The organism is Enterovibrio sp. FF113 (assembly GCF_041439165.1).
GTDB classification, from domain to species: domain Bacteria; phylum Pseudomonadota; class Gammaproteobacteria; order Enterobacterales; family Vibrionaceae; genus Enterovibrio; species Enterovibrio norvegicus_A.
Window position 1 is genome coordinate 1 of the sequence record NZ_JBGONO010000006.1, and the last position, 57,671, is coordinate 57,671.

General features: G+C 48.1%; 52 protein-coding genes and 6 tRNA genes (1 of these 58 running past the window's edge). 36 read left to right on the forward strand and 22 right to left on the reverse strand.

Translation table 11 applies throughout. From position 1 onward, the window contains the following. Window positions 1–232: 232 nt before the first annotated feature. Window positions 233–309 (reverse strand) — tRNA-Pro (locus ACED36_RS05965). A gap of 354 nt (window positions 310–663) precedes the next feature. Here ACED36_RS05965 and ACED36_RS05970 point away from each other — a divergent pair. Together ACED36_RS05970 and smrA are read left to right on the forward strand one after the other, a co-directional pair. Then, window positions 664–804, forward strand: a complete 141-nt coding sequence (locus ACED36_RS05970; RefSeq protein WP_016960630.1) for a DUF3149 domain-containing protein — start codon at window positions 664–666, stop codon at window positions 802–804. Window positions 805–1,002: 198 nt separating this feature from the next. Further along, the gene (smrA, locus tag ACED36_RS05975) at window positions 1,003–1,587 is read left to right on the forward strand and encodes a DNA endonuclease SmrA (protein ID WP_083248031.1); all 585 of its coding nucleotides are present in this window, start codon (window positions 1,003–1,005) and stop codon (window positions 1,585–1,587) included. A 110-nt stretch (window positions 1,588–1,697) separates the two neighbouring features. On the opposite strand, the gene ACED36_RS05980 is transcribed toward smrA, so the two are convergent. From ACED36_RS05980 to ACED36_RS06000, 5 genes are all read right to left on the reverse strand, one after another. Further along, window positions 1,698–2,312, reverse strand: coding sequence for a LysE family translocator (locus ACED36_RS05980; RefSeq protein ID WP_016960628.1), 615 nt, complete (start codon window positions 2,310–2,312; stop codon window positions 1,698–1,700). Continuing rightward, window positions 2,309–2,731 (reverse strand): lysozyme inhibitor LprI family protein, encoded by a 423-nt coding sequence (locus ACED36_RS05985; RefSeq protein WP_016960627.1) that lies wholly within the window; start codon window positions 2,729–2,731, stop codon window positions 2,309–2,311. Before ACED36_RS05985 ends, ACED36_RS05980 begins: the two co-directional genes overlap by 4 nt. Further along, the gene (gene ybaK / locus ACED36_RS05990; protein ID WP_371732932.1) at window positions 2,728–3,210 is read right to left on the reverse strand and encodes a Cys-tRNA(Pro) deacylase; all 483 of its coding nucleotides are present in this window, start codon (window positions 3,208–3,210) and stop codon (window positions 2,728–2,730) included. The genes ACED36_RS05985 and ybaK overlap by 4 nt, the downstream gene beginning before the upstream one ends. A 162-nt stretch (window positions 3,211–3,372) precedes the next feature. Then, window positions 3,373–5,049 (reverse strand): bifunctional UDP-sugar hydrolase/5'-nucleotidase UshA, encoded by a 1,677-nt coding sequence (gene ushA, locus ACED36_RS05995; protein ID WP_371732933.1) that lies wholly within the window; start codon window positions 5,047–5,049, stop codon window positions 3,373–3,375. 205 nt (window positions 5,050–5,254) lie between these two features. After that, entirely contained in the window at window positions 5,255–6,598 is a 1,344-nt protein-coding gene (locus ACED36_RS06000; RefSeq protein ID WP_026024035.1) for a Na+/H+ antiporter NhaC family protein, read from the reverse strand. Window positions 6,599–6,876: 278 nt separating this feature from the next. Between ACED36_RS06000 and ACED36_RS06005 the strand changes: the two genes are divergently transcribed. After that, a complete protein-coding gene (locus tag ACED36_RS06005) occupies window positions 6,877–8,745 on the forward strand; it encodes a methyl-accepting chemotaxis protein (RefSeq protein WP_371732934.1) in 1,869 nt (622 codons plus the stop codon). Window positions 8,746–8,859: 114 nt separating this feature from the next. On the opposite strand, the gene kdsA is transcribed toward ACED36_RS06005, so the two are convergent. From kdsA to hemA, 6 genes are all read right to left on the reverse strand, one after another. Continuing rightward, complete coding sequence (gene kdsA, locus ACED36_RS06010; protein WP_016960622.1) at window positions 8,860–9,714, reverse strand: 3-deoxy-8-phosphooctulonate synthase; 855 nt, start codon at window positions 9,712–9,714, stop codon at window positions 8,860–8,862. 13 nt (window positions 9,715–9,727) lie between these two features. Further along, entirely contained in the window at window positions 9,728–10,537 is an 810-nt protein-coding gene (locus tag ACED36_RS06015; RefSeq protein ID WP_016960621.1) for a SirB1 family protein, read from the reverse strand. Window positions 10,538–10,539: 2 nt separating this feature from the next. Continuing rightward, window positions 10,540–10,923 (reverse strand): SirB2 family protein, encoded by a 384-nt coding sequence (locus ACED36_RS06020; RefSeq protein WP_016960620.1) that lies wholly within the window; start codon window positions 10,921–10,923, stop codon window positions 10,540–10,542. An 82-nt stretch (window positions 10,924–11,005) separates the two neighbouring features. Then, entirely contained in the window at window positions 11,006–11,851 is an 846-nt protein-coding gene (gene prmC, locus ACED36_RS06025; RefSeq protein ID WP_017004704.1) for a peptide chain release factor N(5)-glutamine methyltransferase, read from the reverse strand. Beyond that, complete coding sequence (gene prfA, locus ACED36_RS06030) at window positions 11,851–12,939, reverse strand: peptide chain release factor 1 (protein WP_016960618.1); 1,089 nt, start codon at window positions 12,937–12,939, stop codon at window positions 11,851–11,853. The genes prmC and prfA overlap by 1 nt, the downstream gene beginning before the upstream one ends. Before the next feature lie 14 nt (window positions 12,940–12,953). After that, on the reverse strand, window positions 12,954–14,213 hold the full coding sequence (hemA, locus tag ACED36_RS06035) for a glutamyl-tRNA reductase (protein ID WP_016960617.1): 1,260 nt from the start codon (window positions 14,211–14,213) through the stop codon (window positions 12,954–12,956). Between the two features lie 313 nt (window positions 14,214–14,526). On the opposite strand from hemA, the gene lolB reads away from it, so the two are divergent. The 11 genes from lolB to ACED36_RS06090 all read left to right on the forward strand — a co-directional run bounded on the left by lolB (window position 14,527) and on the right by ACED36_RS06090 (window position 21,463). Continuing rightward, window positions 14,527–15,135 (forward strand): lipoprotein insertase outer membrane protein LolB, encoded by a 609-nt coding sequence (gene lolB, locus ACED36_RS06040; protein WP_016960616.1) that lies wholly within the window; start codon window positions 14,527–14,529, stop codon window positions 15,133–15,135. Next, window positions 15,132–16,007: a 4-(cytidine 5'-diphospho)-2-C-methyl-D-erythritol kinase gene (ispE, locus tag ACED36_RS06045; protein ID WP_016960615.1), complete on the forward strand. Its 876-nt coding sequence runs from the start codon at window positions 15,132–15,134 to the stop codon at window positions 16,005–16,007. The genes lolB and ispE overlap by 4 nt, the downstream gene beginning before the upstream one ends. Before the next feature lie 42 nt (window positions 16,008–16,049). After that, window positions 16,050–16,997, forward strand: a complete 948-nt coding sequence (locus ACED36_RS06050) for a ribose-phosphate pyrophosphokinase (protein WP_026024034.1) — start codon at window positions 16,050–16,052, stop codon at window positions 16,995–16,997. A gap of 202 nt (window positions 16,998–17,199) precedes the next feature. Continuing rightward, window positions 17,200–17,790, forward strand: a complete 591-nt coding sequence (gene pth, locus ACED36_RS06055; RefSeq protein ID WP_016960613.1) for an aminoacyl-tRNA hydrolase — start codon at window positions 17,200–17,202, stop codon at window positions 17,788–17,790. A gap of 26 nt (window positions 17,791–17,816) precedes the next feature. Further along, window positions 17,817–18,908 carry a redox-regulated ATPase YchF gene (gene ychF, locus ACED36_RS06060; protein WP_371732935.1) on the forward strand — a complete coding sequence of 364 codons (1,092 nt, stop codon included), beginning with the start codon at window positions 17,817–17,819 and terminating at the stop codon, window positions 18,906–18,908. Between the two features lie 230 nt (window positions 18,909–19,138). Next, a tRNA-Met gene (locus tag ACED36_RS06065) sits at window positions 19,139–19,215 on the forward strand. 28 nt (window positions 19,216–19,243) lie between these two features. Further along, window positions 19,244–19,328 (forward strand) — tRNA-Leu (locus ACED36_RS06070). A 77-nt stretch (window positions 19,329–19,405) separates the two neighbouring features. Then, window positions 19,406–19,490 (forward strand) — tRNA-Leu (locus tag ACED36_RS06075). A 73-nt stretch (window positions 19,491–19,563) separates the two neighbouring features. After that, a tRNA-Leu gene (locus ACED36_RS06080) sits at window positions 19,564–19,648 on the forward strand. A gap of 36 nt (window positions 19,649–19,684) precedes the next feature. Beyond that, a tRNA-Gln gene (locus tag ACED36_RS06085) sits at window positions 19,685–19,759 on the forward strand. Window positions 19,760–19,981: 222 nt separating this feature from the next. After that, complete coding sequence (locus ACED36_RS06090) at window positions 19,982–21,463, forward strand: YdiU family protein (protein ID WP_371732936.1); 1,482 nt, start codon at window positions 19,982–19,984, stop codon at window positions 21,461–21,463. Between the two features lie 43 nt (window positions 21,464–21,506). Here ACED36_RS06090 and ACED36_RS06095 read toward each other — a convergent pair whose 3' ends face one another. Next, window positions 21,507–22,667 carry a 2-octaprenyl-3-methyl-6-methoxy-1,4-benzoquinol hydroxylase gene (locus ACED36_RS06095; RefSeq protein WP_371732937.1) on the reverse strand — a complete coding sequence of 387 codons (1,161 nt, stop codon included), beginning with the start codon at window positions 22,665–22,667 and terminating at the stop codon, window positions 21,507–21,509. Window positions 22,668–22,958: 291 nt separating this feature from the next. Between ACED36_RS06095 and miaB the strand changes: the two genes are divergently transcribed. The 6 genes from miaB to ACED36_RS06125 all read left to right on the forward strand — a co-directional run bounded on the left by miaB (window position 22,959) and on the right by ACED36_RS06125 (window position 29,161). Beyond that, window positions 22,959–24,383: a tRNA (N6-isopentenyl adenosine(37)-C2)-methylthiotransferase MiaB gene (miaB, locus tag ACED36_RS06100; protein ID WP_371732938.1), complete on the forward strand. Its 1,425-nt coding sequence runs from the start codon at window positions 22,959–22,961 to the stop codon at window positions 24,381–24,383. Window positions 24,384–24,498: 115 nt separating this feature from the next. After that, window positions 24,499–25,572, forward strand: coding sequence for a PhoH family protein (locus ACED36_RS06105; RefSeq protein WP_371732939.1), 1,074 nt, complete (start codon window positions 24,499–24,501; stop codon window positions 25,570–25,572). A gap of 1 nt (window position 25,573) precedes the next feature. Beyond that, entirely contained in the window at window positions 25,574–26,038 is a 465-nt protein-coding gene (gene ybeY / locus ACED36_RS06110) for an rRNA maturation RNase YbeY (protein ID WP_016959665.1), read from the forward strand. 24 nt (window positions 26,039–26,062) lie between these two features. Next, the gene (gene corC / locus ACED36_RS06115; RefSeq protein WP_016959666.1) at window positions 26,063–26,929 is read left to right on the forward strand and encodes a CNNM family magnesium/cobalt transport protein CorC; all 867 of its coding nucleotides are present in this window, start codon (window positions 26,063–26,065) and stop codon (window positions 26,927–26,929) included. A 7-nt stretch (window positions 26,930–26,936) separates the two neighbouring features. After that, window positions 26,937–28,484 carry an apolipoprotein N-acyltransferase gene (gene lnt / locus ACED36_RS06120; protein ID WP_371732940.1) on the forward strand — a complete coding sequence of 516 codons (1,548 nt, stop codon included), beginning with the start codon at window positions 26,937–26,939 and terminating at the stop codon, window positions 28,482–28,484. 92 nt (window positions 28,485–28,576) lie between these two features. Then, complete coding sequence (locus ACED36_RS06125) at window positions 28,577–29,161, forward strand: YSC84-related protein (protein WP_016959668.1); 585 nt, start codon at window positions 28,577–28,579, stop codon at window positions 29,159–29,161. Between the two features lie 101 nt (window positions 29,162–29,262). Here ACED36_RS06125 and ACED36_RS06130 read toward each other — a convergent pair whose 3' ends face one another. Continuing rightward, entirely contained in the window at window positions 29,263–29,748 is a 486-nt protein-coding gene (locus ACED36_RS06130; protein WP_017004698.1) for a zinc ribbon-containing protein, read from the reverse strand. A gap of 108 nt (window positions 29,749–29,856) precedes the next feature. On the opposite strand from ACED36_RS06130, the gene leuS reads away from it, so the two are divergent. The 14 genes from leuS to ACED36_RS06200 all read left to right on the forward strand — a co-directional run bounded on the left by leuS (window position 29,857) and on the right by ACED36_RS06200 (window position 45,063). After that, a complete protein-coding gene (leuS, locus tag ACED36_RS06135; RefSeq protein ID WP_371732941.1) occupies window positions 29,857–32,430 on the forward strand; it encodes a leucine--tRNA ligase in 2,574 nt (857 codons plus the stop codon). A 39-nt stretch (window positions 32,431–32,469) separates the two neighbouring features. After that, window positions 32,470–33,141: an LPS assembly lipoprotein LptE gene (lptE, locus tag ACED36_RS06140; RefSeq protein WP_016959671.1), complete on the forward strand. Its 672-nt coding sequence runs from the start codon at window positions 32,470–32,472 to the stop codon at window positions 33,139–33,141. Continuing rightward, window positions 33,138–34,166: a DNA polymerase III subunit delta gene (holA, locus tag ACED36_RS06145; protein WP_371732942.1), complete on the forward strand. Its 1,029-nt coding sequence runs from the start codon at window positions 33,138–33,140 to the stop codon at window positions 34,164–34,166. The genes lptE and holA overlap by 4 nt, the downstream gene beginning before the upstream one ends. A 99-nt stretch (window positions 34,167–34,265) precedes the next feature. After that, on the forward strand, window positions 34,266–34,583 hold the full coding sequence (gene rsfS, locus ACED36_RS06150; RefSeq protein WP_016959673.1) for a ribosome silencing factor: 318 nt from the start codon (window positions 34,266–34,268) through the stop codon (window positions 34,581–34,583). A gap of 4 nt (window positions 34,584–34,587) precedes the next feature. After that, entirely contained in the window at window positions 34,588–35,058 is a 471-nt protein-coding gene (gene rlmH / locus ACED36_RS06155; RefSeq protein WP_016959674.1) for a 23S rRNA (pseudouridine(1915)-N(3))-methyltransferase RlmH, read from the forward strand. A gap of 3 nt (window positions 35,059–35,061) precedes the next feature. Next, the gene (gene mrdA, locus ACED36_RS06160; protein WP_371732943.1) at window positions 35,062–36,945 is read left to right on the forward strand and encodes a penicillin-binding protein 2; all 1,884 of its coding nucleotides are present in this window, start codon (window positions 35,062–35,064) and stop codon (window positions 36,943–36,945) included. After that, window positions 36,942–38,063 (forward strand): rod shape-determining protein RodA, encoded by a 1,122-nt coding sequence (gene rodA, locus ACED36_RS06165; protein ID WP_016959676.1) that lies wholly within the window; start codon window positions 36,942–36,944, stop codon window positions 38,061–38,063. Before mrdA ends, rodA begins: the two co-directional genes overlap by 4 nt. Continuing rightward, entirely contained in the window at window positions 38,063–38,866 is an 804-nt protein-coding gene (locus ACED36_RS06170; RefSeq protein WP_016959677.1) for a septal ring lytic transglycosylase RlpA family protein, read from the forward strand. Before rodA ends, ACED36_RS06170 begins: the two co-directional genes overlap by 1 nt. 111 nt (window positions 38,867–38,977) lie before the next feature. After that, window positions 38,978–40,150 carry a serine hydrolase gene (locus ACED36_RS06175; RefSeq protein ID WP_016959678.1) on the forward strand — a complete coding sequence of 391 codons (1,173 nt, stop codon included), beginning with the start codon at window positions 38,978–38,980 and terminating at the stop codon, window positions 40,148–40,150. Between the two features lie 198 nt (window positions 40,151–40,348). After that, window positions 40,349–40,618 carry a DUF493 family protein YbeD gene (gene ybeD, locus ACED36_RS06180; protein ID WP_016959679.1) on the forward strand — a complete coding sequence of 90 codons (270 nt, stop codon included), beginning with the start codon at window positions 40,349–40,351 and terminating at the stop codon, window positions 40,616–40,618. A gap of 152 nt (window positions 40,619–40,770) precedes the next feature. Beyond that, on the forward strand, window positions 40,771–41,424 hold the full coding sequence (gene lipB / locus ACED36_RS06185) for a lipoyl(octanoyl) transferase LipB (RefSeq protein ID WP_026024032.1): 654 nt from the start codon (window positions 40,771–40,773) through the stop codon (window positions 41,422–41,424). After that, window positions 41,421–42,386, forward strand: coding sequence for a lipoyl synthase (gene lipA, locus ACED36_RS06190; protein ID WP_016959681.1), 966 nt, complete (start codon window positions 41,421–41,423; stop codon window positions 42,384–42,386). Before lipB ends, lipA begins: the two co-directional genes overlap by 4 nt. Window positions 42,387–42,574: 188 nt before the next feature. Next, window positions 42,575–44,116: a YjjI family glycine radical enzyme gene (locus ACED36_RS06195; RefSeq protein WP_017004694.1), complete on the forward strand. Its 1,542-nt coding sequence runs from the start codon at window positions 42,575–42,577 to the stop codon at window positions 44,114–44,116. Window positions 44,117–44,169: 53 nt separating this feature from the next. Further along, window positions 44,170–45,063, forward strand: a complete 894-nt coding sequence (locus ACED36_RS06200; RefSeq protein ID WP_017004693.1) for a YjjW family glycine radical enzyme activase — start codon at window positions 44,170–44,172, stop codon at window positions 45,061–45,063. Here the strand turns inward: ACED36_RS06200 and ACED36_RS06205 are convergent. From ACED36_RS06205 to ACED36_RS06235, 7 genes are all read right to left on the reverse strand, one after another. Then, window positions 45,060–45,983: a LysR family transcriptional regulator gene (locus ACED36_RS06205; RefSeq protein WP_371732944.1), complete on the reverse strand. Its 924-nt coding sequence runs from the start codon at window positions 45,981–45,983 to the stop codon at window positions 45,060–45,062. The two genes, ACED36_RS06200 and ACED36_RS06205, sit on opposite strands and share 4 nt — an antisense overlap. A 147-nt stretch (window positions 45,984–46,130) precedes the next feature. Then, window positions 46,131–47,399: a glutamate-5-semialdehyde dehydrogenase gene (locus ACED36_RS06210; RefSeq protein WP_371732945.1), complete on the reverse strand. Its 1,269-nt coding sequence runs from the start codon at window positions 47,397–47,399 to the stop codon at window positions 46,131–46,133. Window positions 47,400–47,454: 55 nt separating this feature from the next. Next, window positions 47,455–48,612: a glutamate 5-kinase gene (proB, locus tag ACED36_RS06215; RefSeq protein WP_016959686.1), complete on the reverse strand. Its 1,158-nt coding sequence runs from the start codon at window positions 48,610–48,612 to the stop codon at window positions 47,455–47,457. A 105-nt stretch (window positions 48,613–48,717) separates the two neighbouring features. Continuing rightward, on the reverse strand, window positions 48,718–49,122 hold the full coding sequence (gene crl / locus ACED36_RS06220) for a sigma factor-binding protein Crl (RefSeq protein ID WP_016959687.1): 405 nt from the start codon (window positions 49,120–49,122) through the stop codon (window positions 48,718–48,720). 225 nt (window positions 49,123–49,347) lie between these two features. Beyond that, window positions 49,348–50,601 carry an esterase FrsA gene (frsA, locus tag ACED36_RS06225; RefSeq protein ID WP_016959688.1) on the reverse strand — a complete coding sequence of 418 codons (1,254 nt, stop codon included), beginning with the start codon at window positions 50,599–50,601 and terminating at the stop codon, window positions 49,348–49,350. Between the two features lie 156 nt (window positions 50,602–50,757). Then, a complete protein-coding gene (gpt, locus tag ACED36_RS06230; RefSeq protein WP_016959689.1) occupies window positions 50,758–51,216 on the reverse strand; it encodes a xanthine phosphoribosyltransferase in 459 nt (152 codons plus the stop codon). A 66-nt stretch (window positions 51,217–51,282) separates the two neighbouring features. Next, window positions 51,283–52,569 (reverse strand): NCS2 family permease, encoded by a 1,287-nt coding sequence (locus ACED36_RS06235; protein WP_016959690.1) that lies wholly within the window; start codon window positions 52,567–52,569, stop codon window positions 51,283–51,285. 898 nt (window positions 52,570–53,467) lie between these two features. Between ACED36_RS06235 and ACED36_RS06240 the strand changes: the two genes are divergently transcribed. Both ACED36_RS06240 and ACED36_RS06245 read left to right on the forward strand, forming a co-directional pair. After that, window positions 53,468–55,108 carry a methyl-accepting chemotaxis protein gene (locus tag ACED36_RS06240; protein WP_016959691.1) on the forward strand — a complete coding sequence of 547 codons (1,641 nt, stop codon included), beginning with the start codon at window positions 53,468–53,470 and terminating at the stop codon, window positions 55,106–55,108. A gap of 126 nt (window positions 55,109–55,234) precedes the next feature. Further along, on the forward strand, window positions 55,235–56,695 hold the full coding sequence (locus tag ACED36_RS06245) for an aminoacyl-histidine dipeptidase (protein ID WP_017006737.1): 1,461 nt from the start codon (window positions 55,235–55,237) through the stop codon (window positions 56,693–56,695). 81 nt (window positions 56,696–56,776) lie between these two features. Here the strand turns inward: ACED36_RS06245 and dinB are convergent, their stop codons facing one another. Further along, window positions 56,777–57,671, reverse strand: partial view of a DNA polymerase IV gene (gene dinB, locus ACED36_RS06250; protein ID WP_371732946.1) — the 3' portion only. The gene runs 164 nt beyond the window's last position; 895 of the gene's 1,059 nt are visible here — the last part of the coding sequence; its start codon lies off the right edge, out of view — the gene reads right to left on this strand; the stop codon is at window positions 56,777–56,779.

The following is a 57,671-nucleotide window of genomic DNA, read 5'->3' on the forward strand; positions in this document are numbered from 1 at the left end:
CCCCGACCCTCTGGTCCCAAACCAGATGCGCTACCAAGCTGCGCTATTCACCGAGATTTTGCGTTTTTTTGAGATGCTTTCAGAGGGTCACCCTCTGCTCCGCTATTCCCAAGATCCGGATGCGCTACTAAGCTGCGCTATTCACCGAACTTTGTTCTTTGTCAGCCGTTAAGCTAACTAATGATAAGACGATCTTGAAACTCGTTCATTGATATCTCACCACTTTAAATAGTGGTCGGTGAAGAGGGATTCGAACCCCCGACCCTCTGGTCCCAAACCAGATGCGCTACCAAGCTGCGCTATTCACCGAATATTTTTGTGTTTCTTCGAAGCGCTATCAGAGGGTCACCCTCTGGTCCACTACTCCCAAGAGCCGGATGCGCCACAAAACTGCGCTATTCACCGACAATCTCTGTTTACGCAATGCGTCTCAGAGGTCGCTATAATACTCATCCTTGTACGAGACTCAAGTATTTTATCATCATTTTTGCTCGTTACGGACCGTTCGCTCAAAGGATCACCAATCCGAGGCAAATTGCGACCTTGAACACAGTTGAATTGTCACGTGGCACTAACACGCTGTTCACTTGATCTGGATCATCGATGAATCGTTCACCAATTGGCAACCTAGTCTTAACTTTCACAGACATAGGAATCACAAAAATGGACTTCTGGTTAGACCTACTTTTCGGAAACGCAATTGGCCTCTCCTCAATGATCGTCATTTTTGTTGCTATTGGCATGATCACGTTTATGGGTGGTTTCTTTGTTTACAAAGCGCTTCAAGAGCCTGAAACGCACTAATTTCATTGAAGCTGCTAACTGAAAAATTTGGTTGCTTACGCCAGAGTATACAAGGCGCTCTGGCCTTTTTTTTCTCATTACAAGAAAAGAAGTTTGCCGCAATTTTTCCCATTTCTGCATTTTCCGCGGCACGATCTACAAGACCTGCGCGCAAATTACAATTATACTCCAGCGATGCTTCACCAATCCGTAACGACTATGAACGGTAATAATGAGTCCGATATTTTTCGGGAAATGATGGCTGATGTAGCGCCGATTGATCACGATACGGTGGAAAGAACCAGCCATCCGCACAAACCCTCTGACGCACAGCTTGCTCGTCAACTTGCTGCGCAGCGACTCTCTGACGGCGATCCTCAGTACCTTTCTCTTGATTATGCCAAGATGCTTAAGCCGGAAGATACCGTTGGTTACAAGCGTGCAGGTGTACAAGATGGTGTGTTCAAAAAACTGCGTTTAGGCAAGTATGATATCCAAGCGCGACTGGATCTTCACAAGTTCACTTTGAAGGACGCGCGTGAAGAAATCCTCAAATTCCTGAAACAATGCCAACGTATGGACATTCGCACTGTTATCGTTGTACATGGAAAAGGTGAACGTTCAACACCACAGGCTCAAATGAAGAGTTATGTCTGTCAGTGGCTTGAACAGATCAGTGATGTGCAATGTTTCCACTCAGCACTACGCCATCAGGGCGGTGCAGGTGCAGTGTACGTTTTGATTAAAAAGAGCCAAGAAAAAAAGCTAGAAACGCGCGATCGCCACTTGAACCGCCGCAGTTAGCGTCCGTCATCACTGATAACAAATGACACGAATAACGTAAAAAGGAGCGAATACATCGCTCCTTTTTTGTTGTTTGATACGCAGCCAAATCGACTGACACGATTGCTAGCCTATAGGGTCACAATCACACGAGCAGCTAACCCGAGCAGCACTAACCCGCATAGCTTATCAATCAATACCGCATTTTGTTTTAGCGTTTCTAACATACGGCTGGATGACAGAGCCAGTGCGACGAGCGTATACCAAAGCCCATCAATCAAGAACGGCGTGATCACAATGACAGATCGGCTAAAGGTATCCGTACCAATGGCGACAAACTGGCTGAACAACGCTAAAAAGAACAACGCCAGTTTTGGATTAAGCACCGAAATCATTGCGCCATCTCGTGCCGCTTCCAATAACGTCGTTTTCTCGCCTTTTTCAAGTTTCGCCGCAACGCCACCTTTTGCACGCAGCGACTTAATCCCTAGCCAAGCAAGGTAAGCAGCACCTGCATAGGTAATAAACGTAAATACCATCGGCGATTCTTTTAAAATCACAGCCAACCCAAGCAAGGTTAATAGCGCATAAAAGCCAACACCCAATGCATGCGCCCATGCTGCGACAATGCCGTGTAATCGACCACCCGCAAGACTGTGACGAACCATAACAACTAAGCTAGGTCCCGGTGACATTGCGCCTAACAGACATACCAATACCAAACTTAGCCATACAGACAGGCTCACTTCACACTCCTCTTCATGCCCATTAGGCTATTTAAGCGAACAATTTGCTCATTGGTGAGTTCAAGCATACAGCTAAGGTAGCCTTGCCCACTGCCTGAACCAGATGCATAACTGGCCTCGACCATTTTACATTGCTCTTCACGCCACACATTGAAACCAGCGACCGCTTTACCTTCTGCTGCAACAGCGTTAGAAGACGATGACATTTGATCCAGCTTAATAAAGTGAGCGTTGAGTGCCGCCACCGTTTTTTCCAGTTTAGCCTGCGCCATCTGCCAGTGGTTATCGAGACAGGCAGTCACTTCAACATGGGTTTCAAACGCTTTGTAACACGTCAAAAGTGCTGATTCTGGTTTCTCCGCCGCGGCAGAAAAAGGTAAGCACACTAGCATGAATGCGGGTAACCCTTTGTGCATCATTTGCTCTCCTTTCCAATTGAAGCCATCTTCCCTTGGGTTAACGCCACTAAATCCGATGGTGATAGCTCGATCTCTAGTCCACGACGACCCGCACTGACATAAATCGTCTTAAAGTGTGCAGCGCTGGCATCAAGCAATGTCGGCAAACGCTTTTTCTGACCCAGTGGACTGATCCCTCCCACGACATAACCCGTGGTTTTTTCTGCGATGTCGGGGTTCGCCATTTCCGCCTTTTTGGCACCCGCCGCCTTGGCAGTCGCTTTTAAATCCAATTGCCCCACAACGGGAACAATCGCCACGCCGAGCTTTTTAGGGTCGCCATTCATGGCAAACAGCAGGGTCTTGAACACACGCGTAGGATCTTGCCCAAGCACAGATGCCGCTTCTAGGCCGAAATGAGTGTTGTTAGGGTCATGCTCATAGCTATGCACGTGGAATGCGATGCCTGACTTCTCTGCGAGGGTAATGGCCGGTGTCATAATAATTTCTCTCGAGCGTGGCGAAGGCCAGTTAACATGTTACAGCCAATGACCTTACTAATACTGTTGCGATAATGACATAAAAAAAGGCACTGTCACCAGTGCCTTTTTAGCCAGAGCGTGATAGTGCAAGTGTTTACTTGCACTTCAATTCACAAGTCTTTACTTGTAAACGATATCGCCAGTTGGCTCATACTTGTTCACATCAATTGGCGAGTTTTTCTCTAAGAAGTCTTTAAGCACTTCCGCATCTACAAAACCCGTGTTGACGTTGCCAGGGTGATCGGCAATTTTTGGATAGCCATCACCGCCTGCTGCGTTATAGCTTGGCACGGTGAAACGGTACGTTTTATTTGGATCCAGTGGCTCTCCACCAATCACAACGTCACTCACGCCTTCTGGAGAAACACTCATCGCAACACCATAAAATTGCGCATAGGCACCAGAATCAACGGATTTTGTCGCAACCACATTCAGATAGTCCAATACTTCAGCACCGCTCATGTCGGTGTAAGTCAGCATATTTCCAAACGGCTGAACGGTCAGGACGTCTTTGTAAGTCACGTCACCGCCTTCGATAGAATCACGCACGCCGCCTGAGTTCATCACGGCAAAATCTGCTTTCGCACGTTCTTGGTGTGCAGCGGCAATCATACGGCCCAGATTAGTTTGCTGGAAACGTACCACGTTGCGATCACCTTCCAGTTTTCCGTTGGTTTCCGCGATCTTGATGTTTAGCTGATCTTGGCCTTTGTCTTGGTAAGGTTTAAGGAAGTCATAAATCTCTTTGTCTTTAGGAATCTCGCTCTCGATAAAGACTCGCTTCTTCTCGCCGTTAACCTTTATTTTTTTCTTCAGGTTTACGGGGATCAGGTCGTAAGACACTAAGTTCAATTCGCCGTTACGGAATTCAAAGTCTGCCTTACCAACGTACTTACCCCATTCGTGCGCTTGAACAATCCAAGTGCCGTTTTGGTTGTCTGGCTTACACTCATCACCCGGTTTGAACGACTTGCTGTATACGTTTGGACCTTCCATGCACACTGGCTCTTGTGAGTGACCACCCACAATCATATCCAGCGAACCACCGTCAAGATAACGCGCAAGCGCCACGTCACCCGGCGCGTTCACGCCACGATTACCATCTTCATAGTGACCCATGTGTGTGGTCGCAATGATGATGTCAGGCTTTACGGTTTTCTCTAGCTCAGCAATCAGCTTTTTCGCTTCTTCTTTTGGATCACGAAAATCTAGCTCGCCAATGTATTCTGGATTACCGATTTTTGCTGTGTCTTCGGTAGTCAAACCGATAACCGCAATGCGTAGCCCATTCTTTTCGAAAATTTCGTAGGCCTGATATTTACGTTCACCCGTCGCTTTGTCGTAAATATTCGCTGACAGCATTGGGAAGTCAGCCCACTGCATTTGCTTTTCTAGCACGTCGAGCGTGTTATCAAATTCGTGGTTGCCCAGAGCCATCGCGTCATAACCAATCATGGTCATACCCTTGAAATCTGGTTCTGCGTCAAGTAAATCAGACTCTGGAACACCTGTATTTATGTCACCGCCAGACAGCAACAGCACCGAGGCACCCTGCGCTTCAGCTTCCGTGCGTAAGTGGTCGATAAGCGTCTTACGTGCTGCCATACCGTACTCGCCATGGCGATTATGCCAAAAGCGACCATGGTTATCATTGGTATGAAGAATAGTGACGTTATAGGTGGTATCTGGTTGCCAACCTTGCACAACTTCCGTTGTTTCAGTGGTGGTTGAACAGCCAGCCAATGAGGCCAGCAATGCAGCACTAATGGCTACTTTCAGAGAAAGGCGATCCTTCATGGGTGTACCTATATTTGTTGAGAACTTTAAAGCTAGCGTATGTCTAGCTTCTAGATTGATTAACGAAGATTTTCGTCATTTTCACGAAACAGTCTAAATATATCCGTTAATCATCACATTGTTCTTTCAACAAACTGCCGCCCAGATCACTGAAAAACACCCTATAGGTAGACATCTAATGCCCGCTACAGGGTGTTTGTGGTGGTTATTTCGCCGCGAGTTGTCGCTTTGAGCGCGCGATGGCAAAACCTGCGGATATCGCCAAAAGGAAACAGTAATAAGACTGTCCAACCACGGAAAGTGGCGACAATTCAAAAATAGACCCCAATAGCAATGCTTGAGCGCCATAAGGCAACATGCCTTGGATGACACAGGAGAATATATCCAACAAGCTTGCACTGCGTTTTGGTGCCACATCATGTTGCGTTGACAACTCTTTCGCCACACCACCAGCCACAATGATCGCCACCGTGTTATTGGCAGTGCAGAAATTCGTCAAGCTAACAAGAAGCGCGATACCCGCTTCACTCGCACGCGGTGAGCCTTTTTCAGCCGACTTGTCCGCACGTGACAAGATAAGTTTGCTTAGTTTCTCAGTAACAAAAGCAAGCCCGCCCTGCTGACGCATCAACTCAGCCAGACCTCCGATAAGCAAAGACAACAGGAAGATCTCCTGCATGTTGCCAAAGCCCGCGTAAACATCCTGACTGAATGTCATCACGCTGTAGCCATCGGTTTGCGCCAAGCCCACTACTCCTGCGAATACAATGCCGATAGTCAGCACCACAAACACATTAATGCCGTATACCGCCAACGCCAGAATAGTTAAATAAGGCAACACGGCTAACCAATCAATCTCACCTGCCACTGGGGCTTGTGTGACTTCATTAGCAAAGAAGAAAATCAACAATGTCACCAACGCTGCAGGGACCGCAATTTTTACGTTCTCTCGAAATTTGTCTTTCATGTGACACCCTTGCGAACGCGTTGCCGCAATGGTGGTGTCTGAAATGATCGAAAGATTGTCACCAAACATCGCGCCGCTCAATACCACACCTGCCATCAACGCGGCATCTATACCCGTGCTATCGGCTATTCCCAGCGCAACAGGCGCAACGGCGGCGATGGTGCCCATGGACGTCCCCATTGATGTCGCAATGAAGGCAGAAATGAGGAATAAGCCTGGCAGAATGAAACTAGAAGGGAGTATCGCCAAGCCTAAATTAACGGTCGCATCCACCCCGCCCGTCGCTTTTGCGACCGCAGAGAATGCACCGGCCAACAGATAAATCAGACACATTGCCGTTATGTCACGGTGCGACACACCTTCAATAAACTGGCCAATCGCTGTGTTCAATTTATCTTTGCTCATCAACACCGCCAGCATGATGGCAGGCAATACCGCTATCGGTGCTGGGAGCTGATAAAACGCGAATTCAATATTCTGAGTGGAGAAATATACGCCCGTACCAATGAACAGGCACAGGAAAACCCCAAAGGGCAGCAGCGCGAGCGCTGAAGGTGTAATGTCGGATTGCTTCTGTGTCATGTCATGTTGCATATATTTTGTGAAGTTGGACGCAGAGTAAAAGGAAACGCCCATCACGTCAATAAATAGACGTCTAAACGTCCGCATATATTTATCTTCATTGCCCACACTTCTTGGTTTGAAACAAGCTCACACTATGATGTCTTTTTGCTAAAGCATTCACTATCAGTGCCGATACCACACGTCATACAAATAACAATATTGACAATAACAACATAGCGATTGGCCCCTTTGGCGCCTTTCCTTTGAATTCTCGAGTAAGCTGCAAGGAACGTAAGATGACACTCAAACAAAAACTCATAGGCACTTGCCTTGTTGCCGTGATGGCAATGGCAACTGTTCTCTCATTACTGGCAGCCAATCAACTGTCTACGCAAACTCAACAGAGCCTAGAGTATCGCGTGAAAAGTATGTCTGAAGTCGCTAAAGTGGGATTCACTGATTGGTTAGAGGCGCACTCGGTGGCGATGTCTGGCTTCATTCAAACCATGCCCCACAATGATGAAATCAACGCCCTGGAAATGCTGCAATTATCAGGCAAGTTTGCGATGACGTTTTATGCGCAAACCGATGGCACACTTGTATTGGCGAACGGCGCAAGCGTAGACATCGACCCTCGTCAGCGTCCTTGGTACCTTGAAGCAGTCAAAGAAGGCAAGACGATTTGTACCGACCCATACCGTGATGCGCTAACAGGCGAAACCATGGTTACTGTTGCCACACCCGTGTATCAAAATGGTCAGCTGACCGGCGTTGTCGGCGGAGATATCAGTCTTCGCAAAGTCGTCAGTGATTTGTCTCAGTTTAATTTTGGTGAAAATGCATTCGGCATGCTGTTTAGTGACAGTGGCACGCTAATCGCGCATAGAGATCCAGCCCTAAATAGCAGGCCTGTCACCCAATACAATCCCGCGCTAAACCTTTCTGTTGTTCGTCAAGCCACGCAGAACAGCGAATTGGTACAAACCACACTCAATGGCAGCAACAAAGCCTACTTCTTTACTGAATTACCACTAGCCCAATGGTTTATCGGTATTGAGTTGGATATGGAAACGGAACTGGCGGAACATCACAGTGCTGTGACCACTCTGATTTTAACCAGTCTTGCCGTGACACTGGTGGTTTTAGTGCTATCAGTGTGGCTGGTGAATGTACTGTTTCGCGATCTGAACCGTGTGGCTACTGCAATGGCAGAAATTGCCAGTGGTGATGCGGATTTAACACAGCGTCTCACCCCTCACAGCAATGATGAAGTGGGTCAACTTGCCCATAACTTCAATACCTTTGTTACCAATATGCACACGATGGTCTCGCATCTAAAAGATGTAGGTGAGTCACTGTCAGTGCAAGCGAATAACGCAGCCGACCAAGCAGGTATTCGCAGCGCACGTATTCGTGGTCAGCAAGATGAAATCAGCATGGTTGCCACCGCCATTAATCAAATGGCAGCAGCGACACAAGAAATCGCAGGCAGCGCAGAAAATACCGCACAACTGTCAAAAGAGGCTGTTGGGTCTTCTGAATCAGGCGCATCCCAGGTTATGCAGAGTCAACAATCTATCGGCAATCTGTCCGTAGAGGTGGAGTCAGCAACCTCGGTTATTGCGGAGCTGCAATCGCACACCCAAAGCATCAACTCTATCTTGTCGACCATTCAGGACATAGCAGAGCAAACTAACCTATTGGCGTTGAATGCGGCCATTGAAGCGGCCCGCGCAGGTGAGCAAGGTCGTGGCTTTGCGGTAGTTGCAGATGAAGTTCGTGTGCTCAGTCAGCGCACACATGATTCAACCCGCGAAATTCAGTCCACCATTGAAACACTGCAAAGCACCACCCATTCTGCAGTTAAAATCATGGAAGGCAGCCGCCACCTTGCGACCACCAGCGTTGAAGATGCGAATAGCGCCACCGACAGCTTGTCACAAATCACGACCTCGGTTTCCACCATCAGTGACATGGCCACACAAATTGCTTCCGCTGCAGAAGAGCAATCTCTGGTAACAGCAGAAATAACACGCAATACAGAAGCTGTGCGCAGTGCGTCAGATGAATTGGCACAAGAAGCCAACGACGCATCCCAACAAGCAAGTGAGCTTTCCCAATTGTCCAAACAACTGAATGCTGAAATTTCTCGCTTCCACTTGTAGTAAAAATTGATGCCAACGCATCAAGGTAATGACGACAACAAAACGTAAAAAAGCCGGCGTAAGCCGGCTTTTATTTTGTATCAGTTTGCCTGATAAGCTAACGCAATAAACGCCTTAGCGAATATCTAATTCATCAAAGCTTTTCACCAGATCGTCCAGTGCTTTCATTTGCTTTAAGAATGGCTCTAGCTTATCCAGTGGCAAGGCAGAAGGTCCGTCACAACGCGCGTTGTCTGGATCTGGGTGTGCTTCAATAAACAGACCCGCAATCTTGGTGCCTAAACCTGCACGCGCCAAATCCACAGTTTGTGAACGACGACCACCCGATGCTGCACCCAACGGGTCACGGCATTGCAGTGAATGCGTCACATCAAAGATGATTGGGCTGCCATTGCTGGCTTTTTTCATTACGTCAAAGCCCAGCATATCAACAACCAAGTTGTCATAGCCCATGCATGAGCCACGCTCACACAGAATAATTTTTTCGTTTCCGCACTCAGCAAACTTGTCGACGATGTTGCCAACCTGACCTGGGCTCATGAACTGAGGTTTTTTCACGTTGATAACAGCATTGGTTTTCGCAAACGCTTCCACCAGGTCGGTTTGACGTGCAAGGAATGCCGGTAGTTGAATCACATCAACCACTTCAGAAACTGGCTGTGCTTGCCAAATTTCATGAACGTCGGTGATCACTTTCACGCCGAACGTTTCTTTCAGCTCTTGAAAGATTTTCATGCCTTCATCGAGGCCTGGACCACGATAAGAATGCACTGATGAGCGGTTAGCTTTGTCGAAAGACGCTTTAAAAACGTATGGAATACCCAGTTTTTGCGTCACTTCCGCGTAATGCTCACAAATCTGCATCGCAAGATCGCGAGACTCCAACACATTCATTCCGGCAAAAAGAACAAATGGCTTGTCGTTAGCAACGTTAATATCGCCAATCTGAACTGTTTTTTGTGCTGTCATGCTACATTCCTGATTAATGGAAAATAGGGGCTTCTGCAGTCAACACTTTGACCTGCAGTTTCAAAAGCTCAGCGGCCGGATCATTGGGACACTGAGCAATAAAGTATTCGTAGTCTTCTGCCGCAACCCAGTCACATTTTAGCTGCTGGAAGATATAGCCACGGTCTCGAATTTCATAAGGATCATCAGGGCTAAAGGACAATGCTAGCTCACTGCAGCGTAACGCCATGGCGTAATTTTCTTCACGAAGCAATGCGCTTTTAATCACTGCCAACCAACGGCCAATCAAGGTCGGGTTATCCGTTCCTTCAAGGTGTTCGGGTTGTAGCTGTGCCATTGAGCCTTCTTTGCCCACTAGCCAACCGCGCAACACACGTGGTGATAAAAACTCGCCATCAAACGGGTTAATATACTGCGCTTCGCGATGATGCCAATCCACTTTCAAGATTAGCTGAGTGGGAAAACCAACAGGTTCTAGCGGTAAATCCAAGCGATCAGCAAAGAAAAGGAAAATGGCGCCCAGACTTACCGGGATACCTTTGCGACGCTTCAATACTTTTTCGACAAAGGCATTGTCGGATGAAAAGTATTGTTCGAAGTCTCCTTTGAATCCCCATTCTTTGTAGAATAGGCGGATTAAGCCTTCCAGCCGAAGCTCATCATTGGTTTCTCCCGCCAAAAGATGTTCAGCATCCTTGGCAAGCACTTCTAGCTCCGCACGCACCCAATGCATGGATGTGGCGGGATCAACGGCGGCATTGAGTGCTAATGCACCCTCGACCATCGTTAGCGCATCTAATTCCTGATCAGTAAACTCGATCATATTTACCCCAACAACTGCGGTGTTTTGGTGATCGCTAAGTTAGCGGCCGCAAATACCCAACCTAAAGCACCAAAAAAGGCAAAGAGTCTAAACAGTGTGCCCTGGCTGTAATGCAGAGCCACGTATCCCAGCGCGATATAAGCCAGTACACAGGTCAATTTCTCTGTCATCCAAACGGCGCTTGGCGTGAAGGGAATAAAGCCAGTGATGGCGATCAGCGCGATCCCCGTTGCTAACAATCCAGTATCAATAATGTGTGGAACGACTTTAACCCACTTTTTTTCCAACATTTTGCTGCCCATCATAAGCCACGCAAAACGAAGGATAAAAAGGCTTACACTCAAGGCGATAAACAAAAAGTGGGAGTGCTTCAATGCAGCGTACATAATCCGTAATTCTCTATTTCGTTATTGATAGTCGTATCTATCGGCAACTTTACTTGTCGGCAGATATTTGAGGTAATGGGTATTAGCGCGTCGAACGACCTAGCGTAACACGATCATGTCCTGCATAGTCTTGCTGGGTTTCAACATCGTAAAATCCAGCCTCTGTAAACAGTGCCCTGACGGCATCACCTTGATCGAAGCCATGTTCAATCAATAGCCAGCCATCGCGACTGAGATACTGAGGGCTTTGCTGACAAATGTGGCGAATATCCGCCAACCCATGTTCATCTGCAATTAATGCCGTTTTCGGTTCAAAGCGCACATCACCTTGAGCAAGGTGCGGGTCTTCGGGGTCGATATACGGGGGGTTACTGACAATCATGGTAAAGGTTTGTGCAGGAATTTTATCAAACCAGCTACTTTGAACAAATTGGGCATTGGTAATGTGGTTTTCGCGTTGATTGCGTTGAGCCAGTGCCACTGCTTCAGGCCGCAAATCCACACCCGTGACTTGGATGTCACGACGCTCACTGGCCATAGACAGCGCAATAGCACCCGTTCCTGTGCCAAGATCTAACACATTCCCTTCACCCGTAGGTAAACGCGCCAACGCCAATTCAACCAATCGTTCGGTATCAGGACGTGGGATCAATGTGCTGGGTTCGACACTCAGTCGCAACGACCAAAAATCACGATAGCCAATAATGTACGCAACAGGCTCGCCCAATTTTCGACGTTCAATCAGCGCATCAAAATCTTTGCTTTCTTGCTCAGACAAGACTTTGTCCGACCAGGTGTACAAGTAGCTGCTCGGTTTATCAAGCACATGACAAAGCAACACCGAGGCATCAATCCTCGGTGACGGGCTTTGGTGATCGGCTAACAAAAGTGCTGCATCACGCAGCGCATGTTCGATAACGGTTGGCATTAGTGCTGTTCAGCCAGCGCCGCCAGTTGATCTGCTTGGAACTCAAGAGCGATTGGCTCAATCAAGCAATTCATATTGCCTTCCATCACTTCATCCAAGCGGTATACCGTCAGGGTGATACGGTGATCAGACACACGGCTCTGCGGGTAGTTATAGGTACGGATACGATCCGAACGATCACCAGAACCCAACAGGTTACGTCGTGTGCTTGCCTGCTCTGCCGCCAGCTTCTCTTCTTGCGCTTTAATCAAACGCGCGGCCAGCACAGACATCGCTTTGGCTTTGTTTTTGTGCTGTGAACGTTCGTCCTGACATTCGACCACGGTGCCCGTTGGCAAGTGAGTAATACGAATAGCAGAATCGGTGGTGTTGACGTGCTGACCACCCGCGCCCGATGAACGGAAGGTGTCAATTTTCAAATCAGATGGATTAATATCTGGAACTTCCGCTTCTGGAACCTCAGGCAAAATCGCGACGGTACATGCAGAAGTATGAACACGACCTTGCGATTCTGTTGCTGGCACACGCTGGACTCGGTGACCACCTGATTCAAACTTCATCACACCGTAAGCACCATCACCTGAGATCTTGGCAACCATTTCTTTGTAACCGCCCTGCTCAGAGCTATTGGCGTTAATGACTTCAACACGCCAGCCTTTTGATTCTGCAAAACGGCTGTACATGCGGAACAAGTCACCTGCAAATATACCCGCTTCATCACCGCCTGCACCGGCGCGAATTTCAAGAAAACAGTTGCGGTCATCGTTCGGGTCTTTTGGCAGCAGCAGAACTTGAAGTTCTTCTTCTAGGCGTTCGATTTCCACTTTCGTGGTTTTGATTTCTTCTTGCGCCATTTCGCGCATTTCAGGATCGTCTTCGTCCGCCATTTCTTTTGCGGCGGCTAGGTCTTCTTCAGCTTGCTGATAAAGGACAAAGCACTTGGTCACTTCTTCTAGCTGACTGTATTCTTTCGACAAGGCGCGGAATCTGTTCTGATCACCGATAACACCAGGGTCACCCAGTAGATGTTGTACTTCTTCGTAACGCTCAGCGAGCGCTTCTAATTTGGCGAGAATAGATGGTTTCATAGTAAGTTTTACAACTATTTTAGGGGATCCAAACCTAAGCTCTGACGCAGCGTGTCGAGTGTACGCTCATCACCATTTCTGGCAGCTTCCTGCATGGCCTGAGTCGGCGCATGGATCAATTTATTGGTCAGTTTATTGCTCAGTTCAGCCAGCACTTTTTGTGGGTCTGCACCGCTAGCCAGCGCCTGTAGGCTTTTACTGAGCAATTCATTTTTTAGTGCTTCAGAATCTGCACGATATTGTTTAATGCTGTCCACGGCGTCGCGTGAGCGCATCCAGGTCATAAACCCATGGCTTTCTTCTTCAACGATGGCTTCAGCCTGAACGGCTGCGGCTTTTCGTTGCTCTCGATTGCGTTCGACAATCGAGTGTAAATCATCGACGGTATACAAATAGGCGTCATTAAGCTCGCCCACTTCTTCTTCAATATCACGAGGCACGGCAATGTCGATCAGCAGCATGGGCTGATGCCGGCGTGCTTTCAAGGCTTTTTCCACCATCCCTTTACCGATAATCGGCAATGGCGCGGCGGTCGAGCTGATCACGATATCGGCCTTGTGCATGTGCTCGGGAATTTCTTCCAACGAGATCACTTTTGCCCCAAAGGCATCTTCAAACGGCTTGGCTCTTTCACGCGTTCGGTTTGCTACGATGATGTTTTTACATTCGTGCTCATACAAATGCTTAGCAACCAGTTCAATAGTTTCACCCGCTCCCACTAGCAATGCGGTTGAGGCTTCCAAAGATTCGAAGATCTGACGCGCCAAGGAACAAGCCGCAAACGCAACAGAAACGGCGTTGCCGCCAATATCAGTTTCGGTACGAACACGCTTGGCAACCGTAAAGGTTTTATGAAATAAACGCTCTAACGGGCCGTTAATCGCATTGAGCTCAACGGATTCCGCATAGGCTTGTTTGACTTGCCCAAGGATCTGAGGCTCTCCCAACACAAGCGAATCTAACCCACAGGCAACACGCATTAAGTGTTGTGCAGCAGCTTGATCATGATGGGTGTATAAGCAAGGAAGTAAGGCATCACTGTCCAGGCTGTGGAAATCACGAAGCCAATCCACGACTGCACCTGGGCTAGGTTGGTCTAATTCACAATAGATCTCGGTTCGGTTACAGGTAGATACAATAACCCCACTCTGCACGACCTGCTTTTCTTTCAGCTGGTGTAGTGCATCGCGAAGTTGTTGCTGTGAAAAGGCGACCTTTTCACGCAAGTCGACCGTAGCGGTCTTATGATTAATTCCGAGAACTAGCAAGCTCATTAAGCAGGGTTACCGACAGCACCAGATGAAATCCGAACCGTGGATTTTACGTTATGGGCTCGTCGAATAAAAGATAACATTAGTTTCCTGTTCCCGCTAACAACCAGAAGTGTGACTATTTCGCACTCAATGCGAATTTTTCGTCCATTTTTTCAACAACTAATCATTGATTATATTTCAAGATGTCGCCCAACTTTCTGTTTCATTTGTCTGTTTGTGTGAATTTTCTTGATCTGTCGCGGATAAGCCACTGATGATTGCCGATAATTATCTGTATAATTGTTCGCGACCGCTATATAAACGGAGTTTCATCATGTCTCGCTCTATCAAGCTTGCTCTGACCTTCATGCTTGGTTTTCTCGCTCTTTCGGGATGCACTTCAGTGCCTGCACCGTCTACTGAGTGGCAAACCCACCAAGAGGCGCTCGCTGGTATTACAAACTTCACCGCAAAAGGCAAAGTGGCCCTGATCAGTCCAGAACAACGTGTTTCCGCCAACTTCCTCTGGCAACAAAAAGACGATGAACTCTCTTTAAGGCTCACTAATTTCCTTGGCACGACGTTATTAACGCTAGAGGCTACGCCTGACATCGCTATTTTGGTGGATAACGAAGGCCAGCGTTACGTCGGGCGAGATGCCGCCAGCCTGTTAGAAAAATTAACCGGTATTGCTTTACCCGTGGACGACATGACGCAATGGATCAAAGGATTGCCAACGGAGCAAAACGATTTCACCTTAGGTGCCGATAATCGGCTGGCTTTTTTAAGCGAAAACAGCGCCGAGTCCAATCAGCCAGGTTGGCAATTGGAATACAGCACCTATGATGCCAACACCGACAGTTTGCTTCCGGCCAAAATCAAAATGAACCAGAACACGCAAAAAGTGAATCTGGTGATTTCCGAATGGATCTACCCGCAATGACACAATCCGCAATAGAACAATACTCGGACACCACCACTTGGCCCTCCCCCGCCAAGCTGAATCTTTTTTTATATGTCACAGGTCAGCGCGAAAACGGCTACCACGACTTACAAACGCTGTTTCAATTTCTCGATTATGGCGACACGTTACATATCACGCCCAATGAAACAGACAAAATCACCCTATCGCCAGACATCGAAGGGGTAGCGGTTGAAGATAATCTCATTTATCGCGCAGCAATGACGCTAAAAGCCCAATCAGGCAGCAAGCAAGGCGCGCATATTCACATTGAAAAAATGCTACCAATGGGTGGCGGGCTTGGTGGGGGCTCTTCCAATGCAGCCACCACATTGGTCGCACTCAATCACCTTTGGAACACGGCACTATCAAGCGATGAACTGGCAGACCTTGGGCTAGCACTGGGCGCAGATGTCCCGGTATTTGTGCGCGGTGTGACAGCGTTTGCAGAAGGTGTTGGCGAAGTACTCCAACCCGCCTACGCTGAAGAAAAATGGTATCTGGTCGCAAAACCTGATGTTAGTATCGCAACAGCAAAAATTTTTGGTCATCCTAACCTGCCACGAGACACGCCAAAACGCGCATTAAATGTGCTATTGGCGGGAAATTACGAAAACGATTGCGAAAAGATAGTCAGAGAGTTGTTTCCAAAGGTTGATAAGGCCATTTCGTGGCTGGTAGAATACGCGCCGTCAAGATTGACTGGAACGGGTGCCTGTATTTTCGCGGAGTTCGAGAATGAGGACGACGCTCGTTTAACATTTAACAAATTGCCCGACTGGCTCACTGGTTTTGTAGCTTGTGGTGTGAACACTTCACCGCTCTTAACCACGCTAAAAGCGCAGAAACAATGAGACAGACAAAACTCAATGGATACAACCCCGAGGTTTTCCACCGTGCCTGATATGAAGCTGTTTGCTGGTAATGCAACGCCTGTGCTCGCCCAACGCATTGCGAATCGCCTATATATGTCACTAGGTGACGCTACCGTTAGCCGTTTTTCTGACGGCGAAGTGTGTGTACAAATCAACGAAAACGTACGGGGTAGCGACGTATTCGTTATCCAGTCGACGTGTGCACCTACCAATGACAACCTAATGGAATTGGTTGTGATGATCGATGCACTGCGTCGCGCATCTGCTGGTCGCATCACCGCAGTTATTCCTTACTTTGGTTACGCTCGCCAAGACCGCCGTGTGCGTTCTGCGCGTGTTCCAATCACTGCGAAAGTGATTGCAGACTTCCTATCTAACGTCGGTGTTGACCGCGTTTTGACGGTTGACCTGCACGCAGAGCAAATCCAAGGCTTCTTCGATGTACCCGTAGATAACATCTTCGGTACACCGGTACTGCTTGAAGATATGCTAGCGAAGAAACTGGAAGATCCAGTGGTCGTTTCTCCAGACATCGGTGGTGTTGTGCGTGCTCGTGCAACAGCAAAACTGCTGGACGACACTGACATCGCTATCATCGATAAACGCCGCCCACGTGCAAACGTGTCTCAGGTTATGCACCTGATTGGTGACGTTGAAGGCCGTGACTGCATCATCGTTGACGACATGATCGACACCGGTGGCACTCTGTGCAAAGCAGCAGAAGCGCTGAAAAACCGTGGTGCGAAGCGTGTATTCGCTTACGCAACACACGCGGTATTCTCAGGTAACGCGCCTCAAAACATCAAAGATTCTGTGATTGACGAAGTGATTGTCACCGACTCAATCCCGTTGAGTGCAGAAATGCAAGCGACGGGTAAAGTGTCTCAGCTGACGTTGTCAGGCATGCTGGCTGAAGCAATTCGCCGCATCAGCAATGAAGAATCAATCTCTGCAATGTTCGATTCTTAATCGACACCTTGTTAGAGTAAAACGCCTCGCTTTTGCGGGGCGTTTTGTTTTGCACAGTACTGACTCAAGCGAACTCTTTACGCCATCATTTTGAGGTCGCTTACGTATAGTGTTAGGATATGCCGCCTTTGGCGTTGGTCGGGTGGCGTCATCTGATCTTTAGCGCCTAACCGATGACAACCATAACAACGAGAATCTCACCGTGAGCGACCAAATTCGTCTTTTAGTGGGTCTGGCGAATCCTGGACCAGAATATTCAAAAACCCGTCACAATGCGGGAGCTTGGGTCGTTGAAGAGTTAGCACGTATTCATAATGTGCAACTGAAAGAAGACAAAAAATATTTCGGTTTAACGGCCAGAATTAGCATGGGTGGTGAAGATCTACGTTTATTGATCCCAACAACATTCATGAATCTGTCCGGTAAATCTGTGGCTTCACTGGCCAATTTCTTCCAAATAAAACCGGAAGAGATCATGGTAGCTCACGATGAGCTAGACTTGCCGCCAGGTGTTGCCAAGTTCAAAAAGGGTGGTGGGCATGGCGGTCATAATGGTCTGCGTGACATCATCAGCAAGATGGGCAACAACAAAGAGTTTTATCGTCTTCGCATCGGGATCGGACATCCCGGCCACAAAGACAAAGTAGCGGGTTTTGTATTAACGAAAGCCCCTGCTAATGAACAAAGCCAAATCGAAGAAGCTGTCGACGAAGCCGTTCGCTGTATCGACATTCTGCTGAAAGATGATTTAGCTAAGGCGCAGAACCGCCTTCATACATTCAAGGCGCAATAATATTTTTAACGAAAGGTTACCATCTCATGGGTTTTAAATGCGGTATCGTTGGCCTGCCAAACGTAGGTAAATCAACACTGTTCAACGCTCTGACCAAAGCCGGTATCGAAGCGGCAAACTTCCCGTTCTGTACTATCGAGCCAAACACGGGTGTGGTACCTGTGCCTGATCTGCGTCTGGATGCGCTTGCGAAAATCGTTAACCCACAACGTATTTTGCCAACCACGATGGAATTCGTAGACATCGCGGGCTTGGTTGCTGGTGCGTCAAAAGGTGAAGGTCTGGGTAACAAATTCCTTGCAAACATCCGCGAAACTGACGCGATCGGTCACGTTGTTCGTTGTTTCGAAAACGACAACATCATCCACGTCGCTGGCAAAGTTGACCCTGCTGACGACATCGAAGTGATCAACACGGAACTGGCACTGTCAGATTTGGAAGCATGTGAGCGCGCTATTCAGCGTCAAGCGAAGAAAGCAAAAGGCGGTGATCGCGACGCGAAAATCGAGATCGCTGTGCTTGACAAGCTTCTTCCTGTGCTGGAAGAAGGCAACATGCTGCGTTCAGTAGAGCTGACCAAAGAAGAAAAAGCTGCGGTTGATTACCTCAACTTCCTGACCATGAAACCAACCATGTACATCGCGAACGTTAACGATGACGGTTTTGAAAACAACCCATACCTCGACATCGTGCACGCGATCGCTGAAAAAGAAGGTGCTACCGTTGTTGCTGTTTGTGCTGAAATCGAAGGCGAGCTGTCTGAACTAGAAACAGACGAAGCGGCAGTATTTCTTGAAGAAATGGGCTTGGAAGAACCAGGTCTAAACCGTGTGATTCGTGCTGGCTACGACCTGCTAACATTGCAAACCTACTTCACCGCTGGCGTAAAAGAAGTGCGTGCATGGACGGTTGCAGTTGGTTCAACCGCGCCACAAGCTGCCGGTAAGATCCACACTGACTTCGAAAAAGGCTTTATTCGCGCCGAAATCATCGGTTACGACGATTTCATCACTAACAACGGTGAAGCCGGCGCGAAAGTTGCGGGCAAATGGCGTTTGGAAGGCAAAGAATATATCGTTAAAGACGGTGATGTTATTCACTTCCGCTTTAACGTGTAATTTGGCTTCATTGATGAAATTTTAAAAGCTGGCTTTTGCCAGCTTTTTTATTTTTCAGCGCCTGTTTTTACCTAAAACCGCTTAATTCGATCAAAAAACGGCCCTCCCTGCTCAAAATCCAAGCGAAGACACCAAATCACTGAAAAAACCGCGGGAAAAAGGTTGACGGGGTCTTAGCTTCTTCGCATAATGCGCCCCGCACTCAGGGGAGACCCTGACGAAAATAAGATGGCTACGTAGCTCAGTTGGTTAGAGCACATCACTCATAATGATGGGGTCACAGGTTCGAATCCCGTTGTAGCCACCATTCTTTTTTCAGTGCCAAGCAATACAAAGCGGAAGTGGCGAAATTGGTAGACGCACCAGATTTAGGTTCTGGCGCCGCAAGGTGTGAGAGTTCAAGTCTCTCCTTCCGCACCATCTATCTTGTTTCTCTCAACGTTTAACGTTGAATAGAAGGTTTCAGACAAGACTAAAAAACTGAAACGACTAGGATTGCGGAAGTGGCGAAATTGGTAGACGCACCAGATTTAGGTTCTGGCGCCGCGAGGTGTGAGAGTTCAAGTCTCTCCTTCCGCACCAATCCTCTTGTTCTTTATTTGCGCTTTAATGCATAGTAGAGACGGTCAGACAAGATAGAAAACTGATCAAAAATGCGGAAGTGGCGAAATTGGTAGACGCACCAGATTTAGGTTCTGGCGCCGCGATGTGTGAGAGTTCAAGTCTCTCCTTCCGCACCATACTTTAAGACTCATGCTTCATTGCGTGAACTCTGTTGGGATATCGCCAAGCGGTAAGGCAGCGGCTTTTGATGCCGCCATTCCCTGGTTCGAATCCAGGTATCCCAGCCACAACATTTAAAAGCTCGCTCTCAGCGAGCTTTTTTTGTTTCTGATTTCCTTCTTTTTGTACTCCTTCCCCCTCTTTATTTCTGCCTGTACCCGTAACATTTTCCTTGGCGTCTGTATGGTTGAATTGGTATTGAATCCCTGTAGGCTTATGGTGAACATGTGCTGATCGGATCGCTTTCGATCGCGTATCAAACCGTTTGTACGACAGGGACGCAGTAAAACATGAACAAAAATGACAACCTCAGCAATCCTATTCAACATCAGGTTTATCACGCTCTTCCTGATGATGTTTACAGCGACGTCCCGCCGGTGCGCGTCGAGCAGCCTTCGCTACTCGCTCTCAATCACGATCTGCTTTCACAATACGGCCTCGCCTCATCATGGTTTGAAAGCGCAGAGGGCATTAACTTTCTTGCCGGTAATCATGACTATGCCGAGCAACATCCTATTGCTATGGGCTATGCCGGTCATCAGTTTGGTCACTACTCTCCGCAGTTAGGTGATGGACGGGCTCATATGCTGGGGCAATTTAAAGACGCTAACGGCCAATTAATCGATGTACAACTCAAAGGCTCGGGACGCACACCCTATTCCCGAGGTGGTGATGGTCGTGCCACGCGAGGCGCAGTGATCCGAGAGTACCTCATCAGCGAAGCCATGGCTGGGTTAGGCATCCCCACTACACGAACATTGGCCATGATATCGACGGGCGATCAAGTGATGCGCGACTACCAAATGGTGCCTGGTGCCATTCAAGTACGCACCGCAACCAGCCATATTCGCGTCGGCTCTTTCCAGTATGCTTATGCCAAACTGGGTGAGAGCGGCGTAAAAGCACTGGCGGACTTTCTTATTGAGCATCACTTTTCCGATATTACTGAAAGTGACGATAAATACCTCGCGTTGTTTGAAGCGATTTGTGTGCGTCAGGCAAACCTTATTGCACAGTGGATGTTAGTCGGCTTCATTCATGGTGTGATGAACACAGACAATATGTCGCTGGTGGGTGAAACCATCGATTTTGGTCCATGCGCATTTATGGATGAATTCAAAACAAACAAAGTGTTTAGTTCTATCGACCGTGAGAGTCGTTATGCTTGGGACCAACAGGCCAATATTGGCTATTGGAATTTACAGCGTCTCGCTGAAACCTTCTTGCCACTGTTAGATAGCGATTCGGACAAAGCCGTAGAGAAGGTACAAGCACCACTGACCACCTACATCAACACATTCCAGCATGCCTTTGAGCAAGGGCTCAAACGAAAATTAGGCGTAACGGTATCAACACCAGATGCGGAAGACTTTGTTAACCATGCACTGCCGATGGTTGCCGCTGAGGGTATGGACTTTACTCAATTTTTTGATGCGCTTACACGCGTAGCACAGGGTTCGCCTAACAGTGACGTTCTGGCTTTGTTCTCAAACCAAGAAAAAGGCGAGCAGTGGTTGAACAGTTGGCAGGAAATTAGGGAACACTCAACCGAGACAGTGAGTGCGATGCGAACCGCGAATCCCACGCTTGTCGCGAGAAATCATCAGGTAGAGCAGGCGATTCAAGATGCGACAGAGCGTGACGATTTTGCTCTATTCCATCGTTTGAATGAGGCATTGAAAACACCGTATACCGTGAGTGAAGAAAACCAAGACTTACAAGCCGCGCCGGCACCTAACGAGCGCGTGCTTAGAACCTTCTGCGGGACTTAACTTAACCAAACGTTGAAAGTATATTCGAAAACAAAAATGGGGCTCAAAGCCCCATTGCGTATTTCAAAACCTGCTTCTTTATTGGGCCGCTTTTCTCCGCCAGCTTTAGTCCAACATTGCGTAGCAATTTCAGCGGCGCAATTTCATTGCTAAATCCAGCATAGAAGAGATCCATGCCCGCCTGCATGATGAGGTTATCGGGTTTACGTTTACGCTCGTAGGCTGCCAGCACTGAGTCATTGAGCCATTCCACGCCAGCATCAGCAGCCACATCCAATAACGCGTCCACGTCTTTAAATCCGAGATTAACACCCTGACCCGCCAGTGGGTTGATGGTATGCGCAGCATCACCGAGCACCACCACATTATTGCGATAATAAGACTGCGCATGGCGTCGGGTAAGCGGAAACGCACCGTGTTGAAGCACCTCAATATCACCTAGCTCTTTAGGGAAGTGGCTCAAGATTTCTTGTTTCAGCGCTGCAGGTGTCATAGCACCAAGTTGTTTAATGCGTGAGGGTGAGTCATACCACACCAACGAACCTTGATGACCAGTAAGAGGCAGGAATGAGCGCGGTCCATCCGGCGTAAACCATTGCCATGTGACATCTTGCTGAGGCAATTCGGTTTTCACATTAATCAACATACAGTGTTGGCGATAATCCCAAGCAGTCACACCAATGTTGGCATAATCTCGAACGCGGGAATTCGCACCATCAGCGCCCACTAACCAGCGCCCATGAAGCACCTCGCCGCTTTCCAATTCTACGCGGTGTCCATCACCATCAGGCTGCATGGCAACAATATTGGCAGGACACAGCAAAGCCAGATTTTCTTGCGCTTCACAGGCCTTCCAAAGCGCCAGTTGAAGCACACGGTTTTCAACGATAAAACCTAGTTCAGACAAATCCATACTTTGCGCATCAAAGCGGATACGGCACTCAGGATGCTCCCAGGTTTCAAGGCGACGATACGGACACAGGCGCATTTTGAGCACCGAATCCCATACCTTGAGCGAAGTAAGCAGTGATACAGATGCTGGCGAAATAGCCGACACACGTAAGTCCATTGGCTGCTCTGGCGAAAAAGCCTGTGGCGCAATACGCTCCACCATTGCCACGCGTTTTCCTTGTCTGGCAAGACCAAGCGCTGTCGCCGCCCCCACCATACCGCCACCGACGACGATAATATCGAATTGTTTCATAACACAATCTCTTTAAGTCCTGAGGGCATTTTACCCTTCACGCCACCAATTGCGACTCCCTCTGACCTCTGCACCACATAAATCCTGCAAAAAATTGGGGAGAAGGTGATCTGGTCACAGTTTGGCTAAAGCAGTACAATACGCCCCCAATGTCCAAACCTCGTTGAAATTCTCACGGTTTGGCAACAACTGGACAATGCTTTTCGGCTGAGGTTGCAGTTATAACACAGCGTTACCACACATCACCTTTCAGCCGAAACACGTAAAACATTACTATGAGCAATAAGTTACATGGCTAAAAAACTTTTGATCAAAACCTGGGGCTGCCAGATGAACGAATACGATTCATCTAAAATGGCGGATCTTCTTAATGCGGCTGGCGGCTACGAGCTAACCGAAGTACCTGAAGAAGCCGATGTACTGCTTCTCAACACGTGCTCTATTCGCGAAAAAGCCCAGGAAAAAGTGTTCCACCAGCTAGGACGCTGGAAAAACTTGAAAGATCAGAAGCCCGATCTCGTGATTGGCGTAGGCGGCTGCGTGGCAACCCAAGAAGGCGACCACATTCGTGAACGCGCTCCTTATGTTGACGTAATTTTCGGTCCGCAAACGTTGCACCGTTTACCACAGATGATCAAACAGTCTCGTGAAGACCACGGTCCTGTCATGGATATTTCTTTCCCAGAGATTGAGAAATTCGATAACTTGCCAGAGCCACGAGCTGAAGGCGCAACAGCCTTTGTATCGATTATGGAAGGCTGCTCAAAGTACTGTACGTTCTGCGTTGTGCCATACACACGCGGTGAAGAAGTCAGCCGTCCAATGGATGACGTATTGTACGAGATCGCACAACTGGCAGAGCAAGGCGTGCGTGAAGTTAACCTGTTGGGTCAAAACGTCAACGCATACCGCGGCGAAATGCACGATGGTGATATTTGCACGTTTGCAGAACTGCTGCGCTACGTGGCTGCGCTAGATGGTATCGACCGCATTCGTTACACCACCAGCCACCCGATAGAATTCACTGACGACATCATCGAAGTGTATCGCGACACGCCAGAGCTTGTTAGCCACCTACACTTGCCTGTTCAAAGTGGTTCAGATCGTATTTTGACGATGATGAAACGCCCGCACACGGCGATTGAATACAAGTCAAAAATCCGCAAGCTGCGCGAAGTGCGTCCTGATATCGCCATGAGCTCTGATTTTATTATTGGCTTCCCTGGCGAAACAGAGGCTGACTTCCAAGCCACGATGAAGTTGATCCGTGACATCAATTTCGATATGAGCTTTAGTTTTGTCTACTCACCACGCCCGGGGACACCGGCGGCAGACATGCCGGATGACACCCCAGAGCAAGTGAAGAAAGACCGTTTGTCTGAACTTCAACAGCAAATCACTGCGCAGACCATGATCTTTGCGCGTCAGATGCTAGAGACAGAACAACGTATTCTTGTTGAAGGGCCATCTCGCAAAAACCTGATGGAACTGCGCGGCCGTACAGAGAATAACCGTGTGGTTAACTTCGCGGGATCGATGGATTTGATTGGTCAATTCGTTGACGTGAAAATCACCGACGTGCATGCAAACTCATTGCGCGGCGAACTGGTTCGTACCGAGAAGGAAATGAACCTGCGTATCGCAGTATCTCCAGCCGAGATGATTGCAAAAACACGCAAAGAAGATGATCTAGGCGTAGGCGTGTATACTCCGTAATAGTACGGAATCACATCGCCGTGCCAAGCCCCGTTTCGGCGGGGAGAATCAATGGTTACCGGTGTGCTATTCAGGCACCGGTGATGTTTGTGAGGACAGGTTTGCGAGGACAGTATTGAACAAGATAATTACCTTAGAAGTATCACTGGAACCAGCTGATAACTCACGCCTAGCCAGCCTATGCGGCCCTTTCGATGACAATATCAAGCAACTCGAACGCCGTTTAGGAGTGGAAATCAACCACCGCAGCCATCACTTCTCCGTTGTGGGTAAGCCACACACTGCCACTGCGGCAATCGAAATTCTCAAAACGCTTTATGTAGAAACTGCCCCTGTTAAGCATCGCTTTCCCGATTTGGAACCAGAGCAAGTTCACCTCGCCATCAAAGAAAGCGGTGTACTTGAGCAGCAGGTAGAATCTTCTATCCCCTACGGGAAAGAGATCAACATCAAAACCAAGAAAGGCGTGATCAAGCCACGTACACCCAATCAGGCGCAGTACATCACCAATATGGTGACGCATGATATTACGTTTGGTGTCGGGCCTGCAGGTACAGGTAAAACTTACCTCGCTGTTGCTGCTGCTGTTGATGCACTTGAGCGCCAAGAAATTCGCCGTATTCTGCTGACGCGTCCCGCAGTAGAAGCGGGTGAGAAACTGGGTTTCTTACCCGGCGATCTTAGCCAAAAAGTCGACCCTTACTTACGCCCACTTTACGATGCCCTTTTTGAAATGCTGGGTTTCGAGCGTGTCGAAAAGCTGATCGAACGTAACGTGATTGAAGTCGCGCCGCTTGCTTACATGCGTGGTCGCACACTGAATGATGCCTTCATTATTCTTGATGAAAGCCAAAACACCACCGTTGAGCAAATGAAAATGTTCCTGACCCGTATTGGCTTTAACAGCCGCGCGGTGATAACCGGTGATGTCACGCAAATAGATTTACCGCGCAATGCAAAATCTGGCCTGCGTCATGCCATTGAAGTGTTAGCGGATGTCAATGAAATCAGCTTCAACTTCTTCCAAGCAGACGATGTTGTGCGCCATCCTGTGGTTGCACGCATTGTCCTTGCTTATGAAGCATGGGAAGCAGAAGACGCCAAAGCTCGAAAACACGCAGAAGAACGTCGCCGTCAAGAACGCGATGCCACATTCTCGACGCCGCAATCAGAAGAGAACCAACAGTAACATGCAGTATTTTGTCGATCTTCAAATCGCGACACAAAACACCGAAAACCTGCCAAGTGAAGAGCAGTTCCAACACTGGTTTGAACAAGCAGTAAAATCTTTTTGCGAACAAGCAGAAGTGACCATTCGCATAGTGGATGAGTTTGAAAGCCAAACTCTTAACCGTGATTATCGCGGTAAAGACAAGCCAACAAACGTATTGTCATTTCCGTTTGAAGCGCCTCCTGGTGTAGAGTTAGACCTACTAGGCGACTTAATTATCTGTCGTCAGGTAGTCGAAAAAGAAGCACAAGAACAGAATAAAGACCTCTTTGCCCATTGGGCACACATGGTTGTACACGGCAGTCTCCATCTGCTAGGTTATGATCATATTGATGATGAAGAAGCAGAAGAAATGGAATCTCTCGAGATTTCTATCATGAATGCGCTTGGGTTCGACAACCCTTACGCGGCCGACTTTATCTAAATTAACGTTGTAAATATTGAGACAATGAACGAAGACAACTCACAAAGCTCTGAAGGTCCGAGTAGAAAGACCTTCTTCGAACGTTTAGGACAGATTTTTCAGGGTGAACCTAAAGATCGTCAGGAACTGGTAGATGTATTCCGTGATTCAGAACAGAACGATCTGATCGATCACGATACACGGGATATGCTCGAAGGCGTCATGCAGATTTCTGAAATGCGCATTCGAGACATCATGATTCCGCGTTCGCAGATGGTAACCATCGAACGCTCACAACCTCTCGAAGAGATTATCACGGTTATCAACGACGCCCAGCATTCGCGCTATCCGGTGATCAGCGATGACAAAGACCATGTTGAAGGCATTCTGCTAGCAAAAGACTTGCTACGCTACCTGATGGCCGACAGCGAACCGTTCGACATTGATAAAGTAATCCGCCGCGCTGTTGTCGTGCCGGAAAGCAAACGTGTTGACCGCTTGCTGAAAGAGTTTCAGGAAGAACGCTATCACATGGCGATTGTTGTCGATGAATTCGGCGGCGTATCCGGCGTGGTGACTATCGAAGATATTCTTGAAGAAATCGTTGGCGATATTGAAGACGAATACGACGACGAAGAAGAGCAAGAAATCCGCCAGCTCAGCAAGCACACCTTTGCGGTGAAAGCGCTGACCACGCTGGAAGATTTTAACGAGAAATTTGGTTCTCAGTTCAATGATGACGATATCGACACCATTGGTGGATTGGTCATGACCAGCTTTGGTCACCTTCCAACCCGCGGCGAAGAAGTGGACATCGAAAACTTCCATTTCAAAGTCACCGCAGCTGACAGTCGACGCGTTATCCAATTGCAGGTTACTATCCCCGATACGACTGCAGAGGAAACGGCTTAATCGTCAAATGCTAAATATTGAAACTTCAAAGCGGCCCCAAGAATTCATGCGGATCTTCGGGGCCGCTTTTTCTGGTGCACTTGCTACTCTGGCGTTCGCGCCTTACGCCTTCTGGCCAGCCATGCTGGTCTCTTTGATCGCACTTCTCCTACTTATCCACCAGCAATCACCTAAGCGCGCCGCGTTAATCGGTTTTAGCTGGGGTCTGGGCCAATTTGGTACCGGCGTTGGTTGGGTGTATGTGGTTATCGAGAAATTCGGTGGCTTACCAACGGCGATAGGGCTTTGTCTCATCGGCTTGTTGGTGATGTTCTTAGCGCTCTACCCTGCGCTGTTTGCATTCATCCTAAGACGCACTCGACTGCCACTCGCGTTATCGTATTTGTTATTCGCCCCCTCGCTTTGGCTTTTGATTGATTGGTTCCGCGGCTGGTTCTTAACGGGCTTCCCTTGGCTGTGGCCTGGTTACAGTCAAATTGATGGCCCTCTTTCTGCCTTTGCCCCTTTGCTGGGCGTACAGGGCATTACGCTTGCGCTACTGATTATTTCAGCATCGATTGCGCACACGCTCATCGTTCGTAAAGTCTCGGCGCTATTGCCGGCACTTGTGGTGGCGATTGTTGCCGCGGTATCCAGTCAAATTCCGTGGGTACAGGAAACAGGCGAAAGCGTTGATGTCGCCATGGTGCAAGGTAACGTTCCTCAAGAGCTGAAATGGCTACCGAGCCAGCGCTGGCCGACGTTACTGAGCTATCAGGACATGACACGTCAAAACTGGGACGCTGATATTGTTATCTGGCCTGAAGCTGCCATACCCGCATTGGAGCGCGATATACCCGACTTCCTTGCCCGTCTCGATTCGGCGGCGATCAACAACGACACTGCTATTATTACGGGCGTCCTTGATCAAAACCAAGAAGGGCAATTCTATAACAACGTGATCACCCTCGGTGATAATGGCATGGAAGGATACGATTATCCGGCGCAGCAAAGCTACAGTAAGCACCATCTGCTGGTATTCGGTGAGTTTGTGCCGTTTGCTGACATTTTGCGTCCGTTAGCGCCACTGTTTAATCTACCGATGTCATCATTTAGTCGCGGTGACTATACGCAGTCGAACATTAGTGCAAAAGGCTATCAACTCGCCCCTGCGATTTGCTATGAAATTGCATTTAGCGATCAAGTCCGCCAAAGCCTAACACCCGAATCTGATTTCATTTTAACCCTGTCTAACGATACCTGGTTTGGTACGTCTATCGGCCCACATCAGCATCTTGAAATAGCACGAATGCGTGCGCTGGAAAATGGCAAGCCTGTCCTGCGTTCAACCAATACCGGGCTCACTGCTGCTATTGGCTATCAAGGTGACGTGATCGCACAAATCCCGCAGTTTGAAACCATCGTATTGCGCGCCGATGTGCCGACAACACAAGGACAAACGCCCTATACCCGTTTTGGTGACTGGCCGCTTTATCTGTGGATTCTTATGTCAGGGATTGCACTGATTGTGTTAACACGCGGTCAAACATCATCATCTGACAGCAAGTCGCAATAATAAGAGCGAACATTCGCTACCCCCCTGTGTCTTAAACAAGGCTGAGCATCTCGTCTCAGCCTTGTTTTTATTTGCTTCATAGGGAGATTCAAATGCGCGCCTTAGCACGACTTTTGTCACTAACAGTGATCCTTTCTTCTTCGCTTTTTATCACACCCGCCTCGGCCGAACCTGATCCGGAATTATTTGCCGACACCCGTGCAGCCCTTGCCAATTACCACCGTTTTAATCAAGTAAAGCCGTTTTTCGAAAAGGCTTATGGCTACGCCGTGTTTCCATCTGTCGGAAAAGGCGGGTTCTGGATAGGCGGTGCATATGGAAAAGGCTTAGTCTTTCAAGGCAATAATACCGTCGCACAAGCCGAGCTTATTCAAGTGTCGATTGGGCTTACGTTTGGTGGGCAAGCATTCAGCGAAATACTGTTTTTTGAAGACAAAGAGACTTTCGACAGTTTTATGGCGGGCAGCTTTGAACTAGGCGCACAAGCTTCCGCTACGGCGCTCACTGAAGGTGCCGCGGCACATGTGGGCACCACGGGCACATCAGCCAGCGCAGGCAACGTGCAATCCAAGGCTTATTACATAAACGGCACCGCCATTTTCACCCAAGCCAAAGGCGGGCTAATGGTGGAAGCAGCACTCGCTGGGCAGAAATTTAACATTGAGCCGCTAAAATAAGACGCAAGCTGGGTCCAGGGAGCTTTTGATTAGGCGACGACCTGAATCAAGCTTTCGCTCTTCCTAGGACCTTTTTTTCCTAGGCCCTGTCTACCCCACATTTACGCCGGAAATGGCTTACGGCTAAACTGTTTGTTGCCGCATTTGATGCACGGGATCAACACGCCAACATGGGTATGCTCGGTCTGATTCGCGCACTTCTCGCAAACCAGAATCCCCAAACCAACCACTTCGCCGGCAGAATACACACCATGATGCTGAATATCTTGCAGCACCTCACGCCATTCCAGTTGGGTCTTGTCTGTGATTTCGGCCAATTGCTGCCAGATAGAATTGGCAATCAAACTGCGGAATAACTGACCATCATCTGCGCCTGTCTCTGGCTGATTGTAACGCTCACTGAACGCCTGAACATCGCGCTTGAAGTATGCTTCAATCAAGGCGAGTTCATCTTTGGTCATGTCTGCCGCAGCACCAAAATATCGCTCAGACAAGTCAACCCAGCGTTGGAGCTCTACAGGGCTGTTCTTTAACGCGTTGCTAATTCGTTGAGTTAGCAACTTATATTCCGTTTTTTGCTCTGACATTGGGCACCTCTGCATTCAACTGTTGTTGCGCCATCTACCTTTAGTTATTCTATGTCGATTATTTTGGTACATTTCATACCTATCTCACAAATTTCCCGGATGTCATCGATGCAAGAACAATACCGTCCACAGGACATAGAGCCTAAGGTTCAGGCCGATTGGGACAAGAACAAAACTTTTGTTGCTCAAGAAGACCCTAGCAAAGAAAAGTTCTACTGCCTATCAATGTTCCCATACCCAAGTGGTCGCCTGCACATGGGTCACGTTCGTAACTACACCATCGGTGATGTGATTGCTCGCTATCAGCGCCTGCAAGGCAAAAATGTGATGCAGCCTATCGGCTGGGACGCATTTGGCCTGCCGGCGGAGAACGCCGCGGTGAAGAACAAGACTGCACCAGCACCTTGGACTTACGAAAACATCGAATACATGAAGAACCAGCTAAAACTGCTGGGCTTTGGCTATGACTGGGATCGCGAATTCGCGACCTGTACGCCTGAATACTATCGTTGGGAACAAGAGTTCTTCACCAAGCTGTACACTCAAGGCTTAGTATACAAGAAGACGTCTTCAGTTAACTGGTGCCCGAACGACCAAACCGTACTGGCTAACGAACAAGTTGAAGATGGCTGTTGCTGGCGTTGTGATACGCCTGTAGAGCAAAAAGAAATCCCACAGTGGTTCATCAAAATCACCGCTTATGCGCAAGAGCTGCTGGACGATCTGGACACCCTAGAAGGCTGGCCTGACATGGTGAAAACCATGCAGCGCAACTGGATTGGTCGCTCTGAAGGTGTTGAATTGTCGTTCACCGTTGCTGGCCATTCAGACCTAGAAGTTTACACCACACGTCCTGACACCCTGATGGGCGTCACCTACGTGGGTATCGCCGCAGGTCACCCTCTGGCCGCGAAAGCTGCAGAGAACAACCCAGAACTAGCAGCATTCATCGAAGAGTGCCGTAACACCAAGGTTGCAGAAGCAGAGCTTGCGACCATGGAGAAGAAAGGCATGGATACGGGCTTGACCGCTATCCACCCTTTGAATGGCCGTGAAGTGCCAATCTATGTGGCCAACTTTGTTCTGATGGATTACGGCACAGGCGCTGTCATGGCGGTTCCTGGTCACGACCAGCGCGACTACGAATTCGCCACCAAATATGGCATCGAAATCATCGGTGTTATCAAACCAGAAGATGGCAGCGAGCTAGATATTTCAGAAGCTGCGTACACCGAAAAAGGTGTTCTGTTTAACTCTGGCGAATTCGACGGTTTGGCTTTCGAGCAAGCGTTTGACGCGATTGCGGCAAAACTTGAGTCAGAAGGCAAAGGCCACAAGACAGTCAACTTCCGTCTACGTGACTGGGGCGTTTCTCGTCAACGTTACTGGGGTGCACCTATTCCAATGGTCACCACAGAAGACGGTCAAGTACACCCTGTCCCAGCAGATCAGCTACCCGTTCTTCTGCCAGAAGACGTAGTGATGGATGGCGTGACTAGCCCTATCAAAGCAGACAAAACATGGGCAGAAACCACCTATAACGGTCAACCTGCGCTGCGTGAAACCGATACGTTTGACACCTTCATGGAGTCTTCTTGGTATTACGCGCGTTACTGTTCACCAAAAGCTGACCAAATGTTGGATTCAGATGCGGCCAACTACTGGCTGCCAGTTGACCAATATGTGGGGGGTATTGAACACGCTTGTATGCACCTTCTGTATTCTCGCTTCTTCCACAAACTGCTGCGTGATGCTGGCATGGTGGAAAGTGATGAGCCATACAAACAACTGCTGTGCCAAGGCATGGTGTTGGCGGATGCTTATTACTACAACAACGAAAAAGGCACGAAAGTATGGGTTTCTCCAACTGACGTGACCGTTGAGCGTGATGACAAAGGCCGCATCACTAAGGCAGTTGATAACGAAGGCAACGAGGTTGTTCACTCAGGCATGACCAAAATGTCTAAGTCGAAAAACAACGGTATCGACCCTCAAGAGATGGTGGACAAATACGGTGCTGATACCGTGCGTTTGTTCATGATGTTTGCGTCGCCAGCGGATATGACGCTGGAATGGCAAGAGTCTGGCGTTGAAGGCGCAAACCGCTTCCTGAAACGTATCTGGAAACTGGTCTTCGAGCACACCGCAAAAGGGTCGGTTTCTGCATTGGATGCCTCTGCGTTAACCGCCGATCAGAAAACGCTGCGCCGTGAAGTACACAAAACCATCGCGAAAGTAAGCGATGATATTGGCCGCCGTCAAACCTTCAACACAGCGATTGCTGCCGTGATGGAATTGATGAACCGCCTAACGAAAGCGCCGCAGGAAACCGACACGGATCGCGCGATCCTTGATGAAGCACTTAAAGCCGTGGTTTCTATGCTTTACCCAATCACGCCGCACATCAGCAATGAATTGTGGATTGCTCTGGGTGAAAGTGATGTCGACAACGCGCAATGGCCTATCGCAGACAGCGATGCCATGATTGAAGACGAGAAGCTAATCATCGTTCAAGTGAACGGCAAGCTTCGCGCAAAAATCACCGTTGCGGCTGACGCAGCGAAAGCTGACGTTGAAGCCATGGCACAAAACGATGAGCACGTAGTGAAGTTCACCGAAGGGAAAACCGTTCGTAAAGTGATCTACGTACCAGGCAAACTGGTTAACATTGTTGCTAACTAATTTGTTCGCATCTTTGCCAACAACAACAGGGAGAATTCGGTGACATCGATCTTTCGCTCTCTCCGAACCCTGCTTGTCGTGGTGGCCGCTTTGGCCACCGCGTCTTGCGGATTCCAACTTCGTGGCAGCTACAACCTGCCTGATGAAATTCAAAAGCTTTCTATCACGAGTTTTGACCAATACGGCAAACTGACCCGTGAAATGAAATCACAGCTTCGTCTTTACGATATTGATCTCGTACCACCGGCTGAAACTATCTCAAATCTACGTTTGAATGGTGAGAGCTATGGTGAAAGTACGCTTTCTCTTTACCAAAATAGCCGCGTTGCAGAAAAGCAATTTGCTTACACTGTGAGCTATTCCGTGACGGTGCCTGGTAAAGGAAACTACGGATTCTCTACGTCTCTTAGCCGCACATACCTTGATAACCCATTGACTGCATTAGCAAAGTCAGTGGAGGAGGAAATGCTTGCGCAAGAAATGCGAGTTGAAGCGACAAAGCAAATCATGCGACAACTCGCGCGTTTGAATGCGCATATCGAAGCCTTTGAGCGCAAAGAAGCCGAAGAGAAAGCCTTACGTGAGCTTTATCAGGGCGTCGATAGCACCAACCCTGACCTCACTATTGAAACGCGTTTTAACGGCAAGGAAGAGGAAAACCGCGGTAAACCTCTGTCCAGCTACACCACTGACGGTGAAAACGTCGAATGAGGATCTACCCAGAACAACTGACACAACGCCTATCTCAAGGTTTGTGTCAGACTTACCTTCTGTTCGGTAATGAACCACTGCTTAAACAAGAAGCCCAACAAAGTGTCATTGCAGAAGCGGCACGCCAAGGTTTTGATGAAAAGCACCGCTATACGGTCGACAACCAGCTCAACTGGCAAGACATATACGATACTTGTCAGGCACTGAGTCTGTTTTCCAGCCGTCAGGTCATTGTCCTGACATTGCCTGAAAACGCGCTGACAACTGCTCAAGCCAATGCATTAAAAGAACTCGAGCCGTTGCTACACCAAGATCTGGTGTTGATTCTGGAAGGCCCGCGTCTTAACAAAAAACAAGAATCAGCGAAGTGGTTCACGCTGTTTCAAAAAAATGGCCTTTATGTGCCATGTAATACACCCGATGCACGCCAATTGCCTCGCTTCGTCGAAACGCGCTGTCATGCACTTGGCTTAAAGCCAGATCATGAATCCGTCCAATTGCTCGCACAATGGCACGAAGGGAACCTTCTCGCTCTGTCGCAAAGCCTGATGAAGCTGCAGTTGTTGTATCCCGATGGCGCACTCACTTTGCCACGTTTGCAAAACGCCCTGTCACGAAACAATCACTACACGCCCTTTCAGCTCACCGATGCGTTGATTGATGGCAAAGCCAAACGTGCCGTGAGAATTACGCGCCAATTGGAAGCGGAAGGTGTCGAGATCACCATATTGCTTCGCGTGATCCAAAAAGAGTTAATACAACTTTGCAAGATGCAGGAATATGGCGCGTCGGGCATGGGGATAAATAAGATATTTGACCATTATCGCGTATGGCAAGCTCGCCGAGCACCGCTAACCTCAGCCTTGCACCGACTGCCACTGTCAAGATTAATGCACTTGGTCAACAGCCTTGCCAACATCGAAATGATGGTAAAAACTGACTTTGATAGCCAGCCTTGGCCTGCGCTGTCCGCGTTTTGTCTTGATATGTGTGGCCACCCTGTGCACCTTGAGCCCATTCGCTGAGTATCAACGCGACACCACCGTATTTTAATCGCAACAGCCAGTGTTATAATTTTCTCGATGAGATCTCACTGACCAATAGCCACCATTAAGGGGAAAACATTGCTTCCGGACCAACTTCAACATTTCGTTGCCGACAAAGCTGATGATATGAAAGCGGCAGACATCGTGACTCTTGATGTCAGAAACAAAAGCAGCATCACTGATTTTATGGTGCTGTGCACCGGCAACTCTAAACGTCACGTTTCCTCCATTGCCGAGCATGTTGCTGATGAAGCACTGGCTGCCAACGTTCGCTCATTGGGTATGGAAGGACAAAACGAAGGCGAATGGGTTGTGCTAGACCTTGGTGACGTCATGTTACATGTCATGCAAGACGACCAACGTCAGTTGTACGAGCTTGAAAAGCTGTGGAACTGATTCGATGAAATTACAACTGATCGCGGTTGGCACCAAAATGCCGAAATGGGTCGAAGAAGGCTACAAAGAATATAGTCGCCGCTTCCCAAAAGATATGCCCCTTGAGCTGATCGAAATTACGGCAGGTAAACGCGGGAAAAATGCTGACATTGCGCGCATCTTGCAAAAAGAAGGCGAAGCGATGCTGGCGGCGGTTCCAAAAGGAAACCGCATTGTGACACTGGATATTCCGGGTAAGCGCTGGGACACAGAGCAGCTGGCTGAGCAATTGGAAAGTTGGAAACTGGATGCTCGAGATGTTTCCATCTTGATTGGTGGCCCAGAGGGACTGTCACCTGCATGCAAAGCGGCCGCAGAGCAGAGTTGGTCTCTGTCACCATTGACACTTCCTCACCCATTGGTCCGTGTAGTGATGGCTGAAAGTCTTTATCGCGCCTGGAGCATTACCGCGAATCACCCTTATCATCGGGAATAGTTCATGAGATACAGGCGTAGCCCAATACGCGATCATCAGGCCGAATCTTCTTTGTTTATCCGCCGAGCCATTGTGGCTTTCGGCGGCATTGTTATTTTAGTCGGCCTGCTTTTACTCAATCTGTACACCATTCAGGTTGATGACCATGATGATTACATCACCCGCTCAAACGACAATCGCATCAAAGTGGTGCCGGTTGCGCCTAATCGCGGCCTCATTTTTGATAGAAACGGTAAACTATTAGCCGAAAACCGCCCCGTTTACGCACTCGAAATTACGTCTGAGCAGGTCAAAGATATTCCTGGAACCATTGCGCGTTTACAGGAATTGATCGAGATTTCTGATCGTGAAATCGCCGCGTTTGAACGAGACAAAAAACGCTCTCGTCGCTTTAATGCGGTTGCCGTCAAAAATCAGCTTTCCGAAGAGGAAGTCGCGATATTTTCAGCCAACCAACACAAATTCCCAGGTGTTGAGATTAAAGGCTACCTCAAGCGCTATTACCCTTACGGCGATGCACTGACACACGTATTGGGTTACGTGGCCAAAATCAATGACAAAGACGTTGCGCGTCTTGAGCGCGACGAAATGAGCACCAACTACAGAGCGACTCGCGATATTGGCAAGCTCGGCATTGAACGCTTTTACGAAAGAGATCTTCATGGAACCGCGGGCTATCAAGAAGTTGAGGTGAACAGCCGAGGACGTATCATTCGCACATTGAAATACGTCCCCCCTGAGCCAGGTAAAGATCTTGTGCTCAATCTTGATGTGGATCTTCAGCTCTACATCCGTTCCATTTTGGGTGAGCGCCGTGGTGCTGTTGTCGTACTTGACCCTGAAGATTCGTCCGTTTTAGCGATGGTTTCATCGCCAAGTTATGACCCGAACCTATTTGTTCATGGCATATCTAGCCCAGAATATCGCGGATTACTTGAAGACAAAAACCGACCTTTGGTCAACCGTGCGACACTCGGTATTTATCCACCAGCCTCAACAATAAAACCGTTTATTGCTGTCGCTGCGCTTCAAGAGAAAACGCTCACTCTCAATACCACACGTAATGACCCCGGTTATTGGCATTTACCTAATTCAACCTCTCGACCATTTCGAGATTGGCTAGCATGGGGTCATGGTAGAGTAAATATCGTTCAATCGATTGAAGAGTCAGTGGATACGTTCTTCTACCAAATCGCCTACGATTTAGGGATAGACAAGCTGTCTGAATGGATGAGCAAGTTTGGTTTTGGTGATTACACAGGCATCGATATCCACGAAGAAAGCAAAGCCAACATGCCAACCAGAGAATGGAAAATGGCACGTTACCGACAGCCTTGGTATAAAGGTGACACAATACCGGTCGGGATTGGTCAGGGTTACTGGACATCAACACCGATGCAAATCGCTAAGGCGACCACCGTATTGGTCAACAAAGGCATCGTCCATCCACCGCACCTTTTAATGCGCACAGAATCAGAAGGTGAAGTGGAAATCGCACCGATCGCGCCGTACCCGCCCATTGCTGATGTTAACGACAAGTACTGGAATGCAGCACTTGAAGGTATGCGTTTGGTTAACCATGGCAAAAAAGGAACTGCACGACGTGCATTTGCCAATGCCCCTTATGTCACGGGTGGCAAATCGGGCACCGCACAGGTATTCGGATTGGCAGAAGACGAAGAATATAAAGCAGATGAAATTGCGGAGCATCTGCGTGACCACGCCTTGTATACTGGCTTTGCACCTTTCGATGATCCTCAAGTCGTGGTTTCTATGGTGTTAGAAAATGCTGGGGGTGGGTCCACCAATGGTGCTCCGATCGCCCGTCGTATTTTTGACCATATGTTGCTCGGGAAAGATAAAAATAACGAGGAGCAGGTTCAATGAGTATGTTCGCGTCCACAGGCCAAAAAAAGACCATTTTTGAGCGCTTGCACCTCGATGCTCCCCTGTTGCTCGGCATTATTTTACTGATGGGTTTTGGTTTAATGGTGATATGGAGCGCCAGCGGACAAAGCGTTGCCATGATGGAGCGTCAGGTTTTCCGCATGCTGCTGGCTCTCGGAGTGATGTTCGTGCTAGCGCAAATATCGCCGCGACATTACGAGTTCTGGGCGCCGTATCTCTATGTCACTGGCATAATCATGCTGATTGCCGTGCTATTTTTTGGCGAAACAGCCAAAGGGGCACAGCGGTGGCTGGATCTCGGTATCCTCACCTTTCAGCCCTCTGAGTTAATCAAACTTGCCGTGCCTCTTATGGTGGCACGTTTCATTGGTAAAGAACCTCTTCCGCCTCGCTTTAGAAACCTGATTATTGGCTTGGTGATGGTCTTTGTACCTACCATCCTCATCGCCAAGCAACCGGATCTGGGAACGTCGATACTCATTGCGGCATCAGGGATCTTCGTTTTGTTTCTCTCTGGTATCCGATGGCGCATCATTCTTGGCGCAGGGGCTTTGGTCGCGGCATTTATTCCAGTGCTTTGGTTTTTCCTCATGCGCGAATACCAGCGCGTCCGTGTGCGGACACTTTTCGATCCAGAATCAGACCCGCTTGGCGCCGGTTACCATATTATTCAATCCAAAATAGCGATTGGATCCGGGGGTATTTCAGGCAAGGGGTGGCTGCAAGGCACACAATCACAACTGGAGTTCTTGCCAGAACGCCATACCGACTTTATCTTTGCCGTGATTGCTGAAGAATGGGGAATGGTCGGCGTCGCTTGCTTGCTCATGTTGTATTTGTTCATTATCGCGCGAGGTTTAATGCTGGCAAGCCGAGCACAAACGGCCTTTGGTCGCATGATGGCCGGCAGTATTGTGCTAAGTTTCTTTGTGTATGTATTTGTTAATATTGGCATGGTCAGTGGTATTTTACCCGTCGTTGGCGTCCCACTTCCATTGGTCAGTTACGGCGGTACATCCATGGTGACGCTAATGGCAGGCTTCGGGATTTTGATGTCTATCCACACTCACAGAAAAATGCTTTCAAAGGCTTTGTAATGAAAAAACTTCTCGTATTGATTGCGATTGTATTGTCAGGTTGTGCCACTAAGAACGACGAACGCTACAGTATTGCGCAAGACCAGGCGCCTGAAGCAACACCCACTTTGGAACATGTTGAGGATGCGCATCCTCGTTACGAACCCTACAGCCGAGCGGGAAACAAGAACTACACGGTTCTTGGTCAAGACTACGAAGTGATCAAAGATCCCGAAACGTTTACCACTGAAACCGGTATTGCTTCTTGGTATGGCAAGAAATTTCATGGCCATAAAACCTCGAATGGCGAGATTTATGATATGTATTCAATGTCAGCAGCCCACAAAACATTACCACTGCCGAGTTATGTCGAAGTGGAAAACACCGCCAATGGCAAAAAAGCCATTGTACGTGTTAACGACCGTGGGCCGTTCCATGAAGGACGTGTCATTGATTTAAGTTACGCAGCAGCATCGAAACTGGGGGTTTTGGCTTCGGGTACGGCTCCCGTCAAAGTCACCTTACTTAAAGTCGACAAACCCGTGGAGAACGATGAATGGCAAGGTGCGCGACTCAATCGCTACTTTGTGCAATTAGCCGCGATCTCCGATAAAACCAAAGCAGAAAAAGCGGCGGCGAGTTTTAGCCAGCAGTTCGAACTTCCCACTGACATTCATCAGTCGGGAAAAGTGTATCGTGTTCGTCTCGGCCCATTTCATGACTATGACCAAACGCAACATGCTGCAATGCTTGCACAAGAACATCAAATAAATGAGGCCTTCATCGTTGTTGAGCCAATGAGTAATGAACCGACTCTGAAATAGAGTGTCATTAATTAGTAAGTTGTTGTAACCCCATCTGACACTTATCAGGGCTATCTGATATAGTGTCGACTGCTTTTGACTAGAGAAATATTCAAGTAAGTACTTATATCTATGAAAAAATCACCTTCTTTGTTGCGCTCTTTAGTCTTGTTGACTGCCGTATCCACTTCCGCTGTAACGATTGCAGCACCATCTGTCGTACCTGATGCGCCTCAAATCGCAGCAAAAGGCTATGTATTGATGGACTACAACTCGGGCAAAGTCTTGGCCGAGAATAATGCCTACGAACGTCTAAACCCAGCCAGCCTAACCAAAATGATGACAAGCTATGTTATCGGTCAGGAAGTTGAACGCGGCAATATCAGCCTCGAAGACGAAGTTGTTATCAGTAAAAATGCTTGGGCGAAAAACTTCCCAGGTAGTTCGAAGATGTTTATCGAAGTAGGTACCACTGTTTCAGTTGCTGACTTGAACCGCGGTATTATTATTCAATCAGGGAACGATGCATGTGTGGCGATGGCTGAACACGTAGCGGGCTCTGAAGATTCATTTGTCGATCTCATGAATGGCTGGGCGAAAACCCTCGGTATGAAAGATACCAACTACGCCAACTCACACGGCCTCGATCATGATGAATTATACTCAACACCTTATGATCTGGCACTTCTAAGCCAAGCCCTTATCCGTGATGTGCCAGAAGAATACCGCATCTACGAAGAGAAATCGTTCACCTACAACGGCATCACCCAATACAACCGTAACGGTCTACTTTGGGATAAGAGCATGAATGTTGATGGTATTAAGACCGGCCACACAGACAAAGCCGGTTACAACCTCGTCAGCTCTGCAACCGAAGGCAAGATGCGTTTGATCGCTGTTGTCATGGGTACAAACAGCGCTAACGCACGTAAAGCAGAAAGCAAGAAGCTGCTGAATTACGGGTTCCGCTTTTTCGAAACCGTTGCACCGCATAAAGCCGATGAAACTTTCGTAACCGAAAAAGTATGGATGGGTGATACCGACCAAGTTGCATTGGGCGTGAGCGAAGATACCTATGTCACACTGCCTCGCGGTAAAGCGAAAGATTTAGAAGCCAGCTTTGTGCTAGAAAAAACACTTGAAGCCCCTATCGCGAAAGGCGATGTGGTCGGTAAGCTTTACTATCAAGTTGATGGCGAAGATGTGGCGGAATACCCACTAGTTGCGCTTAATAACGTGCAAGAAGGTGGTTTATTCAGTCGCTTGGTTGATTACATCATCATGTTCTTCAAGAGCTTGTTCTAAGCACCCAGGAAGAATTTAGAAGGCAGCCTATTGGCTGCCTTTTTATTTGCCTCGCCCGCCCCCATATTCCTCCTCAAGCGCATGATCTTGTTTTCTTATAACAGGACGATTACTATTCTCCCCCAACGCAATGCGTGATCATTAGCACAAAATATAGGTCGCCGGACAATGCTTCCGACGCCAATTCTGGAGTAAAAAATGGAAGAGCAACCAAAACTAAAAGACCTTCTGGAGTTCCCATGTACATTCACTTATAAAGTGATGGGTTACGCCAAACCAGAACTCACAGATCTGGTTTTGGAAGTCATTCAGCGTCACGCTCCGGGTGATTACACACCGAGAGTGACACCCAGCGGCAAAGGTACTTACAATGCCGTGTCTGTCACCATTACAGCGACGTCTATCGAACAAGTTGAAACGCTGTACAAAGAACTGGGTGATATTGAAATCGTTCGTATGGTTCTGTAAGCGATCACGTATAGACAAGATCACCACAATACTTTACGACAATGCCCTTACAAATAGACGGCTGTTAATTCAGCCGTCTGTCATTATAATGGCGTAACTGACGAGCTCGGTGCCCTTAATCTCTCAGCCCTTTTTAGCCAAGCAGGTGTACTTTGCAACAGAACCGCCTCATTATCAGACAACTTGGATTGCGTCCTTACGAGCCGACGTGGAAAGCCATGCATGCTTTCACTGACGAACGCACGGCTGAAACCTGTGATGAGATTTGGCTGGTCGAACACGAACCTGTGTTTACCCAAGGCCAAGCGGGAAAAGCGGAGCACTTACTCGCGACAGGAGATATTCCTGTGGTGCAAAGTGACCGTGGCGGACAAGTGACCTATCATGGGCCTGGTCAGCAGATTGCCTATATCCTGATTGACTTGAAACGCAAGAAATTGGGTGTAAGAGAGCTGGTAACCAGCATAGAAAACATAGTGATTGATACGCTTGCTCACTATGGTATTGAATCAAATGCACGACCGGACGCACCGGGTGTGTATGTGGGTGATAACAAAATTTGCTCGCTGGGTCTTAGGATCCGTCGCGGCTGTTCATTCCACGGATTGGCATTAAACGTCAATATGGATTTGTCTCCGTTCCTACGCATTAACCCTTGTGGCTATGCAGGGATGGCAATGACACAAACCGTCGATTTAGGGGGGCCAGCATCACTGACTGAGCTTTACCCTGTGTTAGTAGATAAACTGACATCGCACCTGAACTATGATCAGGTCGAGTCCCTAACAGAAAGCAATCAATTATGAGCAAACCGATCCAGATGGAACGCGGCGTTAAATACCGTGATGCAGACAAAATGGCGCTCATCCCGGTCAAGAACATGCCGACTGAGAAAAAAGAAGTGCTGCGCAAGCCCGAGTGGATGAAGATCAAACTTCCTTCTGACAGCAAACGTATTCAAGAAATTAAGTCTGCATTGCGTAAAAACAATCTGCATTCTGTCTGTGAAGAAGCGTCTTGCCCGAACTTGGCTGAGTGCTTTAACCACGGTACTGCTACGTTTATGATTTTGGGTGCAATTTGTACTCGACGATGTCCATTCTGCGACGTTGCCCACGGTCGCCCGAATGCACCAGATGACAATGAGCCAGCAAAACTGGCGAAAACCATCAGCGACATGAAGCTCAAATACGTTGTTGTGACCTCCGTAGACCGTGACGATCTGCGTGATGGCGGCGCACAACACTTTGCGGATTGTACCCGTGAAATTCGCGCCCTAAACCCAGAGATCCGCATTGAAACACTGGTGCCCGATTTCCGTGGTCGTATGGATACGGCATTGGAATTGCTAAAAGACAATCCGCCAGATGTGTTCAACCACAACCTTGAAACAGCACCGCGTCTTTACCGTAAAGCTCGCCCAGGCGCCAACTACAAGTGGTCGCTCGAACTGCTGAAGAAATTTGGTGAGATGCACCCTAACGTGCCGACGAAATCGGGTGTCATGATGGGTTTGGGTGAAACCAAAGAAGAGATCGTACAAGTGCTGAAAGACTTGCGCGAGCATGGTGTGACCATGCTGACACTCGGCCAATACCTGGCACCAAGCCGTCACCACTTGCCGGTTGAGCGTTATGTGCCGCCAGAAGAATTTGATGAACTACGCGATATCGCATTGGAGCTGGGCTTTACTCACGCTGCATGTGGTCCGTTTGTTCGCTCGTCTTACCATGCTGATCTGCAAGCGCAGGGTGTGGAAATCAAGTAGACACCATTGCTCTTTTCATCATGCTAAACGCCGAGCCCATGCTCGGCGTTTTTGTGTTGGTCGTTTCCCAAAAATCCGATTGCCCTTGGCGGATTTCCAAAATGGAAATATCACCTTCCCATAAAGTTAATAGTGGAAACTCCTAGCCGCAACGTAAAATAAACCCAAATTAAAGTAGGGTCTTTTCCATGAACAACAACCTTTCTGAACTGCAGCAACGTTTTTACCAGATCATCAACAACCCAACGCTTTCTCCAAAGCAGAAGAACCAATTTCTGGCATTGGAAGCGGAGGCAAGCCTGCCTTACCTGTCGATTGAAGACGACATAGCGCAAGCAATGAAAGACGGTGTTATCTGTGACATGTTTGAAGGACACGCGCCATTCAAACCACGTTACGTGCTGCCAGATTACGCGAAGTTTCTTTCGCAAGGTTCTGAGTACTTGGAATTGACGCCAGCAGAAAACCTTGATGATGCACTCAACATGCTGAATATCATCTATCACCACGTTCCTTCCGTGACCAACATTCCTGTGTATGTCGGCCAACTCGATGATGTGCTGATGCCTTACGTTGGTTCGCTGAGCGACGAAGATATCTACCAAAAAATTAAACGTTTCTGGATCATGCTTGATCGCACTCTGCCAGATGCATTCATGCATGCGAACATCGGTCCTGCTGACAACATCATCTGCCGCACTATCTTGCGCGTCGATGCTGAATTAAAACAAATCGCACCAAACCTAACGTTCATGTATGACCCTGCTGTCACACCAGACGATTTGCTTCGCCATGCCACTCGCAACATCTGTGAATGCAGCAAGCCACACATTGCCAACTACCCAATGCATGCTGGCGCTTACGGTGACAAACGTTTCGGCATCGTGAGCTGTTACAACTCTCTGCCATTAGCGGGCGGTTCAAACACCCTAGTGCGTATGAACCTAAAAGAAGCCGCGAGCAAAGCAGAAAGCGCAGAAGACTTCATCAACACAACGTTGCCAACTTACAGCAAGTTGATGGTTGAGTTGATGGACGTTCGTAGCACTTACCTTCACGAATCTTCAAATTTCTTTACCAACTTCCTTGCAATGGAAGGCCTGATTGAAGAGAGCCGTTTTGCACCCATGTTTGGCATCTACGGCATGGCTGAAGCAGTGAATGCTCTGTTGGAAAAAGATGGCAAGCAAGGCAAATACGGACATGACATCAGCGCCAACGAGCTGGGTCATGCCATTTCTGAAAAGCTGGCTGCACTGGTTGACGAAAACCCAGTGAAGTACGGCTACAACGGTAAGGCACTGCTTCATGCCCAAGGTGGTATCAGCCTAGACATGGACGCTACCCCAGGCGTGCGTATCCCTTACGGTACTGAACCTGATCCTGTGACGTATGTTCACGCAACGGCGGGCCACCACAAACACTACACATCAGGCATCAGCGACATTCTGACCATTGATGAGACCGTGAAATCGAACCCTGAAGCCATGTACAACCTTTGTAAAGGCGCTATCAACTTGGGTTACCGTGAATTCACGGCCAATGTCGCGTCGAACGATTTGGTTCGCGTGACGGGTTACATGATCAAGCTGTCTGATATTGCGAAATTTGACGACGAAGGTTCACGTAAGAACACCACCTGGTTAGGTGCAGAAGCATCGAAGAACACGGGGATTTTGAACCGTGCGCCACGCGTGGTGAGCTTTGAATCAACCCCTGTTTACAAGTAACAGTATTGCCGATCACAGCGTCCGTTAATAACGAACACAACGAGAGCAAGAGAATGTCAGTGAAGCCAACGCAAAACCAAGCACTGGTCAGTCGTATTCTGACATTCTCTTGTGTTGATGGGCCGGGCAACCGTTTGGTGGTATTTTTGCAAGGATGTAACTTCGATTGCATCACTTGCCATAATCCTCACACCATCAACCACTGCACCCATTGTGGTGATTGCGTGAAAAGCTGTCCAAGCGATGCCCTGTCCATCCATACCCAAAAGAACGACCAACAGCGTGTTATCTGGCATGCGGATAAATGTACACACTGCGACCGTTGCATTGATGTGTGCCCTGACAAATCCAACCCGAAGATTGTTCGCTACAGCGTGGACGAGATGCTTGCGCTGATCCGCAAACATCATTTCTTCCTCAATGGCATCACCATTTCTGGCGGTGAAGCAACACTGCAACTTCCTTTTATACTGTCATTGTTCAAAGCCATAAAATCTGACCCTGAGCTTGCACACTTAACCTGCTTCATCGACAGCAATGGTTCATTGTCCCGCACGGGATGGGAGCGCGTTTCGCCCTACCTTGATGGTGCCATGGTCGATCTCAAAGCCTGGCAATCAGACACGCATTTGTGGCTCGTCGGTCGAGATAAGCACCGCGTCATCGACACCATTGATTACTTGGCTACGCAGAACAAGCTGCACGAAGTGCGTTTGCTGCACATCCCAGGAAAAAGCGATTTGGATACCGAAGTCGATGCGGTGGGAGATTACTTAAAGACCCTGCCTGAAGGTGTGAAGATCCGCCTTAACGCGTTTCAACATCACGGTGTGATCGGTGAAGCGTTAACGTGGGAGAAATGCAGTGAAAGCGAGATGAATCGCTTCCACGAATTGTTGTTTTCGAAGATCAATCGGCCCATGCAATTGCCGACGGTTTATACCTAAATCTCTGCCGTGTCACCAACCAGTTGATCGTGCAACCAGCGACACGCTGGATTGTTCAAACTCACCGTATTCCATACCAAGCTATAGGCCACTTGGCCGTAATCAAATGGCAGCGCTTTGGCCACCAGCCCCTTGCCTTGCAAAGCCGTTTCAGCCCAGCGTTTCGAGCAGGTAAAAAGATACGGTGAATGCTGGCACATTAAAGCCGCTGAACCAAAGTCTGCGACCATCGCAGCAATATTTCTCGCGCCATGTCGTTGCGTAAGTGTCTGTTCAAAATAAGGCTCAGCCAAATCCTTATCAATGACGCGAATGTGGCGATAACTTAAATACTTTTCAATAGTCAGCGCTTCATTGGAAAGTGGGTGTGCCGGGTTCATCAAGCAGACCATTTCATCACTTAAAATCGTTTTCCAAATAAGACTCTTGCTGTGTGTCGGCGGCTGACTGATATCATGCGGAAGCAGCAGAAAATCGATTTTTCCATTCAAAAGCGCTTCGAAGCTAAATTGCTCTTTGGTGGAAATAACCAACTGCGCATGGTCATTCAATCGCTGAGATATTTGCCCCAACTGAGGTGCAAAAAGCTCAAACGTACTCTCTCTCATCGACAATGAAAGCATGCCCGTAAAGGTTTCAGGCAAGAATTCTCCTTGCTGAAAAATACCATTCATGTTCGACAGAACATTGTGGATTGCGGGGCCAATACTTAACGCATATTGTGTCGGTGCGAGTTGGTTTCCTCTGCGGAAAAAGAGCTCATCGTTCAGCTGCGCTCTTAGCTGTCCCAACGCTTTGCTGACGCTCGATGGCGTCACACATAATATATTGGCCGTTGACGTCACACTATGCGTCATCAATAGCACATGCATAACGGTGAGGTTTTTAACGCTAATACGAGAAAGTGTGGCGTAATCCATCGAAGACCATCTTCATTCAAACAATCACGGCATAGCGTAGCCTTAAACCCTTCTAATACCAATTGGTATTAGACGTAGATATACGCAAACGCCAGACACAATAAAGGCGCTGATTCAGCGCCTTTTCATCGAAAATCTGCTTCCCGATTATGGGCGAGACAGATAATCCGCTTTACCTACCCACTTGTAGGTTGTCAGCTCCTCTAAGCCCATAGGGCCGCGAGCATGAAGCTTTTGTGTAGATACAGCAACTTCTGCACCCAAACCGAACTGGGCGCCATCAGTGAAGCGTGTAGAGGCATTCACATACACTGCCGCAGACCCTGCGCCATTGATAAACGCTTCTGCCGCCATCAAATCGTTGGTGAGGATCGCATCAGAGTGGCTCGCATTGTGGTCACGCATATGTTTGAGCGCTGCGTATACATCCGAGACCAATGCAACGCCAAGGGTAAAGCTCAACCATTCGGTATCAAAATCACCCTCTCCCGCTTCTTGCAGGTCTGCAACACCACCCAACAATGGCAATGCCGCCGCTTCAGCAACAATCTTAAGCTTATTGTCATTGAACAATGGCGTCAGTTTTTGCAGAAGTGTTTCTGCAATTTCTTGATTCACTAGCAAGGTATCTAGGGCATTACAGGCAGACGGACGTTGCGCTTTAGCATTGATAATCAAATCCAATGCACGGTCCAAGTCAGCGGTTTTGTCTACGTACATATGGCTGATGCCGAAGCCACCAATGATGACCGGAATGGTGCTGTTTTCTTTACACATTTTGTGCAAGCCCGCACCGCCGCGAGGAATGATCATGTCGACATAGTCATCAAGACGCAGCAATTCACCAACCAATTCGCGATCTGGCTTCTCGATATACTGCACAGAGGCCGCGGGTAGGTCTGCTTTTTCCAGCGCGGTTTGGATAACTTTCACCAACTCAACGTTTGAATGGAAGGTTTCTCGACCGCCACGAAGGATGCTTGCGTTACCCGTTTTTAGGCACAAAGAGGCAATATCAATCGTTACGTTAGGTCGAGCTTCATAAATCACGCCAATCACGCCGATAGGCTCGCGACGACGGCTCAACGTCATGCCGTTCTCAAGCACTTTGCAGTCCATTTCGCTACCGACCGGATCAGAAAGCGAAATCACGTTACGAACGTCGGCGGCAATACCAGCCAAACGTTCGTCGTTCAGCAGAAGACGATCTAGCATTGCATCAGGCAAGCCCGCTTCACGACCAGCATCGATATCTTTTGCGTTTGCAGCAAGGATGCTAGCTGCATTCGCTTCTAATTCATCAGCAATCACTGCTAACGCTTGATTCTTCTGCGCTGTTGGTGCCGTTGCCAATACATATGCAGCGTCTTTGGCTGCGCGTCCCATGGTTTGTAGACCGGTTGTTTGCAGACTCATGTCAGCCTCTATTGCTTATCCATAGCGTTAGCAGCAATGCTACTAACCAAATTAATTAATCAATGACGACGAGATCGTCGCAATGTATTGCAACGGCGCCGTGTGCATAGCCCAGAATATCTTGAATATCCTGACTGTGTCGACCTGCGATGGCACTTAAATCTGTACTTGAGTAGCGGCAGATACCGCGCGCTAATAGCTTACCGTTTTGATCACAAATACGCGCGACTGCACCACGATCAAAACGGCCTTCCACGCCGATGATGCCTTTAGACAATAGGCTGCTATGGCGTTCTACCACGGCTTTCGCTGCGCCTTGATCGATAATGATGTCGCCTGCAGGCGGAGGGCCGGCCAATATCCAACGTTTGCGGCTTTCAAGCGGTGATGCCAACGGTAAAAAGCGTGTGCCTGCAGGTTTTCCTTCAACCAAATGTTGAATCACCTCTGGGCGGCTACCTGCTGCAATAGTCACTTCAATACCCGCTCGACGTGCTACGTCAGCGGCCTGTAGCTTGGTCGCCATGCCCCCCGTACCCAAACCACTGACACTGCCGCCAGCTAACTTGTGTAAGGTCTCATCGATCGTATGCACTTCGCGGATCAGTTCAGCGTCTGGGTTGTTACGCGGATCTGCAGTAAACAAGCCAGGCTGATCGGTTAGAAGTAGTAATTTGTCAGCTTCAGCAAGAATCGCCACAAGCGCCGACAAATTATCGTTATCGCCCACTTTTATCTCAGCCGTCGCAACCGCATCATTTTCATTCACAACGGGAACGATATGATTATCTAGCAGTGCTTGAAGCATATCGCGGGCATTGAGATAGCGCTCGCGATCATCCAAATCTGCGCGTGTTAGCAGCATCTGGCCAATGTTAATGCCATAAATAGCGAACAGGCTTTCCCATTCTTGAATTAAACGGCTTTGCCCTACCGCTGCCAGCATTTGCTTGTTGGCAATAGTATTGGGGAGATCGGGATGATTGAGGTGTTGTCGACCCGCCGCAATAGCGCCGGAAGTGACAACAATAACCTGATGACCTAGGCGAATAAGCTTGGCACATTGACGCACCAATTCGACGAGGTGAGCGCGATCGATTTTGGTTGAGCCACCAGTAAGCACACTGGTTCCCAATTTTACAACGATGGTCTGGCGATCTTGTGTATCGCCAGATTCAGAAATCAAAGATGAAACGTTTTCTTGGCCTGACATGACATTGACAACATAAAAGCGAATATGCCTTTCTTTTATCAATCCCAGACCAAGATAACAAGTGATTAAAGCAACTGTCTCGCGATAATCGACAAATTAAGGCCTTTAAGCGGCAGTGCCCAATTTCGGTTTCTTCAAAGATGGTAGCGCTGTGATTTCTAGCGCCAACTCCCCTTCAACAAAGCCCGCAATTTTTTTATAGAAAGTATCGAGAGATTCCGTCACTTCCTGCACACATTTCTTCGGTAATTTTTCTTCCAGCCATTCGCCTTCGGTATTAAATTTCCCAAAGGTGTAGGAATATTCGAAGCCGCCTTCTTTTGGCGTTAACTTCATCCACCACCCCCAAAACTCACGACTTTCGGGCGTTTTTTTGGCATTAACACAAGCAGAAAGGCAATCAAAAAAGTAGCTTTCCCCCGTCGATTTCTTTTGACGCAAATAAGGACCAAGCTGAGCAAACCTTGTCAGCAGGCGTCCATGAGATAAGGTTTTAGTTTCTTCGGTCATAGCAAGCTCCCTTAAGGCGAATATCCATCTCTTTATTATCAATCGCATGTTTACTAGCGTAAGAAGTTGGCTGTACCGCCATTCCGTACTTTTAATCACCCCCAAAAGGAGGAAACGCTTAAACAGCAAACAATCACTGTATAACATGCAACCGGATAAAATTCGTCCTTTGGCAGAGAGCTTTGATTAATCTGTCTTTATCCCAAGGCAGTAAAAAGATCTAGATCACAATGTTCTTGTGAACCACTCAATAGCTTCAAGCATAATTCTGTGATATCCGTCATGAATAGGTTTGCTCGGCAAGGTTTTTGCCCTTCCTCCATAACTGTATAGCGCAGCCAGTTGATTATCAGAATCTGGGCACACTGGATCGCCATCCAGACCAAGCGCCAAGATCGGTACCTTGGTTTTTCTGCCGTTGAGCAGTCCCTGATGACGAAGTGATAATGCTTGAAGTTGTGTCAGCAGCGACGCAGACGCACTACTTTTCCCCATACGAGAAGCAATCGTATCTAAGTGCATTGGGGGGATAGTCTTTAGACGCTTAGCATCTGTCAGCATGGCATGAAGAATACCGCCAACAGAAACGCAAGACTTAATTAGATTTTGCTCTACAAACGCCATTCTCACTGCGGCATTCGCACCAAACCTAATGCCTAAACAACCAACTCGATGTTGATCGACCCAAGGCACTGAGACCAACTCATGGAGCATCGCTTGATGCAAACGACTGCTATCTTCAGTGAGCTTCCACGCGCTGCTTCTACCAACCGAAGGCATATCAAGGGTTAACATCGCAATGTTTGCAGGCGCGAAATAGGTTTGGAATAAATGCCAGAGATCGGTCTGCAAACTATCTAAGCTACCACTCACAATAACAGTCGGAAGCGGCTCATCGGTATGAGGAATATAAAGAAACCCTTCTAGCGACTTACCGTCAACTTTGGTCACCACTTTTTCAATTCTGAACGTCGACTTTTCCATCGCGGAATGAAACGCTTTGTTAGCAAGGATTTCGGTTTGCTGTGAAAGAGGGTCACCTTTTAGGTGAGGATAGCCTGCAATGCTGAAACAGGTGCTCGCACGTAACCAATCAGTAAACGCACCCTCTTTATCGCCTTGTTCTTCTTTCAACAGCGCCGTTTTCTGGTGGCTGATACCCGTCTGTGTCCATTCATAAGGCCAGTTTCCCGAACGGTAACCCACTACGGTATCAAGCAGCTTATCATTGCTTCGGTCGTTGTCTGAGGCAGCAATGCGCGCAAGCGTTTCTTCCATCTCAATCGGATCAACACCTTGCCATGTCCATTGCGGACGACGCAGCACGCGATACCAACTGTTGTCACTGTCACCGTCTAATACGCTATCAATGTCGTTTGACGCTTGATTGACACTCCCTACGATGGTGGAGGTTTCTTTTGCATGTTTGGTGGGTTTGAAAAGCTTAACGGATAGGTTTTCTGACTCTGTTTCTCTCACGGAATATCTCCAGAGCATTCATTTCAACTGGCTCCAGTGTAAACCATGGTAAACAGAAAACCATGATCTTACCGAGGGGTAATAATACCGAACAACATTTACTTAACTCTGAGCATAAAAAAAGCCCCTTTCGGGGCTTTTCAGTAAATCGTTATTTTAGCGCTTAGCAACAGGCTCGACAAACGTCACAGCCATATCCCAAGGCTGCTCAATCCAGCAATCTTGAGCAATGTCGACAACGTAGTCATCCACTAAGTGTTTGCCCGCCGGTTTCGCACATACCGTCACGAACTTGGCTTTCGGGTACATGTTACGAATGACTTCAGCAGTGCCGCCAGTGTCGACCAGATCGTCAACCACGATAAAGCCTTCGCCATCGCCGTCAGCTTTCTTTAAAACTTGCATATCACGCTGATGATCATGGTCGTAGCTCGCGATACAAACCGTATCTACATGACGAATACCCAGCTCACGCGCCAAAATCGCAGCAGGAACCAAACCACCGCGGCTCACCGCGATAATACCTTTCCACTGCTCAGCAGGTAGAAGCTTTTCAGCCAATTGGCGGGTATACATTTGCATGTTGTCCCAGGTGATAACAAACTTGTTGCTCATTTCAGAAAACCTCGGAGGCGATGGTCGCCTTTTAACTCACTAAAAAATATTGCGGCATATTGTGTCTTACATAACGAATTTCAGCAAGAACAGGGCAGCCAGAACCCAAATACTGATAGGTACATCACGTCCCTTACCACTAAACGCTTTGATTGCGCAGTAAGAGATAAAGCCTAAACCGATACCGTGTGCAATTGAGTAGGTCAACGGCATCAGTAAGCAAACAACCACAACGGGTGCCGCTTCTGTTAGGTCACGCCAGTTAACGCTAACCAAACCAGACATCATCAAAATAGCCACGTAGAACAAAGCACCTGCTGTTGCGTAAGCAGGCACCATACCCGCCAATGGCGAGAAGAACAGTGCAAGCAGGAACAAGATACCGACCACAACAGCGGTCAACCCCGTGCGACCACCAGCAGCAACGCCTGACACACTTTCAATGTAAGACGTCGTATTTGACGTCCCCAGCATGGCACCCACAGTGGTTGCAGTACTGTCCGCCAACAGCGCACGGTTCAAGCGTGGTAGTTTACCATCTTTGTCCATCAGGTCCGCTTTTTGTGCCACACCCACTAAGGTGCCAGCTGTATCAAACAGGTCGACGAAAAGGAATGCAAACACAACAGAAATCATGCCGACTTCAAATGCACCGGACAAGTCCATCTGCATGAAGGTTGGAGCAAGACTTGGCGGCGCAGACATTATGCCACCGTACTGAACGTTACCTGTCGCAACAGCAATACCTGTCACAACAAGAATAGCAATCATCACTGCGCCTTTAACGCCGCGATTCACCAAGCCAATGGTCAGGAAGAACCCGAGTGCTGCCATTGCAGGTGCAAATGAGGACAGATCTCCCATGGACACCAAGGTTGCTGGGTGTGCCACAACGATGCCGGAGTTTTGCAGCGCAATCAGCGCCAAAAACATACCGATACCGGCAGAGATACCTGTTCGTAGAGAAAGAGGTATGGAGTGAATAATCAACTCTCGAACCTTAAACAGGCTCAAAGCGATAAAACACAAACCAGACAAGAAGACCGCACCCAATGCTACCTGCCACGAATATCCCATTTGGAATACGACCGTGTAAGTAAAGAAGGCGTTCAAACCCATACCTGGTGCTTGGGCAACAGGATAGTTCGCAACCAAACCCATCACGAAACAGCCAATTGCCGCAGCCAAACAGGTCGCAACAAATACCGCTCCACGGTCCATGCCTGTTTCAGACAAGATCGCTGGGTTCACAAAAATGATGTAGGCCATTGTCAGGAAAGTTGTCAATCCCGCAATGATTTCGGTTCGAATATCTGTACCTTGCTCTTTTAACTTAAATAGACGCTCAAGCATGGCTTTCGGTTCCTTGGAAAGTGTGTGTATGCCAGTCAATAAGACACGAACGTTTTACGAAAACGTTTGCGTCGAAATTTGACGCGAATCTTACCCGCCACTTCGTGAAATTTCCAGTGTGAATTGCATCACTTAGACTCCGATCGGTGGCGAAACAAGCGACTTATCATCATCCTGATGATTTAGTCAGTTTAAGGCATACATATTAGAGGGGAATTTAGATTAAGAAATGAACAAACCGTAAATCTGAGACGAGCATACCCCCCATTTACTTCAAGGTGCCTGTTCAATCAGAGACAAAGCCAATATTTCAGAATTTAAGACAAAAAAAACGCCACTAAAAAGTGGCGCCAGATAAAAGTCTGATTTCCAAAATGGAAACGAAATATCTGTTAGAGCGGGGTAATTCTTCTATCAGCAAGCCATTAGTTACTTGCTTTTGTATCCGAACGTCGCCGGATAACGAAAATTATTGGTGTATACGGAACTACGATTCCAGTAATGACACGCAGAGTTGCCTTTCATCATTTGTACCTCAAAAAATTCGAATCGAATAAATGCAGCTTTAGTAAAGCTCGGTTCCGTGGAGACGAATAATTTCGGGTTTATCCATAAACAAATGCTAGCGCATGGCTGTGTCTTTGGGCTCACTGCCCATCCAGAAGACGGTGAGATAGTAGCCTTTACGTTATTTAATTACAATACAAAAAGAGATCTAAATCACATTAACTACTGCATATGAAACGATTGTGTAATTAAATTACACAATAAAAACGTCTCGAAAATAATAATGTTATATGTGGCAACAATTTAGGCTCACATGCTTGCAGCGTAACCAGTTAGTTGAAAAAGTATCCATCCCGAAACAACAAAACAATAGAAATAGGGATTGTTATTGATGCTTGTTGACGTAATTCGAAATATCAATATACGCAACCGCGTATTCTTCCTGGTTGCAATCACACTAAGTGCAATGCTACTGCCGATCTACCTCTTTGCCACTCAGAACTACAACAATCTGATGGTCTTTAAAAAGGATGAAACTAAGGTACTGGTCGATAGTGCTCATAGCTTAGTAAAACATCATTATCAGCGTTTTATCGATGGCGAACTAAGTGAAGCGCAAGCCAAGAAACTCGCTCTCAACGCTGTAGCCTCACTCCGCTATGATCAAAATAACTACTTTTGGATAAATGACAGTCACCCAACCATGATCCTTCACCCTATCAAGCCAAAGCTTAACGGTCAGGATTTGACAACGTTTGAGGATAAGGCTGGGAAACGGTTGTTTGTCGAAATGGCACAGGTTGCCACTCAGTCTGGGGGTGGTTTTGTTGACTACTACTGGAGTAAGCCCAGTTCAGACAATCCCGTCGAGAAAGCGTCTTATGTAAAATTGTTCAAACCATGGGGATGGGTGCTAGGCACTGGCATCTATGTGGATGACGTTGCTACCGCGTTCACCAAAGAACTCACCTTTTTGCTCATCAACGTCTTTGGCATATTGGTCATCGTTCTATTGATCAGTGCCGTCATTGGGCAATCTATCGTTGCACCCAGTACGCAAACGGCCAAAGCACTACGAGACATATCAAGCGGAGAAGGTGATCTCAGCCATAAGCTATCACTCAAAGGGCGAGATGAACTTAGTCAGATAGCCCGCTTTTTTAACCGATTTATCGATCAGATCCGTGGCATAGTCAGCGAGATCAACCCAGTCTCTGACACTATCTCTCGTTCGGCAAATGAGATAACCCGTCTATCCGAGACCTCAGAACGCCTTGCCAACCAACAAAGTACGGAGATAGATAGTATTTCTGCCGCGGTCAACGAATTACTTGCCAGTAATCAGGAGATCGCAACGTCAGCAGCCCATGCTGCGGATGAAGCTCAAAACGCAGCAGACGAATGCAATGGCGGGCAAAGCGTGGTTAATGATATGCGCGAGCAAATGTTGGCAATGGTAGATAGCCTTCAAAGCGCCGCAACCGAAGCCACGGTGTTGGCTGATGATTCTAAAAATGTCGGTAAAGTATTGGACGTTATCCGCACTATTGCTGAGCAAACCAACCTTTTGGCACTCAATGCGGCCATTGAAGCTGCTCGTGCAGGCGATCAGGGACGCGGCTTCGCCGTGGTTGCAGATGAAGTTAGAACACTGGCTATTCGCACTCAACAAAGCACAGACGAGATAGAAAACATCATCACGACATTGCAAACACGTGCCACATCGTTAAATAACACACTCGGTACAACACAAAATCTGTCTAAAGCCACCGCAGAACATAGTCAGCATGTCCTCCACTCTCTGACTGAAATTGATGGTAAAGTTTGCGAAATCACCGCCATCAATCAATCCATCGCGTCCGCATGCCACCAAACGGCGGCGGCCACGGAGGAGATCAATGTCAATCTTCACAACCTTGTCGACAAAGGGAAAGAGACGGTAGAACAAAGTCGCGATTTGACTGAGCAAAGCTTGGCGCTTTCGGCAGTTGGCGTTCAGCTTAAAAGCGCTATCGGGCAGTTTAAGATGTAGGCATTTCATACGATATGTAGCGATATGCTTTTAACAAGGCATACTTTTCGGCTGCAAATTCTGTTAGCTTATTGGCATGCAGTACTGCATGCCTTTTTTCATTCTGTGTTTTTCTGGAGATCACCCGTGTCAGAGATCAGCCAATTGTCGCCGCAACCTGTGTGGCAGTTTTTCGACAAAATTTGTTCCATTCCTCACCCGTCAAAGCATGAAGACCAGCTCGCACAATACATTGTAGACTGGGCAACCCATGAAGGTTTGTCGGTGTGTCGAGATGATGTGGGTAACGTCATCATCAAGAAACCAGCAACACCAGGAATGGAAAACCGAAAAGGCGTGGTGCTTCAAGCTCACATAGACATGGTGCCTCAGAAAAACGAAAACACAGATCATGACTTCGTCACCGACCCGATTCGTCCGTACATTGACGGCGATTGGGTAACGGCAGACGGCACAACGCTTGGCGCAGATAACGGTATGGGCATGGCAACCTGTCTTGCTGTACTTGCCGCCAATGATATTGCTCATGGCTCTCTCGAAGTGCTACTCACTATCGACGAAGAAGCGGGCATGACTGGCGCATTTGGCCTCAAAGAAGGCTGGTTAGACGGTGACATTTTGCTAAACACTGACTCGGAGCAGGAAGGCGAAATTTACATGGGCTGTGCAGGCGGTGTCGATACTTCCATTGCGTTCACCCTAGAGCGAGAAGCACTAGGAGAAGGCTATGTGGGTAAAGCACTGCAAATCAAAGGTCTCAAAGGCGGACACTCTGGTGTTGATATTCACACTGGTCGCGCCAACGCCAACAAACTTCTTGGACGCTTTCTTGCCGGTCACGCTGACGATTTAGGCTTACGCCTTATCTCTATTCGCGGTGGTACATTGCGTAATGCAATCCCACGCGAAGCCTTTGCCCATGTCGCTATACCTGCTGAGAATGCCGAAAAATTAGCGTCACTCTTTATGCATTTTGAAACAGTGCTAAAAGAAGAATTGGCGGCCATTGAAACCTCTATTGCATTATCAGTATTAGATAACGAGATCAGCGAGCAAGCACTGACATCTAACGTACAAGGTCGCATCATTGCCAGTATTAATGCCTGTCCTAACGGCGTGATCCGTATGAGTGATGATATTGACGGCGTCGTAGAGACATCGTTAAATCTCGGTGTGATCACCACAGAAGAAAATACCATGACACTGCTTTGCCTTATCCGCTCACTGGGGGATAGTGGTCGCAGTTATGTTGAAAGCATGCTGCGATCATTGGGTGAACTAGCCGGCGCTGAGGTGACATTCTCAGGCGCTTACCCAGGCTGGAAACCAGATCCAGAATCAGAAATTATGCACATCTTCCGCAAAACCTATGAAGACATCTATGGCCGCGTACCGGACATCATGGTGATCCACGCAGGTTTGGAATGTGGTTTGTTCAAAGAGCCATACCCAAACATGGACATGATCTCTTTCGGCCCAACGATCAAGTTTCCGCATTCTCCCGATGAGAAAGTCAACATTGCTACTGTTGGTCTGTTCTGGGAACAAATGATTGCTATGCTCAGTGCCATTCCGGAAAAAGCATAACTGCATTGGATGCGAGCAGATTAACCACGACAATTATTAGTGTGGGCTAACGAAATATTAAGAGCGCCACTTGGCGCTCTTTTACCATTCAAAACTCAACTGCGCGGCCTTGTCTTTGTCTTCCGATTTAAGCCCGACGTTTAACCCTATCAAACGCACACCTCTTCCTTGTTGGCGAGCTAACGCTTCTTTTAAGAGGTCAGGAAATACATTCGTATCGAAGCACCACTGACGATGTTCAACCGAGGTTAACTGAAAATCGGAAAATTTAAGTTTGACCCCTTGGCGCGCAATGTCCATATCAGGACACACTCGCTTTAAACGCGTTTCCATCTCATCATAAAGTGACTCCATGACGGCCAAGCACTCCGCTTCGGTGTGAATGTCTTCTGGCAAAGTCCGCTCCACCCCCACCGACTTGCGAACACGGTCGGTTTCAACGTCTCTTTCATCAATGCCCTGACATCGATTCCATAACGCATGACCGAATTTACCAAATCGCTGAAGTAATAGATTTTGATCAAACTGCTGAACGTCTTCACCTTTAAATAAGCCAAGTTCATGCAGTTTCACCAAGGTCACTTTACCCACGCCTGGAATTTTCTCCAACGGCAAGTTCTTCACAAATGCATCGATTTCATCCGGCGTGATCACATAGATACCGTCAGGCTTGTTTAAATCAGATGCCACCTTGGCGATGAACTTAACGGGTGCCACCCCGGCTGACGCCGTTAATCCGAGTTCCCGTTTAATCGCTTGTCGAATGTCTTCAGCGATAAGCGTTGCTGAGCCTCTAAATAGTGAGCAGTCACTCACATCAAGATAAGCTTCATCAAGGGATAGGGGCTCTACTTTATCGGTATACCGAGCAAAAATGGCTCGAATTTGAAGAGAAACGGCTTTGTACTTGTTCATGTCACCACGAACTACCGTGAGGTTGGGGCAAAGTTTCTTAGCATGTGCCGTCGCCATCGCT

Coding starts and splice junctions, on each gene's coding strand:
- ACED36_RS05970 (WP_016960630.1), top strand. CDS start 664: ATGGACTTCTGGTTAGACCTACTTTTCGGAAACGCAATTGGCCTCTCC.
- smrA (WP_083248031.1), top strand. CDS start 1,003: ATGAACGGTAATAATGAGTCCGATATTTTTCGGGAAATGATGGCTGAT.
- ACED36_RS05985 (WP_016960627.1), bottom strand. CDS start 2,731: ATGATGCACAAAGGGTTACCCGCATTCATGCTAGTGTGCTTACCTTTT.
- ybaK (WP_371732932.1), bottom strand. CDS start 3,210: ATGACACCGGCCATTACCCTCGCAGAGAAGTCAGGCATCGCATTCCAC.
- ushA (WP_371732933.1), bottom strand. CDS start 5,049: ATGAAGGATCGCCTTTCTCTGAAAGTAGCCATTAGTGCTGCATTGCTG.
- ACED36_RS06000 (WP_026024035.1), bottom strand. CDS start 6,598: ATGACACAGAAGCAATCCGACATTACACCTTCAGCGCTCGCGCTGCTG.
- ACED36_RS06005 (WP_371732934.1), top strand. CDS start 6,877: ATGACACTCAAACAAAAACTCATAGGCACTTGCCTTGTTGCCGTGATG.
- kdsA (WP_016960622.1), bottom strand. CDS start 9,714: ATGACAGCACAAAAAACAGTTCAGATTGGCGATATTAACGTTGCTAAC.
- ACED36_RS06015 (WP_016960621.1), bottom strand. CDS start 10,537: ATGATCGAGTTTACTGATCAGGAATTAGATGCGCTAACGATGGTCGAG.
- ACED36_RS06020 (WP_016960620.1), bottom strand. CDS start 10,923: ATGTACGCTGCATTGAAGCACTCCCACTTTTTGTTTATCGCCTTGAGT.
- prmC (WP_017004704.1), bottom strand. CDS start 11,851: ATGCCAACCGTTATCGAACATGCGCTGCGTGATGCAGCACTTTTGTTA.
- prfA (WP_016960618.1), bottom strand. CDS start 12,939: ATGAAACCATCTATTCTCGCCAAATTAGAAGCGCTCGCTGAGCGTTAC.
- hemA (WP_016960617.1), bottom strand. CDS start 14,213: ATGAGCTTGCTAGTTCTCGGAATTAATCATAAGACCGCTACGGTCGAC.
- lolB (WP_016960616.1), top strand. CDS start 14,527: ATGTCTCGCTCTATCAAGCTTGCTCTGACCTTCATGCTTGGTTTTCTC.
- ispE (WP_016960615.1), top strand. CDS start 15,132: ATGACACAATCCGCAATAGAACAATACTCGGACACCACCACTTGGCCC.
- ychF (WP_371732935.1), top strand. CDS start 17,817: ATGGGTTTTAAATGCGGTATCGTTGGCCTGCCAAACGTAGGTAAATCA.
- ACED36_RS06090 (WP_371732936.1), top strand. CDS start 19,982: ATGAACAAAAATGACAACCTCAGCAATCCTATTCAACATCAGGTTTAT.
- ACED36_RS06095 (WP_371732937.1), bottom strand. CDS start 22,667: ATGAAACAATTCGATATTATCGTCGTCGGTGGCGGTATGGTGGGGGCG.
- miaB (WP_371732938.1), top strand. CDS start 22,959: ATGGCTAAAAAACTTTTGATCAAAACCTGGGGCTGCCAGATGAACGAA.
- ybeY (WP_016959665.1), top strand. CDS start 25,574: ATGCAGTATTTTGTCGATCTTCAAATCGCGACACAAAACACCGAAAAC.
- corC (WP_016959666.1), top strand. CDS start 26,063: ATGAACGAAGACAACTCACAAAGCTCTGAAGGTCCGAGTAGAAAGACC.
- lnt (WP_371732940.1), top strand. CDS start 26,937: ATGCTAAATATTGAAACTTCAAAGCGGCCCCAAGAATTCATGCGGATC.
- ACED36_RS06125 (WP_016959668.1), top strand. CDS start 28,577: ATGCGCGCCTTAGCACGACTTTTGTCACTAACAGTGATCCTTTCTTCT.
- ACED36_RS06130 (WP_017004698.1), bottom strand. CDS start 29,748: ATGTCAGAGCAAAAAACGGAATATAAGTTGCTAACTCAACGAATTAGC.
- leuS (WP_371732941.1), top strand. CDS start 29,857: ATGCAAGAACAATACCGTCCACAGGACATAGAGCCTAAGGTTCAGGCC.
- holA (WP_371732942.1), top strand. CDS start 33,138: ATGAGGATCTACCCAGAACAACTGACACAACGCCTATCTCAAGGTTTG.
- rlmH (WP_016959674.1), top strand. CDS start 34,588: ATGAAATTACAACTGATCGCGGTTGGCACCAAAATGCCGAAATGGGTC.
- mrdA (WP_371732943.1), top strand. CDS start 35,062: ATGAGATACAGGCGTAGCCCAATACGCGATCATCAGGCCGAATCTTCT.
- rodA (WP_016959676.1), top strand. CDS start 36,942: ATGAGTATGTTCGCGTCCACAGGCCAAAAAAAGACCATTTTTGAGCGC.
- ACED36_RS06170 (WP_016959677.1), top strand. CDS start 38,063: ATGAAAAAACTTCTCGTATTGATTGCGATTGTATTGTCAGGTTGTGCC.
- ACED36_RS06175 (WP_016959678.1), top strand. CDS start 38,978: ATGAAAAAATCACCTTCTTTGTTGCGCTCTTTAGTCTTGTTGACTGCC.
- ybeD (WP_016959679.1), top strand. CDS start 40,349: ATGGAAGAGCAACCAAAACTAAAAGACCTTCTGGAGTTCCCATGTACA.
- lipA (WP_016959681.1), top strand. CDS start 41,421: ATGAGCAAACCGATCCAGATGGAACGCGGCGTTAAATACCGTGATGCA.
- ACED36_RS06195 (WP_017004694.1), top strand. CDS start 42,575: ATGAACAACAACCTTTCTGAACTGCAGCAACGTTTTTACCAGATCATC.
- ACED36_RS06200 (WP_017004693.1), top strand. CDS start 44,170: ATGTCAGTGAAGCCAACGCAAAACCAAGCACTGGTCAGTCGTATTCTG.
- ACED36_RS06205 (WP_371732944.1), bottom strand. CDS start 45,983: ATGGATTACGCCACACTTTCTCGTATTAGCGTTAAAAACCTCACCGTT.
- ACED36_RS06210 (WP_371732945.1), bottom strand. CDS start 47,399: ATGAGTCTGCAAACAACCGGTCTACAAACCATGGGACGCGCAGCCAAA.
- proB (WP_016959686.1), bottom strand. CDS start 48,612: ATGTCAGGCCAAGAAAACGTTTCATCTTTGATTTCTGAATCTGGCGAT.
- crl (WP_016959687.1), bottom strand. CDS start 49,122: ATGACCGAAGAAACTAAAACCTTATCTCATGGACGCCTGCTGACAAGG.
- gpt (WP_016959689.1), bottom strand. CDS start 51,216: ATGAGCAACAAGTTTGTTATCACCTGGGACAACATGCAAATGTATACC.
- ACED36_RS06235 (WP_016959690.1), bottom strand. CDS start 52,569: ATGCTTGAGCGTCTATTTAAGTTAAAAGAGCAAGGTACAGATATTCGA.
- ACED36_RS06240 (WP_016959691.1), top strand. CDS start 53,468: ATGCTTGTTGACGTAATTCGAAATATCAATATACGCAACCGCGTATTC.